Consider the following 43,202-nt stretch of genomic DNA (forward strand, 5'->3'; position numbering starts at 1 on the left):
TGAAGACCTCGATATTGCCGGCATAGAGTTTTTCCTTGATGCCGGCGGGCAGCAGCTCCGGCACGCCGAAGTACCAGAACAGCATGTGCACCAGCAGCGGCACACAGCGCACCGCCTCGACATAGGCTTCACCGGCGACACGCAGCGGCGCCCAAGGCGACAGGCGCAGCAGCGCGATGGCGATGGCCAGTGGCAACGCGGTCAGCAGCGTCAGGCCGGTCAGCAGCACCGACAGGCGCAGGCCTTCCAGCAGCCAGGTGAGGTAGTCGCCCTGCAGCAGCGGGGCAAAGGACAGGACGGGCATGAGGTTCACCGACAAACAAGACAGCCGCCGGCCCTCGTGAGGCGGCGGCTGCGATCAATACGACGAGTGACTTAGCTTTCGACCCTGTCGCTGTCGATCTTGAAGGTGCGCTTGGGGAACTTCAGGCGCGTGTCGGGGCCGTACCACTTCACGAACAGCTTGTCGGCGTCGCCGCCCTTCTCCAGGCCGGTCAGCGCGGCATCGACCTCGGCCTTCAGGCGCTTCTCGCCCTTGCGGATGCCGATGGCCAGCGGTTCGACGCTGATGTTCTGGTCGAGGATGCGGTACTGGCTTGAGGCCGCGCCGAGCTTGGCGTGCTGGTCCAGCAGCGAGACCTCATCGTTGACGAAGGCCACGCCCTTGCCCTGCTGCAGCGCCTGGAAGGCCTGCGGGCCGGTGTCGAAGGTGACGACGTCGACCTGCGGCACGGCCTTGCGGATATTGGGTTCCTGCGTGCCGCCCTTGATGGTGACGACCTTCTTGCCGCTGAGCGAGGCCACGTTCTGGATGCCGCTGTCGGCCTTGACCAGCACCTTCTGGCCGGTGACGAAGGTCGTCAGCGAGAAGTCGATGACGGCCTCGCGCTCCTTGTTGTGGGTGAGGGAGGCGGCCAACAGGTCGACATGGCCCTGCTGCAATTCGGGGATGCGCGCCGCGACGGCGAGCTGCTTGATCTGCAGCTTGACGCCGAGCTTGGCGGCAATGGCGCGGGCCAGGTCGACCTCGTAGCCGATGATTTCGCGCGTCTTGGGATCGATGAAGCTGTTGGGCTCGTCGGTGCCGAGCACGCCGACGACGAGCTCGCCCTTTTTCTTGATGTCGTCGAGCTGGTCGGCATGGGCGATCTGTGCGGCCTGAGCGGCGAGAAGGCCGGTGGCGATGAGGGCCTGGGTCAGCAGGCGGCGGGAGAACGAAGACATCTGGCTTCCTTGTGGGATCAACGTGACGTCATGCTAGGAATCGCATAAGCCGCCGTGAACGACGTTTTTCGCATTTGCTTGTGCAGCGGGACTCGCTCGAAAACAGCGCTTGCTCATGCGAAAAATGGGATTGCCGACGAAGCCTGCCTTCGTATCCTGCGAGGTCTAGCCTAAATTGGCCGCGCCCGACCCGCGGCCCGACTCGTCATGACCGCTCGACTCCCGCTCGAGGCCCGCCCCGCCGTGCTCGACCTCATCGGCAACACGCCGCTGTTGCCCGTGCAACGCCTGGACACCGGCCTCTGCCAGCTCTTCCTCAAGCTCGAATCCCAGAACCCCGGCGGCTCCATCAAGGACCGCATCGGCCTCGCGATGATCGAGACGGCCGAACGCGAAGGCCTGCTCAAACCCGGCGGCACCGTCGTCGAAGCCACCGCCGGCAATACCGGCCTGGGTCTGGCGCTCGTCGCGCGCGCCAAGGGCTACCAGGTGGCCCTGGTGGTGCCCGACAAGATGTCCGCCGAAAAGGTGCTGCAGCTCAAGGCCCTGGGCGCCCAGGTGCACCTGACGCGCTCCGACGTCGGCAAGGGCCACCCGGCCTATTACCAGGACGTGGCCGCCCGCCTGGTGCGCGAGATCCCCGGCGCCTGGTATGCCGACCAGTTCAACAACCCCGCCAACCCGCTGGCGCACGAGACGACGACGGCGCCCGAGATCTGGCAGCAGATGGGCCACGACGTCGACGCCATCGTCTGTGGCGTCGGCTCCGGCGGCACCATCACCGGCCTGARCCGCTACTTCCAGCGCGTGCAACCGGGTGTCGAGATGGTGCTGGCCGATCCGGTCGGCTCCATCCTGAAGGACTACATCGACACCGGCAAATTCGGTGACGCCGGCTCCTGGGCCGTGGAAGGCATCGGCGAGGACTTCATCCCGCCCATTGCCGACCTCGGGCCGGTCCGCACCGCCTACAGCATCAGCGACGCCGACAGCTTCGGCACCGCCCGCGAGCTCTACCGCGCCGAGGGCATCCTGGCCGGCTCGTCCACCGGCACGCTGCTGGCCGCGGCCCTGCGCTACTGCCGTGAGCAGACCACGCCGAAGCGCGTCGTCACCTTCGTCTGCGACACCGGCACGCGCTATCTGTCCAAGGTCTACAACGACCATTGGATGTTCGACCAGGGCCTGTTGACGCGCCCACGCCTGGGCGACCTGCGCGACCTGATTTCGCGGCCGGTCACCAGCGGCGGCGTCGTGTCCGTCGGGCCGGACGACACGCTGCAGACGGCCTTCTCGCGCATGCGCCAGGCCGATGTGTCGCAGCTGCCGGTGCTCGACGGCGGCCGCCTCGTCGGCCTGCTGGACGAGTCCGATCTGCTGGCCCGCCTGCATGCCGATGCGGCTGCGTTCGGCGCCCTGGTGCAGAGCGCGATGAACACCGACGTCATCACGCTGGCACCCACCGCCTCACTCACCGAACTGAACGAGCAACTGCGCCGCGGCCTCGTGGCCGTCATCGCGGACGACGCCGGCTTCCACGGCCTTGTCACCCGCTTCGACCTCATCAACCATCTGCGCAAGGAAGTCACGCGATGAGCAACAACGACACCCGCCTGGACTTCAACACCCGCGTCATCCACGCCGGCCAATCGCCCGACGCCGTCACCGGCGCCGTCATGCCGCCCATCTCGGTCAGCTCCACCTACCGCCAGCACGGCCCGGGCGAGCACACCGGCTACGAGTACGGCCGCACCCACAACCCGACCCGCCAGGCCTGGGAGCGCGCCGTCACCGACCTCGAGGGCGGCGCCCAGGCCTATGCCTTCGCTTCCGGCCTGGCCGCGATGGCGACGGTGCTGGACACCCTGCCGGCCGGCTCGCACATCGTTGCGGGCGACGATCTCTACGGCGGCAGCTATCGCCTCTTCGAGCGCGTGCGCAAGCACAGCGCCGGCCTGCGCGTGAGCTATGTGGACAGCCGCGACACCGAGGCGGTGCGCGCCGCGCTGCAGCCCGACACGAAACTGATCTGGATCGAGACGCCCAGCAACCCCTTGCTGCGCCTGAGCGACCTGGCCGCCATCGGCAAGCTGGCCCGTGACCACGGCGCGCTGGCGGTGGCCGACAACACCTTCGCCAGCCCCTGGGCGCAACGCCCGCTGGAGCTGGGCTTCGACCTCGTCGTGCACTCGGCCACCAAATACCTCAACGGCCACAGCGACGTCATCGGCGGCATTGCCGTCGTCGGCGGCGAGCCTCGCCAGGCCGAGTTGCGCGAGAAGCTCGAATTCCTGCACAACGCCGTCGGCTCTGTGTCCGGGCCCTTCGACAGCTTCCTGGCGCTGCGCGGGCTCAAGACCCTGGCCCTGCGCATGGAGAGACACAACGCCAGCGCCGCCGAATTGGCCGCGTGGTTGAGCGCGCAGCCCCAGGTCGAACGCGTGCTCTACCCTGGCCTGGAAAGCCATCCGCAGCACGCCCTGGCCAAGCGCCAGATGCGCGGCGGCGGCGGCATGATCAGCGTCGCGCTGAAGACCGACCTGGCCGGCGCGCGCCGCTTCCTGCAGCGTGTCGAGCTGTTCACGCTGGCCGAAAGCCTGGGCGGCGTCGAGAGCCTGATCTCGCTGCCCGCCTTGATGACCCATGCCTCCATCCCGCCCGAGACGCGGGCGCGCCTGGGCATCACCGACTCGCTGGTGCGCCTGTCGGTCGGCATCGAGGCCACGGACGATCTGCGGCGCGACCTCGCCACCGCGCTGGCCGTGATCTAGCGGTAGAAGTAGTAGGTCGCCGTGTAGGTGACGCGCACGACCTGGCCTGCCGCCGTGCAGGCCTCGGCGGGCGCGACGCCACCGACCGTCGCGACGCGCTGGATGCTCTTCGTCGTGCTGAAGACGCCGCTGCCGCCATTGCTCTTGGCCGCGAGCAGCAGCCAGGGGATGGCCTTCGCGTCCGGGCCCGGGTCGCGGGCCTTGACCTCGCCGACGACCGTGCTGCCATCCAGCCCCTCCCAGGTCGGACCGGCGTAATGCTTGCCCAGCGGCCGCCCCGCGCGGTCGGCCAGCGTGGCCTCGGGCGCCTTGAAGACCCAGGCGGTGCCGCTGCCATCGGCCTTGGCCTGGCATTCGTAGATCTGCCAGCCCTGGGCCAACGCCTCGAGTTGCAGTTCCTGTCCGGCAGGAGGCTGCAACGCGGCGGGCACCTGAGGCGGCACCGGCTTGCTGGCGCAGGCGGCGAGGATGGGCAGCAGGGCAAGGGCAGCAGCGCGCATGGGCAGGTCTTTCGAGTTGAAAACGCGACGAGTCTAGGAAGGCGTGGCCCGGGCGTCGAGCCCTATCATCGACGGCCATGCCAGCCAGTCTCTCCGGTCAACTCGTCGTCGCCATCTCCTCGCGCGCCCTCTTCGATTTCGAGGCCGAGAACGAGGTCTTCGAGGCCGGCGACGACCATGCCTACATGGCCCTGCAGCAGCAGCGCCTGGACGAACCGGCCCCGCCCGGCGTCGCCTTCTCGCTGGTTGAGAAGCTGCTGGCCTTCAATGCCGGCGGTGCACCCCAGGTCGAGGTCGTCGTGCTGTCGCGCAATGACCCGATCTCGGGCATGCGCGTGTTCCGCTCGGCCAAGCACTACGGCCTGCCCATCGAGCGCGGCGTGTTCACGCGCGGCGCCTCGCCGTGGCGCTATCTGAAGCCGCTGTCGGCCCAGCTCTTTTTATCCACCAACGAGGCTGACGTGCGCCAGGCCCTCGGTGCCGGCGTGGCCGCGGCGCGCGTGATGCCGCTGGCGGCGCGCGCCTCGGCGGCCCACCCCAAGGAGCTGCGCATCGCTTTCGACGGCGATGCCGTGTTGTTCTCCGACGAAGCCGAGCAGGTCTTCCAGCGCGATGGCCTGGCCGCCTTTCGCGAGCACGAGCTGCAACGCGCCCATCTGCCGCTGCAGGCCGGGCCCTTCAAGCCGGTGCTGGAGGCCCTGCACCGCCTGCAGCAGTCCCGCGCCAGCGGCATGAAGGTACGCACCGCCCTCGTCACGGCGCGCAGCGCGCCGGCCCATGAGCGCGCCATCCGCACGCTGATGGACTGGCAGATCGAGGTCGACGAGGCCATGTTCCTCGGCGGCCTGGCCAAGGGCGAGTTCCTGCGCGAGTTCGAGCCCGACTTCTTCTTCGACGACCAGGTCGGCCACATCACCAGCGCCGCGGCCCATGTGCCGGCGGGCCATGTGGCCATGGGCATCGCTAGCTGATCAAGGCAAGGCCGAGGCTGCGCTCAGCAAGCCACACCAGGGCCAGCGCGGCAACGGCGCTCGATCCGGCCGGCACGATCCAGCGCCGATAGGCCGCGCGCCCGCGCAGCAGCAGCGCCGGGGGCAGCAGCACGGCGACGACGACGAGCTGCCCCAGCTCGACACCCAGGTTGAAGCCCAGCAAGGGCAGCACGAGTTCGCTGCCGCGCAGGCCCAGGTCCTTCAGCGGGCCGGCGAAGCCGACGCCGTGGACGAGGCCGAAGAGACCCACCATGCCCCAGCGCGGCCCCGGCACGAAGGGTCGCAGGTTGTCGATCGCGGCGAGCAGCACGGTCAAGGCGATCAGCGACTCGACGACGGCGGCCGGCGGGTTGATGGCGCCGCTGGCTGCCAGCGCCAGCGTGATGGAGTGGGCCAGCGTGAAGGCGGTGACGAGCTTGAGCGTCTCGGCCAGCGCGGCGCGGCCGCTGGCACGCGGTGCCCAGCCCCTGCCCTCGCGCCGCCAGACGGCGACGAGCAGCAGCGTGATGAGGAAGAGCACATGGTCCAGGCCGCTGGCGATATGGGCCATGCCTTCGATGACGAAGCCGCCGAAGCCACGGCTCTCGAGGTTGAGGCGCTGCGGGCCGGCGCCGGGCGTCAACACCAGCGGTTCGCCGGTCGCGCCTACGAGGCGGGCGAGGCCGCGGTGGGCGGCGTCGGTGGTGGCGAAAAGGCGGTAGTCGATGTCGAGTTCATGCACGGGCGCCGCGCAGTGCCAGTGGCTGATGAGCACGGCATGCGTGCCGTCGCTGTGCTCGTCGAGCTGCGGCTGGTCGCGGCCTTGCAGCGCGCAGGCCGCGCCATCGGCCGTGAAGCGCAGGCCGGCGTCGGCCAGGGCCTCGATGTCGGGCCAGCGCTGGCGCACCTCGCCCCAGCTCAGGTTGCCGTCGCCGTCGGCGTCCAGTGCGAGGTCGCGGTCGAGGTCGCGCAACGCGATGTCCAGGCGCTGCTCGACGGCCGCACCGTCGACGCGGTAGACGAGATAGGCCTCGCTGGCCTGGTGGGCGTGGGCCGCGCCGCACAGCAGCAGCGCCAGCCCCGACAAGCAACGGATCACGGCGCAAAGCTCCGATCAAGGGCGGCAAGGCGTGCATCCTGCCAGCCCTTGTCGCGCAGCACGCGCGCCAGCTGCTGGCGCGTCGCATCGCCGTCACGGCCAGCGGCCAGCGCCGCACGCAGCAGCAGCACGGCGTCGACCGGCTCGCGCTGCATCGCCCAGTTCAGCTGCGCCAGGCGCAGCGCCTCGCGCGGCTGCTGTTCGACGTCCAGCGCAAAGCGGGCCTGCTCGCGTGCATGCTTGCCCGGTTCGCGGCGGTCGGCGGCAGCCAGGCGCTCGCGCATCAGGGCGGCCGGCGTCGACGCATCGCGGCCGAGCTGGCGCAAGGCGATGACCTGGCGCAGCAGCAGCGCGTCGGCCTCGGCATCGGGGCTGCGCTCAACCAGCACCAAGGCCTCGGCCGCGCGCTGGCGTGCCAGCAGCCAGTCGGCCAGCGCGGCGCGCGTGTAGACCTCATCCTCGCCGGCCAGCGCGGTGCGGTAGAGGACCGGGGCCGTGGCCTCGTTGCCGAGGCGTTCGGCCAGCTCGGCACGCATCAGCGCCAGCCACGGCGCCATCGATCGGCCCGGGTTCAGCTGAGCCAGAGTTTGCTCGGCACTGGGGCCCTGGCCGGACAGGCTGGCCAGCTCGGCCAGGCAGGCGGTGGCAGGCAGCGTCGCCAGGGGTTGCAGCTGCTCGCACAGGGCGCGCGCCTGCGGCAGTTCGGCGCGCAGCTGGTGCAGCGCGGCCGCATCGAGCAGGGCCTGGGCGCGGTGGTCGGGCGCCAGGTCGGCGCGCGCCAGCAGGCGCTTCAGCTCGGCCAGGGCAGGCTCGAACTCGTGCCGCGCCTGCAGCACACGGGCGCGCAGCAGCACGGCCTCGGCGGGCGCCTCGGCCTGTGTCCACCAGGGCGCGAGCGCCGCCTGCGCGGCACCGAGCTCGCGAGGGTCGCCATGCACGCGGGCGCGTTGCAGGGCCGCCCGCGCGGTGGCGACGGCCAGCGGCAATTGCGCCGGGTCGCGCGCCAAGGCCGCACGACGCGCGCGCTCGGCGGCGTCAATGCGGTAGGGCAGGCGCTGCACGATCTCGGCGTCGCCCTTCGGCACGAAGGGTTCAGCCGAGACCGCCAGCGGGAATGCCGCCAGCAACAGCGCGATCAGGCGCCTCACAAGCTCACGGGCTCTTCGGTTTCGCTGACCGACACCGCCACCGTCGGCAGTGTCAGCGCCTCCGTGGTCTCGTCGTCGGCCTTCTGCGCCTTCAGATAGCTCACCAGGGCCGTCGACGAAGCCACCGCGCTGTCGGGCACCGCGGTGGGAGCCGGCGGCGGCGGGGGCGGCGGGCCGATGATTTCGGTGTCGCTGTCACTGCCGCCACAGGCGGCGAGCACGATCACGGCACCGACGGCAACCGCGGCAGTCTTGCGGGTCAACATGGCGGCCCCTTTCACTTGGTGCCCGGAATGGGCGTGTTGAGATAGGGGAAGCCGCTCAGCAGCGGCACGACGGCCTGGTCGACCGCGTCATGCAGCTTGAAGCTGGTGGCGCCCAGGGGCACGGCGCTGGGCTTGCAGGCCGCGCCGAAGCCGAGCTTGTCGGTGTCGCCATTGGCCACGCACAGGCCGCCCATGACGGCCACCAGCGAGATGTCGACGACGTCGTCCTTGGGTCGACGGCCATTGGGGAAGCCGGCGTTGTCATTGCCCGCGGCCAGGATGTTGCCGACGATGCCCAGGCGGTTCTGCTGGGCGAAGGGCACGGCGGCGATGGCCGTGTTCAGGCGCAGCATCTCCGAGGCCGTGACCGTCTTCTGCTGGTTGACGCCCTTGATGCCGGTCAGGAAGGTCGTGACCAGGTCGTTGCGCGGGAAGTTGGTCGGCGCCGTGTTGGGCAGGGCCAGCGCGATCTCCAGCAGGGCCGGCAGCGTCGGGTTGGTCACGTAGTCGGCGAACTGGCCGTCGCCCGAGGGCTTGGACGAGTTGAACTTGTCCTTGTCCTTCAGGCCGATGACGACCTCGTTGACCAGGGGCATGCCCAGGCGCGAGACCTGCACCCAGGCGCCGCCGGCCTTCTCGCTGGCCTGGTGGCCACTGCCCGGCTTGGGATCGAGCAGGCGGCCCTGGCGCAGGCTGGCCGTCGTCCAGCCGCCGATGACGTCGTCGGTGGCCGTCTTCAGGCAGTCCTTGTGCACTTCCAGCGCCAGCGTCGTGACGTTCTTGTCGCCGATGACGTTGGGCGCCGCATTGATGAGGCTGGGGTCGGTGATGACCGAGACCGGCGCGTTGACCAGGTCGAAGATGGTGCCGAGGTTGACGGCAAACGGGTCCTGGCGCTGGCCGACGAAGACCTTGGCCGGCGTGCTGCARCCGGGGATGTTGACCGGGTAGACATGCTTGGCCGCGTAGGCCGCGTAGTCGGCGATGGTCTTCTTGCCGATGTTGTCGACCGGCTTGTCGAAGGTCGTCGCGCCGCTGGTGGCGTGCGCAACCGCCTGGGCCGTGCCGCTGCGGCGGTCGCCGCGCACCACCGTGACCGTGTAGCTCTCGTTGAGCTGCAGGCTGGCGTCCTTGACATTGGCCACCACGCCCGACTGGATCAGCGGAATGCCGACCATCTTGCCGCCGACGCTCAAGGACGTGCCGGCACCGCTGTTGGACAGGGTGTTCTTGAAGCGGAACTGGAAGGTGATGTGTTCCTTGGCATCACCGACGTTGTCGACATGGATCTCGTAGAGCGCATTCGGGTCCATCGAGAAATAGTTCGGGCCGCCGTAGCCGTCCTGCAGCGGCTGGTAGTTGGCGATCAGCGTCACGTAGCCGGCGCGGCCGGTCTCGTAGCTGTTGAACATGTAGAAGTCCGTCGCGTCGACCTTGGGCACGGTCGTGATGAAGGGGGCTTCGCGGTGGCTGGAGGCCTGGGCCGCAGCGGCCAGGCAGAGCAGGGCAACGCCCAGGGCGCTGCGGGTGAGACGAGCTTTCATCGAGGGCATCCTGTATGGCAATGCCGGCATGGCATCTGGGCGGTGTTACGCGCCCAGTCGCCCTCCGGATTCACCCGATGTGACGAATCGCCCCCCTTCCCCCTAGCAACACAATGGCAGCCCTGATCAGGAGAGCCCCATGCCCCGCTACCGTCTCGCCGCGCTCGCCGCGGCCCTGTGCGCCACCAGCGCCTGGGCCGGCACCAGCGGCTTCTATCGCCAGCCCACACTGCGTGGCGATGTCGTCTATCTTGTCGCCGAGGGCGACCTCTGGCGAGTCAATTCGCAAGGCGGCGAAGCCCAGCGGCTGACGACGCACAACGGCCAGGAGACCCAGCCCGCCGTGTCGCCCGACGGGCAATGGCTGGCCTTCACCGGCCAGTACGACGGCGGCACCGAGATCTATCTGATGCCCGTCGCCGGCGGCCCGCCCAGGCGTTTGACCTGGGAAGGCGGCGGCATGCGCGTCTGGGGTTTCACGGCGGCGGGTGAAGTGCTCTACACCAGCCTGGACGCCCGCCCCGGCAGCCAGCTCTTCGCCATCGACGTGAAGACCGGCCAGCGCCGCCAACTGCCCGTCGGCCAGGCCAGCGATGCGGCCCTGAGCGCCGATGGCAAGACCCTGTACTTCACGCGCAGCGGCCTGCGCGGCGACAACGCCCGCCAGTACCGCGGCGGCGCCATCGCGCGGCTGTGGTCGCTGGACCTGACGGACCGGGCCGAGGCCAAGCCGCTGATCGCCGAAGGCAACAACGACCGCCGCCCCCTGCCCTACCGCGCGGCAGGCGGCGAGCGCATCGCCTTCCTGTCGGACCGCGACGGCAGCGTCAACCTCTGGTCGGCCAATGCGCAAGGTGGCGACCTGCGACAGCACACCACGCACAAGGGCTGGGACATCCGCCACGCCTCCATCGACGGCACACGCGTCGTCTACGCGCTGGGGGCCGACCTCTTTCTCGTCGACCTGGCGCAGAACGCCGCCGCCAGGAAACTCGACATCGGCCTGGGCGGCGACTTCGACCAGCAGCGCGAGCGCTGGATCAAGAAGCCGCAGGACTTCCTGACCGATACGTCCTTCGCGCCGAACGGCGAGCGCGTGCTGCTGGCCGCGCGCGGCCATCTCGCGACGCAGGGCGTGCAGCAGCTGCGCCGCGCCGAGCTGCAGCAGCCCGTCGATGGCCGCTGCAAGAAGGGCGAGTTCAGCAGCGACAGCAAGAGCGTCTTCGCCACCTGCGACTTCAGCGGCGAGACCGAGATCTGGCGCTTCGCCGCCAATGGCAACGGCCAGCCCGAGCGCATCACCAGTGGCGCCACGACCCAGCGCCGCGACCTGCTGCCCTCGCCCGACGGCCGCTGGCTGGCGCACACGGACAAGGAAGGCCGCATCTGGCTGACCGACCTGAAGGCCCCCAAGGACAAATCAGCCACCAAGGAAGTCGCCCGCAGCGGCCTCGGCGAGACGCCCCAGCTGCAGGGCTGGAGCCCCGATGGCCAGGCCCTGGCCTGGACGCTGTCGCTGCGCCATGCCGACCGCAGCCAGCTGCAGCTCTACAGCACCGCCGACGGCCGCACCCACACGCTGACCAGCGACCGCTACGACAGCGACAGCGCCACCTTCAGCCCGGACGGGCAATGGCTGTACTTCGCGTCCAACCGCAACTTCGCGACGACCGGCAATGGCAGCCCCTGGGGCGACCGCAACACGGGACCGTTCTTCGGTTTCCGCAGCAAGCTCTATGCGCTGGCCCTGCAGCCGGGCCTGCGCTCGCCGTTCGCGGCCAAGGACGAACTCGAATCGGTCACCGAGAAGAAGGCCGACGAGCAGCGCGCCGAGGACAAGAAGGCCACCGACAAGGATCCGACCGAGCGCAAGCCTGATGCAAAGGACACCAAGGACGCCAAGGACGACAAGAAGCCGGCGGCCGACAAGAAGGGCAAGCCAGCCATCGTCTATGAAGGCCTGGCGGCGCGCCTGTACGAGCTGCCCACGCCGGCCGGGAGCTACCGGGCGCTGCGCGCGGACGGCAAGCGTCTGTGGTTCCTGGACCAGGACCTGGACCGCAAGACCCAGCTCAAGTCCATCGCCGTCGACAACCAGGGCGGCCCGGCCGAGATCCTGGCCCACGATGTGCGCGCCTACGACATCAGTGCCGACGGCAAGAAGCTGATGCTGGTGCGCAACCAGGGTCAGGGCGCGCCCGAGGTGCTCATCGTCGAGGCGGCGCCCAAGCTGCCGGCCGAAACCGCCAAGCTGCAGGTGCGCTGGAGCGACTGGCAGATCGCCACCCAGCCACGCGCGGAGTGGAAGCAGATGTTTGCCGACGCCTGGCGCCTGCACCGCGACCACTTCTACGACGTCAAGATGCACGGCGTCGATTGGACGGCCGTGCGCGCCAAGTACGAGCCGCTGGTGGACCGCGTGACGGACCGTTTCGAACTGGCCGAGCTGATGGCGCAGATGGTCAGCGAGCTGGGCGCCCTGCACAGCCAGGTCGGCGCCGGCGACACCCGCCCGGCGCCGGACGAACCGGGTCTTGCCGGCCTCGGCGGCCGCTTCGCGCGCGGGCCCGATGGCTGGCGCATCGAGGCGATCTACGCGCATGAAGCCGAACTGCCCGCCGAGGCACCGCCGCTGGCCGCGCCGGGTCTGGGCCTGAAGGTCGGCGACGTCATCACGAGCGTGAACGGCCGCCCGACGGCCGCCGCACCGCACCTCCTGGAGCTGCTGCGCGGCCAGGCCGGCCGCCAGGTGCTGATCGAGGTCAAGCAGGGCGACAAGACCGTGCAGCGCATCGTCACGCCGGTGGCCCAGACGCGCGAGAACCAGCTGCGCTACAACGACTGGCGCGTCAGCCGCGCCAAGGCCGTCGAGCAGGCCGGCCAGAGCCGCATCGGCTATGTGCATCTGCGCGCCATGGGCGCGGCCGACATCGCCGACTTCGTGCGCGAGTTCTACGCCGCCAGCGACCGCGACGGCCTCATCATCGACGTGCGCTACAACAACGGCGGCAACATCGACAGCTGGATCCTGGAGAAGCTGCTGCGCCGCGCCTGGGCCTTCTGGCAGCCGCGTTCACCCGGCGGCGCACCGGTCTACGCCAATATGCAGAACGTCTACCGCGGCCACACGGTGGTGCTGATGAACGAGGACACCTACAGCGACGGCGAGACCTTCGCCGAAGGCTTCAAGCGCCTCAAGCTCGGCCCCGTCATCGGCAAGCGCAGCTCGGGCGCGGGCGTGTGGCTGTCCGACCAGAACCGCCTCATCGACAACGGCATCATGCGTGCCGCCGAGACGGGGCAGATGGACGCCGAGGGGCGCTTCCTCGTCGAGGGCGTCGGCGTGACGCCGGACATCGAGGTCGACAACCTGCCACGGGCGACGGCGATGGGGCACGACGCGCAGCTCGATGCCGCCATCGCCGAGCTGAAGCGGCGCATCGCCGCGGAGCCGGTCAGGGAGGTGAAGCCGGGGCCGTATCTGCGGCCGGTCAAGCCGTAAGACAAAAAGGGAGGCCGCGGCCTCCCTTTTTTGATGCGCCGGGGAAGTCAGGCCGCGCGGACGAAGCGGTGCACCGCCGTGGCCCGGGCCGCGAAGGCGCCGCTGAACAGCCCCAGGGCCGCGCTCACCATGGCGATGAACCAGACTTCCTGCAGCACATGGGCGCCCATGCCGGTAGCGAAGCCCAGGCCGAACTTGGTCATGAAGATGCCGAGCATCAGGCCCATCGGCACCCAGCTGCCGGGCATGCGCACGGCGGCGCCTTCCTTGGCCAGGCCGCGCGGTGCCAACAGCGGGCCGCCAATGAAGACGGCGGCCGCAAAGGCCGTGGCCCAGGCGAGCACGGGCACCATGTGCGCGCCGAAGGCCGTCGTGACGCCATACAGCGACAGGGCCAGCATGGCCAGGGCGATCTTGGCGAGCATGCCGGGTCGGACGACACGGTCACGCGACTGGCGATAGCCCAGCATGACGAGACCGGCAAGCACAGCGAAGGGCCAGAAGGGGATGGAAGAGGCAGTCATGGGCGGCATCCGGTGGGTGTTGCGATGCCTGGACTGTGCGGATACCTCGCCCTCGGGGCGAACGGCTTGCGACGAATGGACAGCCCGTGGCGGGAATCGCCAGCGGGTGGCGGCGAAAGGCTGTCTGCCGGATGCTCAGCTCAGCACGACCCGCGCGAACTTGCGCTTGCCGACCTGCAGCACATGCTCGCCAGCATCGAGCTTCAGCCCCTTGTCGGAGATCACTTCACCCGAACGGCGCACGCCACCCTGCTCCACCATGCGCAGGCCTTCGCCGGTCGAAGCGACGAGGCCGGCCGCCTTCAGTACCTGGGCAAGGCCCATCGGCGCGCCGCTGAGCTGCACCTCGGGGATGTCGTCCGGAATGCCGCCCTTGGCGCGGTTGTTGAAGTCGGCCTCGGCTGCATCCGCCGCCGCGGCACTGTGGAAGCGCGCCGTGATCTCCTTGGCCAGCATGACCTTGGCGTCCTTCGGGTTGCGGCCACCGCTCACTTCAGCCTTCAGCGCAGCGATCTCGGCCAGCGACTTGAAGGACAGCAGCTCGAACCACTTCCACATCTGCACGTCGCTGATCGACAGGATCTTGGCGAACATGGTGTTCGGCGCTTCCGTGATGCCGATGTAGTTGTTCTTGGACTTGGACATCTTCTCGACGCCGTCCAGGCCCTCCAGCAGCGGCATGGTCAGGATGCACTGCGGCTCCTGGCCGTATTCCTGCTGCAGGTGGCGGCCCATCAGCAGGTTGAACTTCTGGTCGGTGCCGCCCAGCTCCAGGTCGCTCTTCAGCGCCACCGAGTCATAGCCCTGCATCAGCGGGTAGAGGAACTCGTGCACCGAGATCGGCGTCTGGGCCGCGAAGCGCTTGGTGAAGTCGTCGCGCTCCATCATGCGGGCCACGGTGTACTTGCTGGCCAGCTGGATCATACCGGCCGCGCCCAGCGGCTCACTCCACTCGGAGTTGTAGCGAATCTCGGTGCGCGCCGGGTCCAGCACCAGCTTGGCCTGGGCGTAGTAGGTCTCGGCGTTGGCCTGGATCTGCTCCTTGGTCAGCGGCGGGCGGGTGGCGTTGCGGCCGGACGGGTCGCCGATCAGCGAGGTGAAGTCGCCGATCAGGAAGATGACCTGGTGGCCCAGGTCCTGCAATTGGCGCATCTTGTTCAAGACCACCGTGTGACCGACGTGGATGTCGGGGGCCGTCGGGTCCAGGCCCAGCTTGATGCGCAGCGGCACGCCGGTGGCGGCCGAGCGGGCCAGCTTCTTGGTCCACTCCGCCTCTGGCAGCAGCTCGTCCACGCCGCGGCGCGTGACGGCCAGGGCTTCGAGAACGGCATCGGTGATGGGGAATTGCGGAGCGTCGGACATGGCGCATCGGCGCCTGGCAGCTAACCAGACGAAACGTTAAGTTATTGATCCATCGGGGTTAACCGGCATGCCAGGTAGGACAAAGCCGTTAGAATTCACCCTTCGTTTTGGGGGTGTTGTTTCAACACAACCAATCCAGGGATTTTAAGGGCCGCCCACGAGCGGCCTGCGCGCGGAACCGGCTCGGCCGGGATTGCCCCAGCGACAACCCCGGGAAACTGAGAGTGACCGTTCAGAATCGTCTTCAGCAAGTCCAAGCCAGCCTGCAGCGCGCCGAGGCCTTTGCCGCCCGGCACCCGCGCGCACTGACGGCCACCGTCGTCGGTCTGCTGAGCTGCTTTGCCGTGACCGCCTTCGGCATTGCGCCGCTGGCCCCCGATGCCGCCGAGCTGCCCAAGCGCACCTTGGTCGAAACCCTCGCCACGCCCGACATCGAGAGTCAACTCGATGAGCTGGCCGCCCACGCCATCGGCCTGACCCGCGCCGAAGCCACCCGCTCCAGCGACACCCCCGACAGCCTGCTCAAGCGCGCCGGCGCCTTCGACCCCGCGGCTGCCGCCTTCCTGCGCGCCGACCCGCTGGGCCGCCGCGTGCTGCAGGGCCGCGCTGGCAAGATGGTCCACCTGACGGCCGATGCTTCGGGCCAGGTGGAGAAGATCGTCGTGCGCTCGCCCGCCGAGAAGGCCGAGCAGCAGGGAAGTCATTTCACCCGCCTGACCATCGAGCGCGTGGGCAACCGCTTCACCGCGCGCACCGAGACGGCACCTCTGCAGGCCCAGGTGGCCCTGGGCAGCGGCACGATCCGCACCTCGCTGTTCGCCGCGACGGATGACGCCAACATCCCCGACGCCATCGCTTCGCAGATGGCCGACATGTTCTCCGGCGACATCGACTTCCACCGCGAGCTGCGCAAGGGCGACCGCTTCAGCATCGTCTACGAGACGCTGACGGCCGACGGCGAAGCCATCACCTGGGACGGCGGCGTCGGCCGCCTGCTGGCCGGCGAGTTCACGAACAACGGCCGCACCTACTCGGCCGTCTATTTCAAGGACAACGCCACCGGCAAGAGCAGCTTCTTCGGCTTTGACGGCACGAGCAAGCGCCGCGCCTTCCTGGCCAGCCCGATGGAGTTCTCGCGCATCACCAGCGGCTTCGCGATGCGCCTGCACCCCATCATGAACACCTGGCGCCAGCACAACGGCGTCGACTACGGCGCGCCGACCGGCACGGCCGTGCGCTCGGTGGGTGACGGCACCGTCGAGATGGCCGGCTGGCAGAACGGCTTCGGCAATGTCGTGCAGGTGCGCCACAGCGGCGACCGCAGCACGGTCTACGCCCACCTGAGCCGCATCGATGTCAAGAAGGGCCAGCGCATCGAACAGGGCATGAAGTTGGGCGCCGTCGGCTCCACTGGCTGGGCCACAGGCCCGCATCTGCACTTCGAGTTCCGCGTCGGTGGCCGCCACATGGACCCGCGCACCATCGCGAAAGCCTCCGAGGCCGTCACTCTGCCGGGCTACGCCAAGTCGCAGTTCCTGCAGACCGTCGCCAGCGTCAAGACCCAGCTGGCCGTCGCCGAAACGATGGATGGCGTCTCTGCCGCCGACTGACGCCCGCCAGCTCTACATCGGGCTGATGTCGGGCACCTCGCTCGACGGCGTTGATGGCGTTCTCTTCGACGCCGAGGCCCTGGTCGTCACCGGCCATGTGCATGCTCCCTTCAGCCACGCGCTGCGCGACGAACTGCTGGCGCTGAACACGCCCGGCGACAACGAACTGCACCGCGCCGCGCTGGCGGCCAACGCCGTCGCCCGCGCCTACGCCGATGTCGTCTCCCAACTGCTGGAGGCCACCCGCACGCCGCGCGAACAGGTTTGCGCGATCGGCGCCCATGGCCAGACGGTGCGCCACCGCCCCGACGGTTTCGACGGCTACACCAGCCAGTTGCTGAACGGCGCCCTGCTGGCCGAGCAGGCCGGTATCGCCGTCATCTGCGACCTGCGCAGCCGCGACGTGGCCGCCGGCGGCCAGGGTGCGCCGCTGGTACCGGCCTTCCACCGCGCTGTCTTCGGCGCCGCGGGCCGGGACACGGCGGCGCTCAATCTCGGCGGCATCAGCAACCTCAGCCTGCTCTTTGCCGATGGTCGCACCGGTGGCTTCGACTGCGGCCCGGCCAACTGCCTGATGGACGGCTGGATCGCCCGCCACCGCGGCCTGGCCTATGACGCCGATGGCGCCTGGGCAGCAACCGGCCGGGTACTGCCCGAACTGCTTGCGGCATTGCGGGCCGAGCCCTGGTTCGCGCTGCCGCCGCCCAAGAGCACGGGACGGGATCTCTTCCATCTGCGCTGGCTGGACGCGAAGCTCACGCCCGGCCTCGCGCCGGAGGATGTGCAGGCCACGCTGCTGGAACTCAGCGCCCGCTGCGTCGCCGRCGCCTTGCAAGCCAGCATGCCAAAGGCCCAGACCTTGATCGCCTGCGGCGGCGGCGCCTTGAATGGCCGGCTGATGCAGCGCCTGGCGGCCCTGCTGCCCGGTGTGGCCGTGCAGAGCAGTGCCGACCGCGGCCTGCCGGTCGACCAGGTCGAGGCCGCCGCCTTTGCCTGGCTGGCGAATCGATTCATCGCACGCCTGCCCGGCAATCTGCCAAGTGTTACCGGTGCAGCCGGGCTGCGCGTGCTCGGCGCGCTGCACCCAGCCTGAGCCGGGGCTCACCGTCGCGCTAGCATGCGCGCCCCACCTCACGGAGTACGCGCTTGAGCCCCAGTTTCCGTGCCACGACAGCACCGGTCGCGGCCGCGTTCTTCCTGTCCGGCTTTGCCGCCCTGGTCTACCAACTGGCCTGGCAGCGCCTGCTGTTCGTCGTCGTCGGGGTCGACATCGAGTCGGTCACCATCATCGTCTCGACCTTCATGCTGGGCCTGGGCGTGGGCGCGGTGCTGGGGGGGCAGTTGGCCGACCGCTGGCCCCACCGCATCCTGGCCGCCTTCTGCGTCTTCGAGGCCTTGATCGCCTTGTATGGCCTGGCCAGCGTGGACCTGCTGCAGGCCTGTGCCACGCTGTTCGCCGGACTGTCGCGCCCGGCGGCCGCCGCGCTGAGCTTTGCGCTGCTGATCCTGCCCACCGTCTGCATGGGCGCGACGCTGCCCATGCTGGTCGCCCACGGCTGGCAGCGCTCGGGCAATGTCGGCGTGTCCACCGGCACGCTGTACTTCATCAACACGCTGGGCGCGGCCTGCGGCGCCTTTGCGATCGGCTTCGTGCTGCTGTATTGGCTGGACCTGCGCCAGGTCGTCTGGCTCGCGGCGGGGCTGAACGCAGCGGCCAGCGCGGTGGTGGCGCTGAACCTGCGCGGAAAGGCTGCCTGATGCGCCGCCTCGCCCTGCTGCTGTCCTTCAGCGTCGGCCTGCTGTCGCTGAGCCAGGAGATCCTCTGGGTGCGCCTGCTGAGCTTCGGCCAGCAGGGGCGGCCCCAGGCTTTCGCGCTGGTGCTCGTGGCCTTCCTGGTGGGCATCTCTGCCGGCTCCGTCATCGGGCGGCGCATCTGCGAACGCAGCACGCAGTTGCTGGCGTCCGCGGCCCGCGTGCTGAGCTGGGCCGCGGCCCTGGACATCATCGCGCTGCAACTGGCCGCGCCCTTGCTGGGCTACACGCCGCTGCGCCTGGCTGCGCTGCTGCTGCTGATCGCGCTGACGGCCGGCGCCAAAGGCGTGCTTTTTCCCATCGTGCACCACCTCGGCTCCAACACCTCGCGAGAAGCGCTGGGGCGCTCGGTGTCCAAGGTCTATCTGGCCAATGTGATGGGGTCGGCCCTGGGGCCGCTGATCACGGGCTTCTGGCTGCTGGACCTGCTGACTGTCGAGAGTGCCTGGGCCGTCGTGGCCACCGGCACCGCCGCGCTGGCCCTGGTCTGCCTGAGCGCCGCACCGCAGCGCCAGCGCAGCTGGTTCACGCTGCCGGCGCTGCTGCTGAGCCTGGGCGCCGTGCTGGTGATCCTGCCCCTGCCGGTCATCCAGAAGGCCGCCACCGATGTGGAGGACACGCGACCGATCCGCCAGCTGATCCAGAACAAGCACGGCATCCTGCACACCCTCGTGCACGAGGACGGCGACATCACCTACGGGGGCAACGCCTACGACGGCCGCGTGAACGTGGACATGACCCTGAACTCCAACATGCTAGACCGGGCCTATCTGATGGCGGTGCTGCACCCCGGGCCGAAGCGCGTGCTGGTGATCGGCCTGTCCACAGGCGCCTGGACGCAGGCGATCCTGGGCGTCCCAGGCATCGAGCAGGTTGACGTCGTCGAGATCAACCCCGGCTACCGGGACCTCATCGCCAGCCACCCCAACGTGGCGCCACTGCTGAACGATCCGCGCGTCAAGCTGCATTTCGACGACGGCCGGCGCTGGTTGCGGGCCCACCGGGAGGCCCGCTACGACCTGATCTTCCAGAACACCACCTTCCACTGGCGGGCCTATACCAGCCTGCTGATGTCACGCGAATACCTGCAGGAGATGTCACGGCATCTGGCCCCCGGCGGCATCGTGGCCATGAACACGACCGACAGCCTGGACGCCTACGCCACCGCCCTCGATGTCTTCCAGCATGTGGCGCGCTACGTCAACTTCGCCTACATGAGCGACCGGCCGCTGCAGCGCAGGCCCGATGCCGAAGCGGTGCTGCGCGCCTGCCGCACGCTGGGCCAGCCGACGTTCCCCGACGCCTTGTTCGCCGAGTCGGCCGTCGCGCGGCGCCTGCTGGACACGCCGCTGATCGAAGCGCGCGACTATCTGCGCCGCCAGCCTGCCGGTGATCCGCCTGGCGTCATCACGGACCTCAACATGATCAACGAGTTCCGGCACGGCGAGCCGCCGCTGTTCGGCTGGCTGAGGCCCATCCTGCCGGCCTCGCCCAACGACGTGGCCAAATGAATCCGGCCGGGCGGCACTCGCCTGGCTAGGCTTCAGGCGGCGACGTCACGGATTTTCCGGGCCCGCTGTCGGCGGGCGCCAGCTGCCAGAAGATGCCGGCCGAGGCGATGGTGATCAAGGCCATGCAGGCGAAGGTGGCGCGGAAGGTTTGCAAGGTCTGCACACCATCCATGCCGAAGTGGGCCGTGAAGGCCGCCAGCACCGCGCCCGCCGCCGCGACACCCATGCCCATGGCCAGCATCTGCACCATGGACAGCAGGCTGTTGCCGCTGCTGGCCATGGTGGGCTCCAGGTCCTTCAGCGTCAGCGTGTTCATCGCCGTGAACTGCATGGAGTTCACCGCGCCGAACAGGGCCAGCTGCACGAGGCGCACGGCCAGGGGCTGATCCGGTGACGAAAACACGAAGCTGGCCATGGTCAGGCCCACCAGCAGCGTGTTGACGGTCAGCACGCGGCGGTAACCGTGGCGCGTGATCAAAGGCGTCGTCAGCTTCTTCATCGACATGCTGGCGAGGGCGACGGGCAACATCATCATGCCGGCCTGGGCGGGCGAGTAGCCCATGGTCACCTGCAGCAGCAGCGGGATCAGGAAGGGCATGCAGGAGCTGCCCAGGCGCGAGAACAGATTGCCCAGCAGGCCGATGCGCAGGGAGCCGACCTGAAAGAGTCTTGGCGAGAACAGCGGGTCCGGTCGGCGCAGCGCATGCAGCCAGTAGGCCGTCAGGCTGGCGAGACCGAAGATCATCAGCACGAGGACGGAGGCCTGGCGCAGGCCCAGGCCGGACAGTCCGTCCAGGGCCAGCGACAGCGCCATCATGCCGAAGGCGAGCATCAGGTATCCCGGCAGGTCGAAGCGCCCCGTGGAGACCGGCGCCGGCACGGGCATGTAGCGCAGCGTCGCCAGGGCCCCGACGACGCCGACCGGCACATTGATGAGGAAGATCCAGTGCCAGGACGCCACCTCGACGAGCCAGCCGCCCAGGGTCGGCCCGATGAGCGGGCCGACGAGGCCGGGGACGGCGACGAAGCTCATCGCCTGCAGGAAGCGCTCGCGCGGGAAGGTCCTCAGCACGACGAGGCGCCCGACTGGCAGCAGCAGCGCGCCACCCATGCCCTGGACGACACGCGCGGCGACCAGACCGGTCAGATTGCCGGCAACCGCGCACAGCACCGAGCCCAGCACGAACAGCGCGATCGCGCCGACATAGATGCGGCGCGTGCCGAAGCGGTCGGCCATCCATCCCGAGGCCGGGATCAGCATGGCCATCGTCAGCGAATAGGCGACGACGACGGACTGCATGCGCAGCGGGCTCTCGCCCAGGCTGGCCGCCATCGCCGGCAGGGCGGTGTTGACGATGGTGGCGTCCAGCGTCTGCATGAAGAAGCCCAGGGCCACCAGCCACAACAGCATGCGCTGGTCGCGGTCTTGCTGGAGGTCGGGCGTGAGCAAGGGAGATGCCATGGCTCAGAAAGCAAAAAACCGCCCGGAGGCGGTTTTCGTAAAGGCGGTCAGTGCACGCTCAGACCGAGAAGCTGGAGCCGCAGCCGCAGGTCGTCGTGGCGTTCGGGTTCTTGATGACGAACTGGGCGCCCTGCAGGTCTTCCTTGTAGTCGATCTCGGCGCCCATCAGGTATTGCAGGCTCATCGAATCGATCAGCAGCGTCACGCCATTCTTCTGCATCTGCGTGTCGTCTTCGTTGACGGCCTCGTCGAAGGTGAAGCCGTACTGGAAGCCGGAGCAACCGCCGCCCTGCACGAAGACACGCAGCTTCAGGTCCGGGTTGCCTTCCTCGGCCACCAGATCGCGCACCTTGTCGGCGGCGCTGTCGGTGAACACCAGGGGCACGGGGATGTCAGTGACGGGGGTATCAAGCACGGCGCTCATGGCGGGCTCCTGTGAATCTGTCCAGAGAGGGATATGGGGATTGTCGGCCCAAAAACAAAAGGCCGCTTGGAGCGGCCTTTTGCTGGAGCAGCGTAGAAATTAACGCTTGCTGAACTGCTTCCTGCGGCGAGCGCCGTGCAGGCCGACCTTCTTACGCTCGACTTCACGCGCGTCACGCGTGACGAAGCCGGCGCGGCTCAGGTCGGGCTTCAGGGTTGCGTCGTAGTCGATCAGCGCGCGGGTGATGCCCAGGCGCAGCGCGCCGGCTTGACCCGATTCGCCACCACCGTGCACGTTCACCTTGATGTCGAAGGCTTCGCCATTGTTCGTCAGCAGCAGGGGCTGCTTGGCGATCATGATCGAGGTCTGACGACCAAAGTAGGTGTCGATGGACTTGCCGTTGACGATGATCTGGCCCGTGCCCTTCTTCATGAAGACGCGAGCGACCGACGACTTGCGACGGCCCGTACCGTAATTCCAGTTTCCGATCATGGCCGTTCCTTAGATCTCGAGAGCCTTGGGCTGCTGGGCGGTATGCGGGTGCGTCGGGCCTGCGTAGACCTTCAGCTTCTTGACCATGGCGTAACCGAGCGGGCCCTTGGGCAGCATGCCCTTGACGGCCTTTTCCAGCGCGCGGCCGGGGTGCTTGGCTTGCATGTCCTTGAACTTCGTGGCGTAGATGCCGCCGGGGAAGCCGCTGTGACGGTAGTACACCTTGTCGGTGGCCTTGTTGCCCGTGACACGGAGCTTTTCGGCATTGACGATGACGATGAAATCACCGGTATCCACGTGAGGCGTGTAAATGGCCTTGTGCTTGCCGCGCAAACGGAGTGCCACTTCGCTGGCAACACGTCCGAGCACCTTGTCGGTGGCGTCAATCACAAACCACTCGTGCGTCACTTCGGCCGGCTTGGCGCTGAAGGTCTTCATGAGAGTGCTTTCGCTGCGCCGGTCTCAAACTGCTGAAACCGGCAATAGATGGCTGAACTTCGACCGGTCTCGGTGCTTGTGTCTGATGCACAGCCTCTCAACACGGCTCTTTCCCGCAGCCTTTGACGGAAAAGCCCACGAGTGTAGCAGCGAAGCCCTTGGTTTGAAAGCGCGCAGGGCGTTAACCTTGGCACAGGCCATGCAAGGCCACCTCATGCCCAAAACCCCGCCCATCGCCCCTGACAACCCGCCCGCCGAGCCCGCAGCGGACTGGGATCATGAGTTGTCGGCTTTTGGCCCCGACCCGAATGTGCCGGCCGCGCCCCCGCCCGAATCGGCTGGCCCGCTGGCCAATGCGCGCGCCGCGCTGGAGCGCTTGTCGACCTGGGTGCCCATCCGCTCCCTGGCTCGCCGCCATCGCCGCCGCATCATCGACCACCTGCTGGCGCTGGAGCCGCAGGACCGCTATCTGCGCTTCGGCTATCCGGCTTCGGACGAGCAGATCCGCAAGTACGCCCTCAGCATCGACTTTGCCCGTGACGAAGTGCTAGGCATCTTCAACCGCCGCCTGCAACTGATCGCCCTGGCCCATCTGGCCTATGCCCAGCCACTGATCGGCGGCGAGCCCGACCGCGCGATGGCCGAATTCGGCGTCTCCGTGCTGCCGCAGTCGCGCAGCCGCGGCCTGGGCCGGCGCCTTTTCGATGCCGCCGGCCTGCACGCCCGCAATCGCGGCGTCGACACCCTCTTCATCCACGCCCTCAGCGAAAACCGTCCCATGCTGCGCATCGCCGCGGCGGCCGGTGCCATCGTCGAGCGGGATGGCGGCGAATCGGCGGCCTATCTGCGCCTGCCGCCCGATTCGTTCACCTCCCAGGTCGAACAGGCGCTGGAGCGTCATCTGGGCGAACTGGATTTCCAGTTCAAGCGCCAGGCTCAGGTGCTGAGCGAGTTCGTCGACAGCGTTGCCGAGGTCAAAGCCCATTTCGAATCCCCGGGTCGCGCCGCCAAGGAATAAATGACGGATAACGACCGTTTTCCCAGGCCTGCTCCCCCTCAGGCCCGGGGGAATCGGGACTAGCGAGTAATGTCTTTTAGGGACGTTGCGCTACATTGCCCGACCATTGCGCCGCGAGAAAACAACGCTGGCGTCTCCCCGCCGAAATCCCTGAGGGATATGCCGTACGCCATCTATTGGATCGCCGCGCTGGCTGTTTGCGTCCTGGGTCTGGCCATCAGCCTGATCTGGGCGCTGCGTCGGCCTGCGTACGCCAATAAAGGCCTGCCGGCGGAGTGGTCACTCACGGCACGGCCGGTGTTCACGACCGACGAGCGCCGCGTCTTCCGCCTGCTGCGCGAGGCCCTGCCCCACCACGTCGTGCTGTCCAAGCTGCCGCTGGTGCGGTTTTGCCAGCCGACCGAGGCCAAAGAGGTCCGCTACTGGTTCGATCTGCTTGGCGCTTCCCATGTGACCTTCGCCATTTGCAGCCCCAACGGTCGCGTGCTGGCCGCCATCGACCTCGAAGGTGAGCGCGGCGTCACGCCACGCAGCCTGCAGATCAAGCACGCCGTGCTGTCCGCCTGCCGCGTGCGCTATCTGCGCTGCGCCATGGACCAGTTGCCCAGCGTCGCCGAACTCCAGCTCCTCGTGCCCCAGAGCAGCAATTCGCGCGGCCCGCTGCCGGCACCAGCCGCCTCGTCGGGCCTGTCACGGCGCCGCTCGAGCAGCAGCGAGGACGAGTTCGGCAGCGACTGGGGCCAGTTCTCCCAACCCCTGCCGCTGTGGCAGGACGCCGGCGTCTTCGGCGGCAACACCGACGGCTATGGGGAGCGCGACCGCGACCGCGAGCCTCGCCATGGGCGCATGCCGAGCCACCCGGCGGCACCGCAGTCGCAGCGCCGCCTGCCCTCGCGCAACCTCGATCCGGCGCGCTACAACCCGCGCAGCCTGCCGGTGCTGGATGACGCCGACGAGGAGGCCATGATGGACGATGTCGTCGGTGTCGTCGTCGATGCCCCGCGCTACGCGACCCAGCGTCCGCGCCGCAGCTAGGGTTGGCGCAGTCCGGCGACACTCGCCGGATGCATGACACGACCCCTGATCTCAGTTTCGGCGACCTGACGCCGGAGTTCATGCTGGATGCCCTGGACGCCGCCGGCCTGCGCGCCGACGGCCGGCTGCTGCAGCTCAACTCCTTCGAGAACCGCGTGCTGATGCTGCATCTGGAGGACGGCGGTGCGGCCGTAGCCAAGTTCTACCGGCCAGCGCGCTGGAGCGATGCGCAGATCCTGGAGGAGCACGCCTTCGCCACCGAGCTCGCCGCCGCCGAGGTGCCCTTGGCGGCGCCATGGACGCTGGAGGGTGGCTCCACCCTCTTCCACTACCAAGGACAGCGCCTGGCCGTCACGCCCCGCCAGGGCGGCCGCGGCCCCGAGCTGGAAGACCCCGACGTACTGCGCTGGATCGGCCGCTTGCTGGCCCGCCTGCACGGCGTGGGCCGCCAGAAGCCCTTTGCCGAGCGCCTGGCCTGGGCCAGTGCGGCGCCCGCCCAGGCGGCGCGCGACTGGCTCATCAACAACGACGCCATCCCACCCGAGATCGCCCCCTCCTGGGACGAGGCCGCGCGTCGCTGCATCGATGCCATCCAGGCCGCCTTCGACAGCCTGCCCGACCTGCAACTCACGCGCCTGCACGGCGACTGCCACCCCGGCAACATCCTGTGGACACCCGACCGCGGACCGCATTTCGTCGACCTGGACGACGCCGTCACCGGCCCGGTCGTGCAGGATTTGTGGATGCTGCTGCCCGGCGAGCCGGAGGCCTCACGCCAGTTGCTCAATGCCGTGCTGGATGGCTACGAGCAGATCGCCGAATTCGACGACCGCGAACTGCGCCTCATCGAGCCGCTGCGCACCATGCGCATGATCCACCACAGCGCCTGGCTGGCGCGCCGCTGGGGCGACCCGGCCTTCCCGCTCGCCTTCCCCTGGTTCGGCACGCCCAACTACTGGCTGGACCAGGTCGCCAAGCTGCGCGAGCAGCTGGAGGCGATGAAGCCCAAGGACGCGGCGCCGACGCTGACGCGGGACGAAGACGCGGTGAACTTCGACGGCGACGGCTTCGCCTAACGCCACGTCGAAGGTGTCTCGTTGGTGGCCACCGCCACATCGGCGCGGGAGGCATCCAGCGGGCGGATTTCCATGGTCAGGCCAAACTGCAGGCAGGGGTTCTCGGCCGCAATCGCCGCGGCCTGCTCCAGCGTCTCGGCGACGATGAACCAGTAGCCGCCGACCCATTCCTTGGTCTCGGCAAAGGGGCCGTCGGTGATGAGGCCGCTCTTGGCCACGACGCGAATGCCGGGTTCCAGGCGGCTGCCCGGCTTGAGACGGCCCGCGGCCAGGCCTTGCTCGTACCAGACGTAGAAGGCGTCGATGGCGCCCTGCACGGCCTGGGGGCGGGCGTCGGCATCCCACTGGCCACGGGAGAGCACCAGGTAGTCGTTCATCGGCATCGAGAAATCTCCTGCAAGCTGGGGCGCATCATCAGGGCAAGGGGCTGGTCAGCACCACTGCGTAGCCGTCGGGGTCACGCAGCCAGAACTCCCAGTTGCCGTTCTCGCTCCAGCGCTTGGGCCTGACGACGTCGACGTTCAGGCCTTCAGCACGCGCCACGGCGGCATCGAAGCCCGGCAGCTCGAACCACAGCAGCACGCCGTTGCCATGGGGCAGCGCCGGGTCACCCAGCGGCCCGTGGTCGTGGTCGACGTCCCAGCGGTGCAGTTGCAGCAGCAGGCGCCCGTCGGCGTCGTTCAGGCGCTCATATTCGGCGCCGCCATGACCACTCTGGGCGCCCAGCAGGCGTTGATACCAAAGGCTGCTGGCGGCCACATCCTGGACACAGATCAACGGGGCAAGTTGCATGGTGGCTCTCCCGAGAAGACGTGAAATGCTAGCGGCTGGGCCCGATCGATAGGCGGAAAATACTGGATGTCCATACAGTATTGTGGTCTCATTCAAGCTCCGGTTTCTTCCCTCCGCCCCATCTGTCTTCCGGCCATGTTGCCCGCCGCCGTCGCCACGTCCACCCCCACTGTTCCGCCGCCTCTCGGTCGCCTGCCGCTGGATGACGCGCGGCTGCAGGGGCGGCTGTGGCGCGGCAGCAGCCTGAGCACCACCGCCGACCCGACGCTGGCCAGCGGCTTCGCAGCGCTGGACGCGGAGTTGCCGGGAGGCGGCTGGCCGCTGCAGGCCGTCACCGAGCTGCTGACGCCACAACCCGGCGTGCTGGAGTGGCGGCTGCTGGCGCCGGCCCTGCGCGGCTGGTGGGCCGCCCAGGCCTTGCCGGCGGCTGCCCCGGGCCGTCGCGGGCGTGCGGCCACGCCGGCGCTGCGTTCGCTGCTGCTCATCAATCCACCGCACACGCCGCATCTGCCGGGCCTGCAGGCCCTGGGCCTGCCGCCCTCGGCGCTGATCTGGGTGGAGGCCGGCACGCCGGCTCAAGCACTCTGGGCCGCCGAGCAGGCCATCAAGTCGCGCGTGGCCGTGCTGGCCTGGCTACCCGAGGCCAGGCCCGAGCAGATCCGGCGGCTGCAGGTCAATGCGCTGAGCTCCGATGCGCCGGCCTTCCTGATGCGGCCGGAGCGCGCGCAGCAGCAGTCCTCGGCCGCGCCGCTGCGCCTGCTCGTGCAACCCGGCGATGGCTGGGAGCTGGCCGTGCATCTGCTCAAGCGCCGCGGGCCAGCGCACGAGGGCTGGCTGCAACTGCCCGCCGTGCCGGGCGCTGTGGAGCCTCTGCTGACGGCGGCGAAGCGCAAGCCTCTGCCTGCACCACAGCCGTCCCCGATCCCGGTCAGCCCACCAACGGAGCACGCGCATGCGCTGGCTCGCCCTGTGCTGCACGTCTGATGCGCCGGCTGGCGATGTCGACGCCCTGGGCTGGCTGGCGCTGAGCTTCACGCCGCGCGTCGCGCGGCTGGAAGAGGCGGTCGTGGCCGAGGTGTCCTCCAGCCTGAAGCTGTTCCGCGGCGCACGGGCGCTGCGCCAGCGGCTGCAGGCGCAGGCGGCCGAGGCAGGGCTCGCCCTGGGCCCCATGGCCTGGGCGCCAACAGCGCTGGGCGCGCTGGCCCTGGCTCGCAACGCCGACATCAACCCGGGCCGCCACAGCGAACGCCTGGATGCCTTGCCACTGTCGGCCCTGAGCGCCGCCCAGGCCCATCACGCCATGCTGGCCCGCCTGGGCTGCACGCGCCTGGGCGAGCTGCGCCGGCTGCCGCGCCCGGCCCTGGCCCGGCGCTTCGGCCCGGCCCTGCTGACGGCGCTGGACCGGGCCTATGGCGACCTGCCCGAAGTGCACGAGTGGCTGACCCTGCCCGACCGCTTCGACGCGCGGTTGGAGCTGCCCTACCGCGTCGAGCATGCGCCCGTGCTGCTGCATTTCGCCGAGACCCTGCTGCGCCAGCTCTGTGCCTTCCTCGCCGCTCACCACGCCGGCGTGCGGACGCTGCGCCTGGCCTGGCAGCACGACGCGATGCGCGCGCGGGATGTGGCCGACGGCGGTGAGCTGAGCATCGCCACCGCCGACACGACACGCGACCTGACCCGCCTGACGCGCCTGCTGGGCGAGCACCTGGCCCGCACCGAACTGGCCGCCCCAGCCGGCGAGATCAGCCTCAGCGCCGACACCGTGCTGCCGTTGGAGGAAAGCAGCGCCAGCCTGCTGCCCGGGCCCACCGACCCGGCCGAGCGCACGACGACGAATGCGCTGCTGGAGCGGCTGTCGGTGCGCCTGGGCGCAGCTCATGTGCGCGAAGGCCGGCTGCGCGAGGACCATCGCCTGGACCATATGCAGAGCTGGCGGGCCTGGCCTGCGCCAGCGCCCACGCCCAAGCGTCGCCCATCCGGCCCCCAACCCACCTGGCTCGTCCAGCCACCACAGCCGCTGCGCTCCGATGCGCGCGAGCAGCCGATCTACTGCGGCCCCTTGGCGCTGGTCAGCGGGCCGCACCGCGTCGAAGCCGGCTGGTGGGAGGGGCACGGCGGCATGCAGGCGCGCGACTACTTCGTCTACCGCAGCGCCGCGCGCGGGCTGCTGTGGGTCTATCACGAGCGGCCTTCATCGACCGCATCCGCCGTCCCCGGCTGGTTCCTGCACGGAGTGTTTGCATGAGCGCAGCGCAGGGCCGCCCCAAGCAAGCTCGCTCCCGCTTGGCGGGACAGGCCGCAGGCCGAAGGGTGCATCAATGACGCCTCCCATGTCAGACCGCGACGAGAGGCTGGCGATGCTGCGCCAGCAAGGCATTGACTCGGAAGCCGAGCTACGACGTGCGGCGGATGGCTGGCCACCCTCGTCCGCGTTGCCCGGCGCGGGCGATGGCCTGCCGCGCTACGCCGAACTGCACTGCCTGTCGGCCTTCAGCTTTCTGCGCGGGGCCTCGGAGCCGACCGAGTTGGTGGAGCGCGCCTGCGAGCTGGGCTATGAGGCCCTGGCCATCACCGACGAATGCTCACTGGCCGGCGTCGTGCGCGCACACAAGCAATTGCGGGAAATGCGCGAGGCGGCACATCACGCGCTGAAGGAGGAGGCGCAAAAGGCCGGCCTGCCTGACGAGGACATCGAGCAACCGCAGCTGATGAAGCTGCTGATCGGCAGCGAATTCCTCGTCCGCGACGACGCCGGCACGCCGCGCTTCAAGCTCGTGCTGATCGCGCAGAACCTGAATGGCTACGGCAACCTCAGCCAGTTCATCACCCGGCTGCGGCGCGCCAGCCCGGTCAAGGGTGAATACACGCTGCCCTGGCGCCAGATCGCGCCCGAGAAGCTGACCGACTGCCTGGCCCTGCTCGTGCTGCCGCGCGAGGCCCCCGATGTCGAGCTTGCGCCGGCCGCGCATTGGGTGCTGCGCCATTTCGCCGGCCGCGCCTGGATCGCCGTCGAGCTGATGCGCGAGGCCAGCGACGCGCTGTGGCTGCAGCGTCTGCAGGCGCTGTCCAAGCAGACGGCCCTGCCGCTGGTGGCGGCCGGCGATGTGCACTTCCACGTGCGCTCGCGCAAGGCCCTGCAGGACGTGATGACGGCCACCCGCCTGGGCCGCACGGTAGCGGAATGCGGCTTCGACCTGCAGCCCAATGCGGAGCGACATCTGCGCAGCAGCTACCGGATTTCGCGCATCTATCCGGAAGCTCTGATGCGAGAGACGCTGCAGGTGGCGGCGCGCTGCAGCTTCAGTCTCAACGAGATCAGCTATCAGTATCCAAGCGAGGTCGTGCCAGCCGACCGCACGCCGCGACAGCATCTGCGCGACCTCACCTATGCAGGCGCCTACCTGCGTTGGCCCCAATCCAAAGGCGGTGTGCCTGACAAGTTCAAGCGCCGCATCGAGSAYGAACTCGAACTCATCGAGGAACTGGGCTACGAGCACTACTTCCTGACCGTCGCCGATGTCGTGCAGTTCGCGCGCGGCATCCAGATCCTCTGCCAGGGGCGTGGCTCGGCCGCCAACAGCGTGGTCTGCTACTGCCTGCACGTCACCTCGGTAGACCCGGACCGCAGCACCTTGCTGTTCGAGCGCTTCATCAGCCGCGAGCGCAACGAGCCGCCTGATATCGACGTCGACTTCGAGCATGAACGTCGCGAAGAGGTGATCCAGTACCTCTACGGAAAATATGGCCGCGATCGCGCTGCGCTGACCGCCGTCGTCATCTGCCACCGCCCCAAGAGCGCCATCCGCGACGTGGGCAAGGCGCTGGGTTTCAGCGAAGAGCAGCTGGATGTGATGAGCCAGGACCACAGCGGCTGGTCCACCCAGGTGCTGCCCGAGGAGCACCGCCTCGAGTTGCTGCAGAAACTCGGCCTGCAGGCGGACGACCCGCGCCTGCAACAGCTCATCACGCTCGGCCGCCAGCTCAACGGCCTGCCTCGCCACCTCAGCCAGCACGTAGGCGGTTTCGTGCTGACAGAGGGCACGCTGGAACGCCTCGTACCCATCGAGAACGCAACGATGAAGGACCGCAGCGTCATCGAATGGGACAAGGACGACATCGACGAGCTGAAGATGATGAAGGTCGACGTGCTCGCCCTGGGCATGCTCAGCGCCATCCGGCGCTGCTTCGATCTCGTCAACCCGATGCGCGGCACGGCCATCGACCTGACCATCCCGGATAACGACACCGCCACCTACGACATGATCTGCAAGGCCGACACCATCGGCGTCTTCCAGATCGAGTCGCGCGCCCAGATGTCGATGCTGCCGCGCTTGCGGCCACGCACCTACTACGACCTGGTTGTCGAAGTCGCCATCGTGAGGCCGGGGCCCATCGAAGGCGGCATGGTGCATCCCTATCTGAAGAACCGCGCCCTGCCCGAAGACCAGGTCGAGTACCCCAGCGAGGCCTTGAAGGAAGCCCTGTGGCGCACCCGCGGCGTGCCCATCTTCCAGGAGCAGGTCATGCAGGTGGCCATGATCGCCGCGGGCTTCAGTGCCGGCGAGGCCGACCAGCTGCGCCGCGCGATGGCGGCGTGGAAGCGCCCCGGTGTGCTGGAGAAGTACTACGACAAGGTCGTCAAGGGCATGCGCGAACGGGGCTACGAGGACGCATTTGCCGAGCGCATCTTCAGCCAGATCAAGGGCTTCTCCTCCTACGGCTTCCCCGAGTCCCACGCCGCCAGCTTCGCGCTGCTGACCTACGTCAGCTCCTGGCTCAAATGCCATGAACCCGCAGCCTTCCTGTGTGCGCTGCTGAACTCCCAGCCGCTGGGCTTCTACACGCCCAGCCAGCTCATTCAGGACGCGCGCCGGCATCACGTCGAGGTGCGCGCCATCGACGTCAACCACAGCCACAAGGACAGCAGCCTCGAACACCGCGACGGCGAGCACCAACCGGCGGTACGCCTGGGCCTGCGCCTGGTCAGCGGCCTCGGCGAGGAGGCGGCCGACCGCATCGAGCAGGCCCGCGCCCGCGACGGCGATTTCGCCCACCCTCAGGACCTCGCCTTCCGCGCCCGCCTGACGCAGCAGGACATGCAGCAGCTCGCCGCCGCCGACGCACTCACCTCACTCGCCGGCCACCGTCGCCAGCAGGTCTGGCAGGCCTCGGCCCTGCACGCCATGCCCGAGCTGCTGCAGGGCAGCCTGCTGCCCGAGGACGACCTCGAACTGCCCGCCGCCGCCGAGGGCGAGGAGGTGCTGTGGGACTACGCCGCCACAGGCCTGACGCTGCGCCGCCACCCGCTGGCCCTGCTGCGCCCACGCCTGGCCCAACAAGGCCTGCTGAGCGCCCAGCAGCTCGACGGCGTCAAGAGCGGCCGCCGCGCCAAGGCCTGCGGCATCGTCACCGGGCGCCAGAAACCGCAGACGGCCAAGGGCACCCTCTTCGTCACGCTGGAGGACGAGACCGGCAACGTCCAGGTCATCGTCTGGCCCAAGGTCTACGAGGAACACCGCAGCACCATCCTCGGCGCACGGCTGTTGGCCGTCGAAGGCGTCTGGCAGCGCGGGGATGGCGATGTGCGGCACCTGCTGGCGCAGGGGTTCAAGAACCTCAATCCGCTGCTGGGGAGGTTGCCGACGGAGAGCCGGGATTTCAGGTGAGGGTGCCAGTCATGCGGCGGCTATCGACCCTGAACCGACATCCACGGCCCCGATCTCACCGCCCTGAAGCAGCCGGTCGAACACCTTCGCAGTCACCCATCGGAAGTCCCGCGGACGACGTCACAGGTTGATGGCAGCAGTCAAGGCGACTGAGGCTGTCACCGCGGGGCCCGTGGCTGCTCACCACAGTTTCACGCGCTGCTCAGGTGGCCGGTACATCTTGTCGCCCGGCTTGATGTCGAAGGCCTCGTAGAAGCCGGCCTGGTTGGCCAGCGTGCCCTTGACGCGGAATTCGCCCGGCGAATGCGGATCGCTCTTGAGCTGGACGATGGCGGCCTCTTCGCGCTGCAGCGTGCGGAACTTGACCGCCCAGCCGATGTACAGCCGCTGCTCGCCGGTCAGGCCGTCGATCAGGGGCGCAGGTTTGCCGCCCAGGGACTTGCGGTAGGCCTTGTAGGCGATGGTGACGCCGGAGTTGTCGCCGATGTTCTCGCCGAGCGTGAACTGGCCGTTGACGTGGTAGCCCGGCACCGGGCTGAAGGCGCTGTACTGCTGCACCAGGCCGTTGGCGCGCGCGGTGAAGGCGGCGCGGTCCGCCTCCGTCCACCAGTTGCGCAGGTTGCCATGGCCGTCGTAGCGGCTGCCCTGGTCGTCGAAGCCATGGCTGATCTCGTGGCCGATGCTGGTGCCGACGGTGCCGTAGTTGATGGCGTCCTCGGCCCTCACGTCGAAGAAGGGCGGCTGCAGCAGCGCGGCCGGAAAGGTGATGGCGTTCTGCAGCGGGCTGTAGCTGGCGTTGACGGTCTGCGGCGTGAAGCCCCATTCGCCACGGTCCACCGGCTTGCCCAGCTTGGCGATGCCGCGGTCGAAGGCATGACGGCGGCCAGCGCGCACATTGGCGATCAGGTCGGTGCTGCTGGTGGCCAGGGCCGTGTAGTCGCGCCAGACATCGGGATAGCCGATCTTGGGGGTGAACAGAGCCAGCTTGGCCTGTGCCTCCTTCTTTGTCGCCGGGCTCATCCACTCCAGTTCATCGATGCCTTCGCGGAACGTGGCGAGGAAATTGTTCACCATGGCCAGCACGCGCGCCTTGTTCTCGGGCGGGAAGTGCCGAGCCACGTAGAGCTTGCCCACCGCCTCGCCCATGATGGAATCGACGAACTGCTGGGCCTGGCGCCAGGGCGGTTCGTTCTCGGGCACGCCGCGCAGCACCGTGCCGGTGAATGCGAAGCGCTCATCGGCCACGGCGCGCGCGAGGTAGGGTGCGTAGGCCTCCAGCACGTGCCACTTGAAGTAGCTGTGCCACTGCTCCAACGGCACCTCGGCCACCAGCTTCGCCAAGCCCACGAAGTAGCTGGGCTGGCGCACCACCAGCGACGTGGCCTTGCCCGCGATGCCTGCGGTCCGCAGGTACGCCGACCAGTCCAGTCCGGGCGCCTCTTCGGCCAGTTGTGCGAAGGTGCGTGGGTTGTAGGTCTTCAGGGCTTCGCGGCTCTCCACGCGGGTCCATTGCAACTGCGCCAGCCGGGTCTCCAGGGCCAGCACGTTGGCCGCATGGCGCTCGGCCTGCGCGTCGCCCTGCATCGTGAACAGCCGGGTGATGTGCTGCACATAGGCCTGCCGCACGGCCGTCAGCTTCTGGTCCGTGTCGTTGAGGTAGTAATCGCGATCGGGCAGGCCCAGCCCGGCCTGGGCCGCATAGACGACGTAGCGCTCAGCGTTCTGGGCGTCCTGCCCGACGAAGACAGCGAAGGGCACGGTCACGCCCTGGCGTTCCAGTTCGGCCATCAAGGCGGCCAGGTCCTGGTGGCGGGTGACGGCGGCGATGCGTTTGAATTCGGGTGCCAGCGGCGCGAGGCCGCGCGCATTGCGCGCCGCCTCGTCGATGAAGGTGGTGTACAGGTCGGCGATTTTTCGGGTCTCGCTGCCGGCCGCGCCCGGGTTCTTCAGCACGTCTTCCAGGATCGCCCGCACCTGCAAGGCTGCCGTCTCGCGCAGTTCGTCGTAGGTACCCCAGCGCGCCTTGCTGGCGGGGATCTTCGTGCTGCTCGCCCAGCGGCCGTTGACGTAGGCGTAGAAGTCGTCCTGCAGCCGCACGGCCGGATCGAAGGACTTGACGTCGACGCCCGAGATCAGGGGCGTGCCTGCCTGCGCTGGTGTATCGGCCGCGAGCGCAGGCGCGCCCAGGCCTGACGCGGCCATGAGCAGGAAACTGATGCAGATCGACTTCATGACGGTCCTGGATGGCGCCTTTGATTCCGGTCATTCTTGCAGACGTCATGGACCGTGCGGGGCATGGTCTGAGCCTTCACGGGCCCTCTGTCGCCGAGCACGCCGAAGGCCCCAAAACACCGTGGCGCGATGGAACTGCTCTGGAGCAATCTATCGCGGCGGAGCGCTTGTGGCCGATTGCGGCCCCTTGAAGACACCCAGCCAAAACTGCAATCCATCAACAGCGCTCCGGCTCGAACGCGAGTGAGCATCGGCCCAACAGTTGTGCCACATCGGCATGCGGATACCTCGGATCGCAGACAGGTTGACTGTCCCCGCAATCAAAACCCCACCTGCCCGCTCCACCGTCGCTCCAACTTCGCCCGCGCCCCCGGCTGCACATTCGCCCTTTGCAGCTCCCCGCCGTAATGCGCCATCACCCTCCGGTCCATCAACCGGAACCACAGCGGCGGCACATAGGCCACCAGCAGCAGGCCGGCATAGCCGCTGGGCAGTTGCGGCGCCTGCTCGAAATGCCGCAGCGCCTGGTAGCGGCGCGCGGGGTGGGCGTGGTGGTCGCTGTGGCGTTGCAGGTGGTACAGGAAGAGGTTGGACATGCGGTGGTTGCTGTTCCATGAGTGCTCGGGCGCGCAGCGCTCGTAGCGGCCGTCGGGCCCGCGCTGGCGCAACAGGCCGTAGTGCTCGATGTAGTTCACCACCTCCAGCAACTGGGCGCCGTAGGCCGCCTGCACGAGCAGGAAGGGAAGCACCGCCCAACCCAGCCAGATCACCAAGCCGGCATAGAGCACCACCGTCATGGCCCAGGCCTGCAGGCATTGGTTGCGCCAGTGCCAGGGGCCGTGACCGCGGCCAGCCAGGCGCTCGCGTTCGAGCTGCCAGGCTGAGAGCAAGCTGCCCCACGTGGTGCGCGGCAGGAAGGCCCAGAAGCTTTCACCCAGGCGCGCGCTGGCCGGGTCCTCGGGCGTGGCGACGCGCCGGTGATGGCCGCGGTTGTGCTCGACGAAGAAGTGGCCATAGGCCACCGGTGCCAGCACCAGACGCGACAGCCAGCGCTCCCAGGCAGCGTGCTTGTGGCCCAGCTCGTGAGCCGTGTTGATGGCCACGCCGTTGATGCCGCCTACCGTCAGCACCAGGCCCACGAATCCCACCGCGCCCAGCCCGCCATGCACCGCCAGCCAGGCGCCGTGCAGCGTCAACCCGAACTGCAGCGGCACGAAGAGCAGCAGCACGACCAGATACCAGCGGTCAGCCTCGAGCACGGGCACCTGGGCCTCGGGCGGGTTGCTGCGGTCCTCGCCCAGCAGCGTGTCCAGCAGCGGGATCAGCGTGTACATGACGCCCGGCATCAGCCACAGCCAGAACGCCTGGCCGCTGCGGTCGGCCTGCCAGACGTTGAGCCAGGCCAGCCCCGGGAACAGGCCCGACAGCAGCCAGGCGTAACGCTTGGCGTCGCGCCATCGCGTGGGGGCAGGCGCGGGAGCGGGGGCCGACAGGGAGACAGGCATGGCGGCATGCTCGGCGGCCGGGCTGCGGCAGTCAAGGACAGCGGCGCTCGGGTTTACACATGACCTCGTACGGGCCGGCGCCTGCCGGTGTAAGTTCCGACTATCCCTGGCCGACCGAACCGCCAGACTCACCGAATCGCACACCCCATGCTGATCAAGACCCCCGCCGCCCACGAGCCCCTTTCCAGCGAGATCACGCCCCGCCGTGTCTACCTGAACCGCCGCACGGCCCTGGCCGGCCTGGGCCTGGCGGCCGCGTCGCCGCTGGCGCTGTCCCAGGCCGCACCCGGCGGCGGCAAGTTGCCCAAGTTGCCGGGCGCCCGCTCGGCCGTGGCCGGCGCCCTGGTCATGGACAAGATCACCAGCTACACGGACGCGACCTCGTACAACAACTTCTACGAGTTCGGCACCGACAAGTCCGACCCGGCCGCCAACGCCCATACGCTGAAGCCGCGGCCCTGGACGGTCAGCATCGAAGGCGAATGCGCCAAGCCTGGCCGCTATGACCTCGACGCCCTGCTCAAGCTCAGCGCCATCGAAGAGCGCGTCTACCGCCTGCGCTGCGTCGAAGGCTGGAGCATGGTCATCCCCTGGGAGGGCTACTCGCTGGGTGAGCTGCTCAAGCAGGCCCAGCCGACGTCCAAGGCCAAATACGTCGAGTTCACCAGCCTGGCCGACAAGACCCAGATGCCCGGCGTGCGCTCCGGTGTGCTGGACTGGCCCTATGTCGAAGGCCTGCGCATCGACGAGGCCATGCACCCCCTGGCTCTGCTCGCCTTCGGCATGTACGGCGAGGTGCTGCCCAACCAGAACGGCGCGCCGCTGCGCCTGGTGCTGCCCTGGAAGTACGGCTTCAAGTCGGCCAAGAGCATCGTCAAGATCCGCTTCGTCGAGAAGGAGCCCGTGTCCAGCTGGACCAAGGCCGCCCAGCAGGAATACGGCTTCTATTCCAATGTGAACCCCAACGTGGCCCACCCGCGCTGGAGCCAGGCCACCGAGAGACGCATCGGCGAGGACGGGCTGTTTGCCAAGAAGCGCCCGACGCTGATGTTCAACGGTTACGAAGCCCAGGTCGGACAGCTCTACGCAGGCATGGACCTGAAGCGCAACTACTGATGAAGGCGGCGTTGACGCGCGCGCTGCTGCACCCAGCGGCGAAGGTGGTGCTGTTTCTGCTTTGCTTGGGCCCGCTGGCCTGGCTGGTCTACGGCGCTATCGCCAACCAGCTCGGCGCCAACCCCGCTGAGGCGCTGATCCGCCGCCTGGGCGACTGGACGCTGCGTGGCCTGTGGCTGACGCTGGCCATCACACCGCTGCGCGAGCTGACCGGCCTCGCGGCGCTGGCGCGCTTTCGGCGCATGCTGGGCGTGTTCACCTTCAGCTATGCGACGCTGCACCTGCTGGCCTATGGCTGGCTGGACCAGGGCCTGGACCTCGCCGTCATCGCCACCGACATCGCCAAGCGGCCCTTCATCCTGATGGGCTTCACGGCCTGGGCGCTGATGCTGCCGCTGGCCGCCACCAGCTTCAACAAGGCCATCAAGAGGCTGGGCGCCAAGCGCTGGCAGACCCTGCACAAGGCCATCTACGCCATCTCCGTCATCGCCCTGATGCACTTCATCTGGATGCGCGCCGGCAAGCACAACTTCGCCGAGCCGGCCGTCTACGGCGTGATCCTGGCGGCGCTGCTGGGGTGGCGGCTCTGGAAACGGGTCGGCAGGAAATAGTCGTGGCGGGGATAATTCGCGGCTTTGCTCCGGCCGCCCCATGCCCAGCCCCACTTCCATCGACGTAGCCATCCTCGGCGGCGGCCCTGCCGGCTGCAGCGCCGCGTCCTGGCTGGGCCAGATGGGCATGACGGCCCTGCTCGTCGAGCGCGAGCCGCGTTTGTGCGCGGCGCTGGCCGGCCTCAACTTCGCCCAGGACTGGGTGCTGGGCGAGCCCGCCGCCCGCCTGGCTGCCCTGGGCGAGCACTACGCCGCCCAGGCCCAGGCCACGCCGGGCATGACGCTGCGCCTGGGCACGCGGGCCGAATCCGCCCGCCACACGCCCGCGGGCTGGACGCTGCAACTGGCCACCGGCGAGCATGTGCAGGCCCGCGCCCTGCTCGTCGCCACCGGCCTGCGCCTGCTGCGACCGGCTCGCTATTTCGCCGTGCCGCACGACCGCGTGCTGGACGCCTCCCAATTGACCACCCGCCGCGAGGCACTGCCCCCGGGCCGCGTGCTGCTGCTGGGTGCCGGCGACAACGCGGCCGAGAACGCCCTCTTCCTGGCCGAGCGCGGCCATGACGTGACGCTCTGGTCGCGCGGCAGCTGGCGCGCCCAGATCCACCTGGCCGAGCGCGCCACCGCCCACCCGCGCATCAGCGTGCGCCTGGCCACGCCGCTGCCCGAGGCCCTGCTGCCCGACGACAGCGGCGTCACGGTCGGCAGCGAGCGCTTCGACTTTGTCGCCGCGCTGCTGGGATTCGAGCCCGAGCCCTCGGCCTTCGCGCTGCTGGACGAAGCCTCTCGCCAGCGCGCCTTCGTCGCCGGCGACGCCAGCCGCCGCTGGCACCCCTGCGTGCAGACGGCCCTGGCCGACGGCGTGCAGGCGGCCAAGCAGATCGAGCTGGCCCTGCGCCCTCAGGTCGCCGCCGCGCCGCAGCGCTATAACAACCGTCAGGTCATCCATCTGCAGGGCCTGCGCTTTCGCGCCAACCTGGGCGTGCTCGACTTCGAGCGCACCGGGCCCCAGCCCATCCAGGTCGATGCCGAAGTGAACCTCGGCGCCATGCCTGTCGTCGCCCGCGACGCCGACATCGGCCACGTGCTGGACTACCGCCGTGTGCGCACGGCCATCATCGACGAGTGCACGGCCGAGCACACCGACCTCGTCGAAGCCCTGCTGGGCAAGCTCTGCAACCGCCTGATGAGCCTGCCCGGCGTCGTCGGCGTGCGCCTGAAGCTGACCAAGCTCGAAATCTTTCCCGACTGCGAAGTCGCAATCAGCACCGAACTGGGTGCATGGTGAACAACATGTCTGAACTTGATTTGCCCCCACGCTCGCATGGCGAGCTGCCCCCCGAGGGGGCTGTCAGCGGTTTCGGGCGGCCGGGCACCGCTGACGTCCTCGATTTCGCCGAACAAGCCGCCGCCGACAAGAAGGCCGCCTACGAGATCAACAAACTGTCCAAGCGCCTGCACCGCCAGGTGGGCCAGGCCGTCACCGACTTCAACATGATTGAAGAAGGCGACAAGGTCATGGTCTGCCTGTCGGGCGGCAAGGACAGCTACGCGATGCTGGACATCCTGCTGAACATGCAGCAGCGCGCGCCGATCAAGTTCAGCCTCGTCGCCGTCAACCTCGACCAGAAGCAGCCCGGCTTCCCCGAGGAGGTGCTGCCCAACTACCTGCGTTCGCGCGGCGTGGACTTCCACATCGAGAACCAGGACACCTATTCCATCGTCAAGAAGCTCATCCCCGAGGGCAAGACGACGTGCAGCCTGTGCTCGCGCCTGCGCCGCGGCATCCTCTACCGCGTGGCCGGCGAACTGGGTGCCACCAAGATCGCGCTGGGCCACCATCGCGACGACATGGTCACGACGCTGTTCCTGAACATGTTCTTCGGCAGCCGCATGAAGGGCATGCCGGCCAAGCTGGTCAGCGACGACGGCAAGAACGTCGTCATCCGCCCGCTGGCCTATGTGAAGGAGCCCGACCTGGTGCGCTGGGCCGAGCACCGCGAGTTCCCCATCATTCCTTGCAACCTCTGCGGCAGCCAGGAGAACCTGCAGCGCGTGCAGGTCAAGGCCATGATCAACGAGTGGGAGAAGCGCTACCCCGGCCGCATCGACAACATCTTCACGGCCATGGGCAACATCGTGCCTTCGCACATGATGGACAAGAAGCTCTTCCCCTTCGAGACCATGCGTGCCACCGGCCAGGCCGAGCCCGACGGCGACATCGCCTTCGACGACGATGAGTCTTGCGCCACGCCGTCGCCAGCCAGCTCGGTCATCACACTGCAACGCTGATTTACATAAGGGCAATCTAGCCGGGTCAGAATGCCGCCATCACCAAGATGGAGGTGTTCCATGAACCGCCGCCTGATCCTCACCGCGCTTGCCGCCGCCTCGGTCGTTGCCGTCACCGGCTGCGCGGGCCCCTACACGGTCTCCGCTGATGTCTCCAGTTATGGCAACTGGCCGGCCGACCGCAAGCCCGGCAGCTATGCCTTCGACCGCCTGCCCTCGCAGCAGCAGAGCGAGGAAGCCGCCAAGCGCCAGAACACGCTGGAAGAAGCCGCCAAGGCCGCACTGGAAAGGGCCGGCTTCAAGCCCGCCGCCGATGCCAAGAGCGCCGACGTACTCGTCACGCTGGGCGCCCGCGTCACCGCCTACGACCCCGTGCCCTGGGATGACCCGCTGTGGTGGCGCTGGCGCGGCCGCATGTTCTCGCCCCGCTACGGCTACGCCGCTGGCTGGGGTGGCTGGGGCTGGCGCCAGGATCCCTTCTTTGACCGCCGCTACGACCGCGCCGTGGCCGTGCTGATGCGCGATCGCGCCAGCGGCGAGGCGCTGTTCGAGACCCATGCCAGCAACGAAGGCATGACCATGGGCAGCGAAGCCGTCATCGGCAGCCTCTTCGACGCTTCTCTGGCCGAGTTCCCCAAGGTCAACCCGAAATCGCACCGCGTGTCCGTGCAGGCCGTGAGATAGCCCACCCCGTACCGGCTTCGCCGGCCCCCTCAAGGGGGCACCACCAGCGGCCCGGCAAAGCCGGTTCCGCGGTGGTCGCCTGGGTAAGGCACGACGCCAGACGTGTCCTCGCGCCGCGATAGCCTGCCCATAATCGCGACTTCGTTGAAACGTAGTCGCAAGGCAGGCATGGCGCTGAATATCGTGATCATGGCGGCGGGCAAGGGCACCCGCATGAAGTCCGCAACGCCCAAGGTGTTGCACAAACTCGCCGGCCGCTCGCTGCTGGCCCATGTGCTCAAAAGTTGCGAGCCGCTCGCCGCCGAGGCCCGCCTCATCATCACCGGCCATGGCGCCGACCAGGTCGAAGCGGCGGCCGGCGCCGACGGCATAGGCTTCGTGCGCCAGATGCCCCAGCTGGGCACCGGCCACGCCATCCAGCAGGTCGTGCCGGCCCTGGTGGGCGAAGGCACGACGCTGATCCTCAACGGCGACGTGCCCCTCATCGAGACGGCGACGGCCAAGGCCCTCATCGACACCTGCGCCGGCCACGCCCTGGTGCTGCTGACCGTCGACCTCGCCGACCCGACCGGCTATGGCCGCATCATTCGCGATCCCGACGACGGCGGCGTGCTCGCCATCGTCGAGCACAAGGACGCCACGCCCGAACAGCGCCTCATCCACGAGGGCTACAGCGGCATGATGGCCGCCCCCACCGGTGCCCTCAAGCGCTGGGTCGGCCAGCTGACCAACAACAACGCCCAGGGCGAGTACTACCTGACCGACATCGTCGCGATGGCCGTCGCCGAGGGCCTGCCCGTGCTGGGCATCAAGGCGAGCAGCGAGATCGAGGTGCTGGGCGTCAACGACCCCGTGCAGCTCGCCCAGCTCGAGCGCGCCTTCCAAGGCCGCCAAGCCGAAAACCTGATGCGCGCCGGCGTGCGCCTGGCCGACCCGGGCCGTTTCGACCTGCGCGGCACGCTGGCCCATGGCCAGGACGTCGAGATCGACGTGAACTGCGTCTTCGAGGGCGATGTGACGCTGGGCGACGGCGTGCGCATCGGCGCCCACTGCGTCATCCGCAATGTGACCATCGCCGCCGGCGCACGCATCCACGAGTTCACCCACATTGACGGCGAAGCGGCCGGCGCCAGCGTTGGCGAAGGCGCGCTGATCGGCCCCTTCGCGCGCCTGCGCCCCGGCGCCCAGCTCGGTGCCGAGGTGCACATCGGCAACTTCGTCGAGGTCAAGAACTCGACGCTGGCCAAGGGGGCCAAGGCCAACCACCTGGCCTATCTCGGCGACGCCACCATCGGCGAGCGCGTCAACTACGGCGCTGGCGCCATCACGGCCAACTACGACGGCGCCAACAAGCACCGCACGACCATCGGCGACGACGTCCACGTGGGCTCCAACTGCGTCATCGTCGCGCCCGTCACGCTGGGCAATGGCGCCACCATCGGCGGCGGCTCGACCATCACCAAGGACGTCGAAGCCGGCAGCCTGGCCGTGGCGCGTGGCAAACAGGTTGCAATTGCTGGCTGGACCCGCCCGGCCAAGAAGCGTTGAATAGAGCCGTCCTTGTGATTTAGTTCCGGCGATTGCTTCACGGCGCCCGGGTTGAGGGGAAGCTTCCCGGCCCGGCCCGCCATTACGATGGCACTGCCTCACCACCGCAGCACCCATGGCCCACGAACTCGACTTTGCCGCGCTCTCGCTTGACGATGCCGTCCCGGCCGATCTCGGTGCCTACGAGATCGTCCAGGCCCATCGTGAACTCAACGAGGCGGATGCCCGCAACCGTGCCCTCGAACTCAAGGCCCAGGCCTGCGACAACGCCGCCGAAGCCTGCTGGTACCTGGCGCGAAGCCTGGGCGCCGCACGCGACCTGCCGCAGGATGGCGAAGCCAGCCTGGAACTGCTGTTCCAACTGATCGGTGCCCTGGCCGACCTGCCCACCGACATTGCCGCAGCACCGCTGCCCGAGATCGTCGGCGGCCGCGAGGACGGCATCACCGAACTCTGCCTGCAGCTCGAGGCCGCCCGCGAGGTGACCGAGGAGGCGCTGATCGGCGCCGAGCTGGCCCCGGCCCGCAGCCAGCACTGCCACTGAGCACCACACCACGCAAAAGGCGCCCCGAGGGGCGCCTTTTTCATTGCGGCACGGCGCTTACTGCGTGCTGGTCGGCGCCTGGCTCACCACCGTGGCAGGCGGCAGGGTCAGGCGGTTGTCGATCGCCTTGACGCCCGTCGTGGACGATGCGACGACGGTGGCGCGATCGCGGGTCTGGCTGTCGGGCACCTGGCCTTCGAGCTTGACGACACCATGGTCGGTGCTGACGGCGATGGGCACGGCGGCCAGCGTCGCATCGGCAGCCAGGGCCATGCGCACCTTGACCGTGATGCCGCTGTCCTCGACCTGAGGCACAGGCTGGGCCTGAGCCAGCGGCGGGGTGCCCGTCGCGGCAGCGCTGCCAGCGGTGTCAGGCGTCGTCGATGCCACGGGCGGCGTCGCGGTTGCCGGGCCGGCGGCGGT

At 68.8% G+C, this 43,202-nt stretch carries 39 protein-coding genes and 1 pseudogene (1 of these 40 cut by a window edge); 22 read left to right on the forward strand and 18 right to left on the reverse strand.

Going from position 1 to position 43,202, the window contains the following annotated elements; translation table 11 throughout:
- Both AC1DW3_RS08750 and AC1DW3_RS08755 read right to left on the reverse strand, forming a co-directional pair.
- Positions 1-304, reverse strand: the 5' end (the start) of a protein-coding gene (locus tag AC1DW3_RS08750) for an amino acid ABC transporter permease (RefSeq protein ID WP_477930528.1). Its footprint begins 398 nt before the window's first position; only the first 304 of its 702 coding nucleotides appear in the window; it begins with the start codon at positions 302-304; the stop codon falls past the left edge of the window.
- Between the two features lie 71 nt (positions 305-375).
- Positions 376-1,224 carry an ABC transporter substrate-binding protein gene (locus AC1DW3_RS08755; RefSeq protein ID WP_477930530.1) on the reverse strand — a complete coding sequence of 283 codons (849 nt, stop codon included), beginning with the start codon at positions 1,222-1,224 and terminating at the stop codon, positions 376-378.
- 207 nt (positions 1,225-1,431) lie between these two features.
- On the opposite strand from AC1DW3_RS08755, the gene AC1DW3_RS08760 reads away from it, so the two are divergent.
- Both AC1DW3_RS08760 and AC1DW3_RS08765 read left to right on the forward strand, forming a co-directional pair.
- The gene (locus tag AC1DW3_RS08760) at positions 1,432-2,820 is read left to right on the forward strand and encodes a pyridoxal-phosphate dependent enzyme (protein WP_477930532.1); all 1,389 of its coding nucleotides are present in this window, start codon (positions 1,432-1,434) and stop codon (positions 2,818-2,820) included.
- Complete coding sequence (locus tag AC1DW3_RS08765) at positions 2,817-3,995, forward strand: trans-sulfuration enzyme family protein (RefSeq protein ID WP_477930534.1); 1,179 nt, start codon at positions 2,817-2,819, stop codon at positions 3,993-3,995. The genes AC1DW3_RS08760 and AC1DW3_RS08765 overlap by 4 nt, the downstream gene beginning before the upstream one ends.
- Here AC1DW3_RS08765 and AC1DW3_RS08770 read toward each other — a convergent pair.
- On the reverse strand, positions 3,992-4,495 hold the full coding sequence (locus AC1DW3_RS08770) for a DUF3455 domain-containing protein (protein WP_477930535.1): 504 nt from the start codon (positions 4,493-4,495) through the stop codon (positions 3,992-3,994). The genes AC1DW3_RS08765 and AC1DW3_RS08770 overlap by 4 nt on opposite strands.
- 77 nt (positions 4,496-4,572) lie before the next feature.
- Between AC1DW3_RS08770 and AC1DW3_RS08775 the strand changes: the two genes are divergently transcribed.
- On the forward strand, positions 4,573-5,466 hold the full coding sequence (locus tag AC1DW3_RS08775) for a 5'-nucleotidase (protein ID WP_477930537.1): 894 nt from the start codon (positions 4,573-4,575) through the stop codon (positions 5,464-5,466).
- On the opposite strand, the gene AC1DW3_RS08780 is transcribed toward AC1DW3_RS08775, so the two are convergent.
- The 4 genes from AC1DW3_RS08780 to AC1DW3_RS08795 are packed head-to-tail and all read right to left on the reverse strand — an operon-like array spanning position 5,459 to position 9,523.
- Positions 5,459-6,565 carry a HupE/UreJ family protein gene (locus AC1DW3_RS08780; protein WP_477930539.1) on the reverse strand — a complete coding sequence of 369 codons (1,107 nt, stop codon included), beginning with the start codon at positions 6,563-6,565 and terminating at the stop codon, positions 5,459-5,461. The genes AC1DW3_RS08775 and AC1DW3_RS08780 overlap by 8 nt on opposite strands.
- A complete protein-coding gene (locus tag AC1DW3_RS08785; RefSeq protein WP_477930541.1) occupies positions 6,562-7,713 on the reverse strand; it encodes a hypothetical protein in 1,152 nt (383 codons plus the stop codon). The genes AC1DW3_RS08780 and AC1DW3_RS08785 overlap by 4 nt, the downstream gene beginning before the upstream one ends.
- Complete coding sequence (locus AC1DW3_RS08790) at positions 7,710-7,979, reverse strand: hypothetical protein (protein WP_477930543.1); 270 nt, start codon at positions 7,977-7,979, stop codon at positions 7,710-7,712. The genes AC1DW3_RS08785 and AC1DW3_RS08790 overlap by 4 nt, the downstream gene beginning before the upstream one ends.
- Before the next feature lie 11 nt (positions 7,980-7,990).
- Positions 7,991-9,523, reverse strand: coding sequence for a DUF4331 domain-containing protein (locus AC1DW3_RS08795; protein ID WP_477930545.1), 1,533 nt, complete (start codon positions 9,521-9,523; stop codon positions 7,991-7,993).
- 139 nt (positions 9,524-9,662) lie between these two features.
- Here AC1DW3_RS08795 and AC1DW3_RS08800 point away from each other — a divergent pair, with 139 nt between their 5' ends.
- The gene (locus AC1DW3_RS08800; RefSeq protein WP_477930547.1) at positions 9,663-13,025 is read left to right on the forward strand and encodes a S41 family peptidase; all 3,363 of its coding nucleotides are present in this window, start codon (positions 9,663-9,665) and stop codon (positions 13,023-13,025) included.
- Positions 13,026-13,072: 47 nt separating this feature from the next.
- Here the strand turns inward: AC1DW3_RS08800 and AC1DW3_RS08805 are convergent, their stop codons facing one another.
- Positions 13,073-13,549: a DUF6622 family protein gene (locus tag AC1DW3_RS08805; protein ID WP_477930548.1), complete on the reverse strand. Its 477-nt coding sequence runs from the start codon at positions 13,547-13,549 to the stop codon at positions 13,073-13,075.
- A gap of 135 nt (positions 13,550-13,684) precedes the next feature.
- Complete coding sequence (gene tyrS, locus AC1DW3_RS08810) at positions 13,685-14,911, reverse strand: tyrosine--tRNA ligase (protein ID WP_477930550.1); 1,227 nt, start codon at positions 14,909-14,911, stop codon at positions 13,685-13,687.
- A gap of 224 nt (positions 14,912-15,135) precedes the next feature.
- Here tyrS and AC1DW3_RS08815 point away from each other — a divergent pair, with 224 nt between their 5' ends.
- Genes AC1DW3_RS08815 through AC1DW3_RS08830 form a run of 4 tightly spaced genes read left to right on the forward strand, consistent with a single transcriptional unit; the run spans position 15,136 to position 19,844 of the window.
- Complete coding sequence (locus AC1DW3_RS08815; protein ID WP_477930552.1) at positions 15,136-16,521, forward strand: peptidoglycan DD-metalloendopeptidase family protein; 1,386 nt, start codon at positions 15,136-15,138, stop codon at positions 16,519-16,521.
- The gene (locus AC1DW3_RS08820) at positions 16,499-17,614 is read left to right on the forward strand and encodes an anhydro-N-acetylmuramic acid kinase (RefSeq protein WP_477930554.1); all 1,116 of its coding nucleotides are present in this window, start codon (positions 16,499-16,501) and stop codon (positions 17,612-17,614) included. Before AC1DW3_RS08815 ends, AC1DW3_RS08820 begins: the two co-directional genes overlap by 23 nt.
- Positions 17,615-17,667: 53 nt before the next feature.
- On the forward strand, positions 17,668-18,279 hold the full coding sequence (locus AC1DW3_RS08825; protein ID WP_477930556.1) for a fused MFS/spermidine synthase: 612 nt from the start codon (positions 17,668-17,670) through the stop codon (positions 18,277-18,279).
- A complete protein-coding gene (locus tag AC1DW3_RS08830; protein ID WP_477930557.1) occupies positions 18,279-19,844 on the forward strand; it encodes a fused MFS/spermidine synthase in 1,566 nt (521 codons plus the stop codon). The genes AC1DW3_RS08825 and AC1DW3_RS08830 overlap by 1 nt, the downstream gene beginning before the upstream one ends.
- 25 nt (positions 19,845-19,869) lie before the next feature.
- On the opposite strand, the gene mdtD is transcribed toward AC1DW3_RS08830, so the two are convergent.
- The 4 genes from mdtD to rplM all read right to left on the reverse strand — a co-directional run bounded on the left by mdtD (position 19,870) and on the right by rplM (position 22,660).
- Positions 19,870-21,306, reverse strand: coding sequence for a multidrug transporter subunit MdtD (gene mdtD, locus AC1DW3_RS08835; protein WP_477930559.1), 1,437 nt, complete (start codon positions 21,304-21,306; stop codon positions 19,870-19,872).
- Positions 21,307-21,364: 58 nt separating this feature from the next.
- Positions 21,365-21,730 carry an iron-sulfur cluster insertion protein ErpA gene (erpA, locus tag AC1DW3_RS08840; protein WP_310263403.1) on the reverse strand — a complete coding sequence of 122 codons (366 nt, stop codon included), beginning with the start codon at positions 21,728-21,730 and terminating at the stop codon, positions 21,365-21,367.
- Positions 21,731-21,829: 99 nt separating this feature from the next.
- Positions 21,830-22,222, reverse strand: a complete 393-nt coding sequence (gene rpsI, locus AC1DW3_RS08845) for a 30S ribosomal protein S9 (protein ID WP_477930561.1) — start codon at positions 22,220-22,222, stop codon at positions 21,830-21,832.
- 9 nt (positions 22,223-22,231) lie between these two features.
- Positions 22,232-22,660, reverse strand: coding sequence for a 50S ribosomal protein L13 (gene rplM / locus AC1DW3_RS08850; protein ID WP_056203159.1), 429 nt, complete (start codon positions 22,658-22,660; stop codon positions 22,232-22,234).
- 214 nt (positions 22,661-22,874) lie between these two features.
- Between rplM and AC1DW3_RS08855 the strand changes: the two genes are divergently transcribed.
- The 3 genes from AC1DW3_RS08855 (at position 22,875) to AC1DW3_RS08865 (ending at position 25,789) form a co-directional block, all read left to right on the forward strand.
- Positions 22,875-23,678, forward strand: a complete 804-nt coding sequence (locus AC1DW3_RS08855) for an N-acetyltransferase family protein (RefSeq protein WP_477930562.1) — start codon at positions 22,875-22,877, stop codon at positions 23,676-23,678.
- 159 nt (positions 23,679-23,837) lie between these two features.
- Positions 23,838-24,713 carry a DUF2726 domain-containing protein gene (locus tag AC1DW3_RS08860; RefSeq protein WP_477930563.1) on the forward strand — a complete coding sequence of 292 codons (876 nt, stop codon included), beginning with the start codon at positions 23,838-23,840 and terminating at the stop codon, positions 24,711-24,713.
- A 29-nt stretch (positions 24,714-24,742) separates the two neighbouring features.
- On the forward strand, positions 24,743-25,789 hold the full coding sequence (locus tag AC1DW3_RS08865; RefSeq protein ID WP_477930565.1) for a serine/threonine protein kinase: 1,047 nt from the start codon (positions 24,743-24,745) through the stop codon (positions 25,787-25,789).
- On the opposite strand, the gene AC1DW3_RS08870 is transcribed toward AC1DW3_RS08865, so the two are convergent.
- Positions 25,786-26,172 (reverse strand): YciI family protein, encoded by a 387-nt coding sequence (locus AC1DW3_RS08870; protein WP_477930567.1) that lies wholly within the window; start codon positions 26,170-26,172, stop codon positions 25,786-25,788. The two genes, AC1DW3_RS08865 and AC1DW3_RS08870, sit on opposite strands and share 4 nt — an antisense overlap.
- Positions 26,173-26,203: 31 nt before the next feature.
- Entirely contained in the window at positions 26,204-26,581 is a 378-nt protein-coding gene (locus tag AC1DW3_RS08875; protein WP_477930569.1) for a VOC family protein, read from the reverse strand.
- Positions 26,582-26,716: 135 nt separating this feature from the next.
- Between AC1DW3_RS08875 and AC1DW3_RS08880 the strand changes: the two genes are divergently transcribed.
- The 3 genes from AC1DW3_RS08880 (at position 26,717) to AC1DW3_RS08890 (ending at position 32,247) form a co-directional block, all read left to right on the forward strand.
- Positions 26,717-27,565 (forward strand): translesion DNA synthesis-associated protein ImuA, encoded by an 849-nt coding sequence (locus AC1DW3_RS08880; protein ID WP_477930571.1) that lies wholly within the window; start codon positions 26,717-26,719, stop codon positions 27,563-27,565.
- Complete coding sequence (locus AC1DW3_RS08885; RefSeq protein ID WP_477930572.1) at positions 27,534-28,826, forward strand: Y-family DNA polymerase; 1,293 nt, start codon at positions 27,534-27,536, stop codon at positions 28,824-28,826. The genes AC1DW3_RS08880 and AC1DW3_RS08885 overlap by 32 nt, the downstream gene beginning before the upstream one ends.
- A gap of 85 nt (positions 28,827-28,911) precedes the next feature.
- Positions 28,912-32,247 (forward strand): error-prone DNA polymerase, encoded by a 3,336-nt coding sequence (locus AC1DW3_RS08890; protein ID WP_477930574.1) that lies wholly within the window; start codon positions 28,912-28,914, stop codon positions 32,245-32,247.
- A 180-nt stretch (positions 32,248-32,427) separates the two neighbouring features.
- Here the strand turns inward: AC1DW3_RS08890 and AC1DW3_RS08895 are convergent, their stop codons facing one another.
- Positions 32,428-34,479 carry a M13 family metallopeptidase gene (locus tag AC1DW3_RS08895; protein ID WP_477930576.1) on the reverse strand — a complete coding sequence of 684 codons (2,052 nt, stop codon included), beginning with the start codon at positions 34,477-34,479 and terminating at the stop codon, positions 32,428-32,430.
- Between the two features lie 320 nt (positions 34,480-34,799).
- Positions 34,800-35,984, reverse strand: coding sequence for an alkane 1-monooxygenase (locus tag AC1DW3_RS08900; protein ID WP_477930578.1), 1,185 nt, complete (start codon positions 35,982-35,984; stop codon positions 34,800-34,802).
- A 147-nt stretch (positions 35,985-36,131) separates the two neighbouring features.
- Between AC1DW3_RS08900 and msrP the strand changes: the two genes are divergently transcribed.
- From msrP to AC1DW3_RS08940, 8 genes and pseudogenes are all read left to right on the forward strand, one after another.
- Positions 36,132-37,100: a protein-methionine-sulfoxide reductase catalytic subunit MsrP gene (gene msrP, locus AC1DW3_RS08905; protein ID WP_477930580.1), complete on the forward strand. Its 969-nt coding sequence runs from the start codon at positions 36,132-36,134 to the stop codon at positions 37,098-37,100.
- Complete coding sequence (locus AC1DW3_RS08910) at positions 37,100-37,711, forward strand: protein-methionine-sulfoxide reductase heme-binding subunit MsrQ (protein ID WP_477930581.1); 612 nt, start codon at positions 37,100-37,102, stop codon at positions 37,709-37,711. Before msrP ends, AC1DW3_RS08910 begins: the two co-directional genes overlap by 1 nt.
- Before the next feature lie 40 nt (positions 37,712-37,751).
- Positions 37,752-38,291, forward strand: a pseudogene (locus tag AC1DW3_RS08915) (FAD-dependent oxidoreductase); the annotation flags it as partial.
- A gap of 312 nt (positions 38,292-38,603) precedes the next feature.
- The gene (locus tag AC1DW3_RS08920; protein ID WP_056203616.1) at positions 38,604-38,999 is read left to right on the forward strand and encodes a dihydroneopterin aldolase; all 396 of its coding nucleotides are present in this window, start codon (positions 38,604-38,606) and stop codon (positions 38,997-38,999) included.
- A 5-nt stretch (positions 39,000-39,004) separates the two neighbouring features.
- On the forward strand, positions 39,005-40,003 hold the full coding sequence (gene ttcA / locus AC1DW3_RS08925; RefSeq protein ID WP_477930582.1) for a tRNA 2-thiocytidine(32) synthetase TtcA: 999 nt from the start codon (positions 39,005-39,007) through the stop codon (positions 40,001-40,003).
- 60 nt (positions 40,004-40,063) lie between these two features.
- Positions 40,064-40,687: a DUF4136 domain-containing protein gene (locus AC1DW3_RS08930; RefSeq protein ID WP_477930584.1), complete on the forward strand. Its 624-nt coding sequence runs from the start codon at positions 40,064-40,066 to the stop codon at positions 40,685-40,687.
- A gap of 168 nt (positions 40,688-40,855) precedes the next feature.
- Positions 40,856-42,235 carry a bifunctional UDP-N-acetylglucosamine diphosphorylase/glucosamine-1-phosphate N-acetyltransferase GlmU gene (glmU, locus tag AC1DW3_RS08935; RefSeq protein WP_477930586.1) on the forward strand — a complete coding sequence of 460 codons (1,380 nt, stop codon included), beginning with the start codon at positions 40,856-40,858 and terminating at the stop codon, positions 42,233-42,235.
- Between the two features lie 115 nt (positions 42,236-42,350).
- A complete protein-coding gene (locus AC1DW3_RS08940; protein ID WP_477930588.1) occupies positions 42,351-42,779 on the forward strand; it encodes a hypothetical protein in 429 nt (142 codons plus the stop codon).
- Positions 42,780-42,836: 57 nt separating this feature from the next.
- Here AC1DW3_RS08940 and AC1DW3_RS08945 read toward each other — a convergent pair.
- On the reverse strand, positions 42,837-43,202 hold a 366-nt coding region (locus tag AC1DW3_RS08945), incomplete at its 5' end, for a BON domain-containing protein (RefSeq protein WP_477930590.1).

This window comes from Roseateles sp. P2_H4 (genome assembly GCF_056403315.1).

Excerpts from the sequence above, each read along its gene's own strand:
- AC1DW3_RS08755 (WP_477930530.1), bottom strand. The coding sequence starts at position 1,224 with ATGTCTTCGTTCTCCCGCCGCCTGCTGACCCAGGCCCTCATCGCCACC.
- AC1DW3_RS08765 (WP_477930534.1), top strand. The coding sequence starts at position 2,817 with ATGAGCAACAACGACACCCGCCTGGACTTCAACACCCGCGTCATCCAC.
- AC1DW3_RS08770 (WP_477930535.1), bottom strand. The coding sequence starts at position 4,495 with ATGCGCGCTGCTGCCCTTGCCCTGCTGCCCATCCTCGCCGCCTGCGCC.
- AC1DW3_RS08775 (WP_477930537.1), top strand. The coding sequence starts at position 4,573 with ATGCCAGCCAGTCTCTCCGGTCAACTCGTCGTCGCCATCTCCTCGCGC.
- AC1DW3_RS08790 (WP_477930543.1), bottom strand. The coding sequence starts at position 7,979 with ATGTTGACCCGCAAGACTGCCGCGGTTGCCGTCGGTGCCGTGATCGTG.
- AC1DW3_RS08800 (WP_477930547.1), top strand. The coding sequence starts at position 9,663 with ATGCCCCGCTACCGTCTCGCCGCGCTCGCCGCGGCCCTGTGCGCCACC.
- AC1DW3_RS08805 (WP_477930548.1), bottom strand. The coding sequence starts at position 13,549 with ATGACTGCCTCTTCCATCCCCTTCTGGCCCTTCGCTGTGCTTGCCGGT.
- tyrS (WP_477930550.1), bottom strand. The coding sequence starts at position 14,911 with ATGTCCGACGCTCCGCAATTCCCCATCACCGATGCCGTTCTCGAAGCC.
- AC1DW3_RS08830 (WP_477930557.1), top strand. The coding sequence starts at position 18,279 with ATGCGCCGCCTCGCCCTGCTGCTGTCCTTCAGCGTCGGCCTGCTGTCG.
- mdtD (WP_477930559.1), bottom strand. The coding sequence starts at position 21,306 with ATGGCATCTCCCTTGCTCACGCCCGACCTCCAGCAAGACCGCGACCAG.
- erpA (WP_310263403.1), bottom strand. The coding sequence starts at position 21,730 with ATGAGCGCCGTGCTTGATACCCCCGTCACTGACATCCCCGTGCCCCTG.
- rpsI (WP_477930561.1), bottom strand. The coding sequence starts at position 22,222 with ATGATCGGAAACTGGAATTACGGTACGGGCCGTCGCAAGTCGTCGGTC.
- rplM (WP_056203159.1), bottom strand. The coding sequence starts at position 22,660 with ATGAAGACCTTCAGCGCCAAGCCGGCCGAAGTGACGCACGAGTGGTTT.
- AC1DW3_RS08855 (WP_477930562.1), top strand. The coding sequence starts at position 22,875 with ATGCCCAAAACCCCGCCCATCGCCCCTGACAACCCGCCCGCCGAGCCC.
- AC1DW3_RS08860 (WP_477930563.1), top strand. The coding sequence starts at position 23,838 with ATGCCGTACGCCATCTATTGGATCGCCGCGCTGGCTGTTTGCGTCCTG.
- AC1DW3_RS08865 (WP_477930565.1), top strand. The coding sequence starts at position 24,743 with ATGCATGACACGACCCCTGATCTCAGTTTCGGCGACCTGACGCCGGAG.
- AC1DW3_RS08870 (WP_477930567.1), bottom strand. The coding sequence starts at position 26,172 with ATGCCGATGAACGACTACCTGGTGCTCTCCCGTGGCCAGTGGGATGCC.
- AC1DW3_RS08875 (WP_477930569.1), bottom strand. The coding sequence starts at position 26,581 with ATGCAACTTGCCCCGTTGATCTGTGTCCAGGATGTGGCCGCCAGCAGC.
- AC1DW3_RS08880 (WP_477930571.1), top strand. The coding sequence starts at position 26,717 with ATGTTGCCCGCCGCCGTCGCCACGTCCACCCCCACTGTTCCGCCGCCT.
- AC1DW3_RS08885 (WP_477930572.1), top strand. The coding sequence starts at position 27,534 with ATGCGCTGGCTCGCCCTGTGCTGCACGTCTGATGCGCCGGCTGGCGAT.
- AC1DW3_RS08895 (WP_477930576.1), bottom strand. The coding sequence starts at position 34,479 with ATGAAGTCGATCTGCATCAGTTTCCTGCTCATGGCCGCGTCAGGCCTG.
- AC1DW3_RS08900 (WP_477930578.1), bottom strand. The coding sequence starts at position 35,984 with ATGCCTGTCTCCCTGTCGGCCCCCGCTCCCGCGCCTGCCCCCACGCGA.
- msrP (WP_477930580.1), top strand. The coding sequence starts at position 36,132 with ATGCTGATCAAGACCCCCGCCGCCCACGAGCCCCTTTCCAGCGAGATC.
- AC1DW3_RS08910 (WP_477930581.1), top strand. The coding sequence starts at position 37,100 with ATGAAGGCGGCGTTGACGCGCGCGCTGCTGCACCCAGCGGCGAAGGTG.
- ttcA (WP_477930582.1), top strand. The coding sequence starts at position 39,005 with ATGTCTGAACTTGATTTGCCCCCACGCTCGCATGGCGAGCTGCCCCCC.
- AC1DW3_RS08930 (WP_477930584.1), top strand. The coding sequence starts at position 40,064 with ATGAACCGCCGCCTGATCCTCACCGCGCTTGCCGCCGCCTCGGTCGTT.
- glmU (WP_477930586.1), top strand. The coding sequence starts at position 40,856 with ATGGCGCTGAATATCGTGATCATGGCGGCGGGCAAGGGCACCCGCATG.
- AC1DW3_RS08940 (WP_477930588.1), top strand. The coding sequence starts at position 42,351 with ATGGCCCACGAACTCGACTTTGCCGCGCTCTCGCTTGACGATGCCGTC.